Below are 57,671 nucleotides of genomic sequence, written 5' to 3' on the forward strand. Positions count from 1 at the left end.
CTGCCGGGGCATTATCGCCCTGCACTGGATCTTGGTGGCATGGTTGCTGTTCAAACAGAGTCACCCTCCTCCGTAGTAGCTGTTGAATAGTGTATTGACCCCAGGGCTATTTGTGGGGAGTTGACAGTCGGGGCATCCGTCCGCACGCCATCTTGATTGCCCGTACCCGTCCGATAAAGTGTCCTTTCATCGAAGGGTCATAGACAATACAGCTGACGCACGGACAAACACTCACGGATTCAGGTCAGTGCAAGGTGATTGATTGCCGGCAGATTCAGCTCTTATCCCGGTCCCGGTCCGTTGCCCATAAGGCCTGGTCGAGATCCCAGAGGATATCTTCGATATCTTCAAGCCCTACACTCAGCCGAACCAGATCCGGTGCGACCCCTGCCTGGAGCATTTCCTGGTCATCGAGCTGGCTGTGGGTGGTGCTGGCCGGGTGAATCGCCAGGCTCTTGGCATCACCGACATTGGCGACATGGCTGAAAAGCTGCAGCCTGTCAATGAATTGCTGCCCTTTTGCCCGGCCGCCCTTGATGCCAAAGGCGATGATGGCTCCTGCGCCATCGGGCATGTAGCGTTGTGCCTGCTGGAAACTGGGATGATCGGCCAGGCCGGGGTAGGAAACCCGGTTGACCTGTTCGTGACTTTGGAGAAACGCAGCCACCTGCCGGGCATTGTCTGTGTGGCGGCGCATACGCAGGCTGAGAGTTTCAACACCCTGTACAGTCAGCCAGCTGTTAAAGGGCGAAGCGCACATGCCCATGTCCCGAAGTGTCTGCACCCGTGCTTTGAGGAGGAAGGCTGCCGGGCCAAGAGTGCTGTACACCAGACCGTGATAGGACGGGTCGGGTTCGGTGAAATTGGCAAAACGGCTGCCGCTCCAGTCAAAATTACCCGCATCCACCAGTAGACCACCGATACAGGTGCCGTGACCGTTGAGGAATTTGGTGGTACTGTGACTGACGATATCAGCTCCCCACTCGATGGGACGGCAGAGGTAGGGAGTGGCCAGGGTGTTGTCGATGACCAGGGGAAGGTCGTGAGCTTTGGCCATGGCGGCAACCTCTTCGAAGGGAAACAGAATCAGGCCGGGGTTGCCCAGCGTCTCGCCATATATCAATTTGGTATTGGGCCGGATGGCGCGGAGGAAGGAATCCGGCTCGGCAGGATCGGCAAAGGTGACCTCAATACCCAGCCGGGGCAGGGTGTAGTGAAGCTGGTTGTAGGTTCCACCGTAGAGACTGCTGCTGCTGACAATATGGTCACCTGATTCACAGAGCGTGAGAAAGGCCAGGGTCTGGGCGCCGTGGCCACTACTTGCCGCCAGACCGGCGATGCCGCCTTCAAGGTCAGCAACCCGGGTTTCGAGTACCTCGCTGGTTGGATTCATGATGCGGGTATAGATATTGCCAAATTCCTTGAGCGCAAACAGATTGGCGGCATGCTGAGAACTTTCAAAGGTGTATGAGGTTGTCTGGTACAAAGGGAGCGCCCTGCTTCCGGTGGTCGGATCAGGTTTCTGGCCGGCATGGAGTTGGCGGGTGCTGAAGCCGAAGCGGCGTTGCGGGGTTGTCATGATACGGCCTCCTGATGAAGGGGATGGGAAAATATTGGGTCCGGCGGACAGGATTGGACTCTGACTGGAAGAGGTGCCTTGTTTTGGCTGCGCTCCAGGCAACGGTTGGACCAACCAATTGGACTGTTGTGGGGTCAATATACCGTATTTGCCTATGATGCACGAATTTCTTGTCAGCTTTTTCGTCGTTTTCTGTCACTTTTCACCAGGCGCGGGATAGTCTCACCCGGAATCAAACGCTGACATTGCCTGCAGGATCAACGGCTGTCGGTCAACTGAATCCGTGACGACTGGATTTTTTTGGATATATCTTGCTGTAATCAGATAATACTTGCAGGAGAAACCTTTGATGATACCCTTAACCAGCCGTCACGCATTCAGGAGAAAGTAAGGGGGGCAGGGAGAACAGGTATGGGACACATGACAGGTAAAGACCTGTATCAAAAGCTGGGCAAACGCCTGGATCAGGCACCGATGCGCACACCCTGGACCCCGATTTTCCGCGAACTGCTGGAGGCGCTCTATTCCCCGGCAGAGGCGGAGCTGGTCTGCCGTCTCCCCTTTCGTCCTTCAACCCTGGCCCGTATTGCGCGCCTCACCGGTGAAACCGAATCAAGGCTGCACGCCATGATGGATGGACTCTGCGCCAAGGGTCTGGTAGTCGATATTTGGAATGGCCAGGAATATCAATATATGGTCAGCCCGATAGTCATTGGTTTTTTTGAGTTCACCATGATGCGCACCGGACCGGATCTGCCCATGGCGCGCTGGGCTGAACTCTTTCGAGGGTATATGTTCGGGGAAAAGGACTTTCTCGCCGCCAATTTCGGAGACGGACAGCAGGTATCGGTCATGCGCGCGCTGCCCCATGAAGAGGCCCTGGGCGAGCACGTCGAAATCCTTGCCTATGAGCAAGCCGTGGCCCTGGTCGATGAGCACAGCGATTTTTCCCTTGGGCTTTGTTCCTGTCGCCACGAAAAACATCACTTGGGCCATGCACCATGCCGCGCACCCATGACGACCTGCACCTCCATGGGCTCCGGGGCCCGGTTTCTGATCAGAAACGGGTTTGCCCGGCCGATGGAAAAAAGGGAGATGCTCGATATCCTCGCTCGGTCCAGGGACCTGGGCCTGACTCTGTCTGCCGATAATGTACGCCAGGGCGTGGGTTTCATCTGCCATTGCTGCGGATGCTGCTGCAATCTGTTGCGGGGGGTGCGGGAAACAGGGTATCCGGGGCTTCTGGTCACCTCCGGTTTTGTGGCCACGTTATCCGAGGCCCTGTGCACTGGTTGCGGCCTGTGCGCCAAGGCCTGCCCGGTGGCCGCCATCAGGATGGAGGCTGAAACCACTGCGGACAAAACCCAACCAGGGGGCAAGACAGCGCGGATCGGCTCCATCTGCCTGGGATGCGGGGTTTGCGCTCTGCAATGCCCCACCGGCGCTCTGCACCTGCAACCACGGGCGCGGAAAGTCCTCCATCCCGAGGACAGCTTTGAACGGGTTCTTCTTCAAGCCCTGGAACGGGGCACCCTCCAGTCTTTCCTCTTTGACAATCCCAACAGTCGGACGCAGGGGTTCATGCGCGGCCTGGTCGGCGGCTTTCTGCGGTTGCCTCCGGTCAAGCAGGCCCTGCTGAGCGATGCTCTACGTTCCCGTTTCCTTGCCGTCCTGCGTCGGGGCACGGAATAGTCACGGTTTGCTGCCGTGGTCCTGAAAACCGGGCGCGGCGACCGAGGAGGATCAACCGCACCCGTTTCCTCCGCTGGCACAGGCGCCTTTGGACGAGCATTTCCGCATCCTGCCCTGAAGACCGGCAAAACCCTGTCCGGTGTAGACCGCCTCCAGTCCTCGTTCGATGAATCCTGCCATGGTCACGACCTGCATCCCCCTGTTCTGCAGTATTTCCCTGGGGGATTCGCCCAGATCGTTGACCAGGATAGCCCGACAGTCTGCGAGGATACGGCTGATATTGAACCAGCGCTGACTTCCTCCACCGGCAGGCGGGGCCGGGCGCTCTTCGAGGCAACGGTACCCGCCTGCATCGTCCTGGCCCCAGATCTGAAAGCGGGTCGCCTCGCCCAGGTGCTGGTTAACCAGTACCCCTTCCAGGGTCGCCACCGCGACATAGGAGCGTTCTTTTTCCCCTTGCGGGGCCGGTATCTGAGCACAGACGCTGAGGCAGCCACGCATCTCCTCGGTGCGGTCCTGGTCAAGCAGGCCGACGGCATCGGCCCGGCAGCGGGTGCAGTGCCGCATCTGGGGCAGGAACTGTTCGGCTTCGGTGCGGATTCGCTCCATCTGCTCCTTGTCCGGTTCGCCAAGGTGTTCGAATGCGGTATCAATATTGGGAAACATGGCCATGCAGTTGAGCAGATCCACTCCCCTTGCCTGCATGGCCGCCGCTACTTCAGGAACATGGTGGTCATTGATGCCCGGGATGACGATGGTGTTGACCTTGACGGTGATGCCGTGCAGTTTGAGCAGATCAATGGCCTGCAGCTGGCGGGCAAGGAGCAGTTCCGCTCCCTGTCGACCTCGGTAGAGCACCTTGCCGTCCCGCACCCAGGCATAAATCCGGGCGGAGATCTCGGGATCCACGGCATTGATGGTGATTGTGAGGTGGGAAACGCCTATCTCCGCCAACTCCGGGACATGGGGGGCCACATTCATGCCGTTGGAGGAAAGACAGAGGATGGTGTCCGGATGGTGCTTGCGGATCAGGCGCATGGTTTCCAGGGTCAGATCGGCATTGGCAAAAGGATCCCCGGGGCCGGCGATACCGGCCACCGAGATGCGCGGTTCTTTTTCCAGCACTCTGTCCATATACACCAGGGCCTGCTGCGGGGTCAGCAGGGTGCTGGTGACCCCGGGCCGCGATTCGTTGACGCAGTCGTACTTGCGGTTGCAGTAGTTGCATTGGATGTTGCACTTCGGGGCAACCGGCAGATGGACCCGGCCGTACTGTCCCTTGGCCTTGACATTGAAACAGGGATGGCGGTTGAAATCGTGTTCGCTGAGCATGATGGGCTCCTGTATCGTTGTTGGGACGGCAGAGTTCACGCGGTTACATATAGAGATAGCCGACCGGAGAATCGTCCTGTTTTTTTGCGATCATGGCATTGGTGATGGTGTCGAACAGATGTTGCGCTCCGGCATAGCCGAGATGGAGAATGCGCTGGCCGCCAACCCGGTCATGGATGGGAAAACCGACCCGAATGAGAGGGATGGCACATTTTCTGGCGAGCGGGTACCCTTTGGAATGGCCGATAATCAGGTCCGGAGACAGCCCTTCAGCCAGCTCGCTGATTTCATAAAAATCCATGCCTTCAAAGACCTGCGGCTGCTCTGTCAGGGTGTCACCGGTGACCTCGGCAATGGCCTGTGCCAGTCTGCCGGAGGTGCCGCCCGAGGCACAGAGCACCGGCTGGATGCCGATTTCCGTGAGCAATGAGCACATGCCGACCACAAGATCTTCTTCGCCGTAGATGATGGCCCTTTTGCCGAAAACATACTTATGGCCGTCGACATAGGCATCCACCAGTCGGCCGCGCTCCTTGGCATATTTTTCCGGGGTCGGCCGGCCGCTCAGTGTTTCCAGGAGACGGAAAAAACGATCTGTTTCTCGAATACCCACCGGCATGCCGATCCGGTGCAGAGGGGTGTTGAATTTAGCCGCCAGGATATCACCACCCGTGGTCAAGGGGCCCAGGGTCGGACCGAACTCGATGGTGGCCCGGGAGCAGCCCATGGCCCTGATCGCTTTTTGCGGCGTCCCTCCTGCCTGGATTTTTTCGTATTCCAGTAACGCCGGGCCATCCATGGTTTCAGAAAGATCCGGCAACAGGGTGTAATTGAGGTCAAAGGCGGCCATAATCTCATGGAGGAGGCGATAGTCCGCGGAACTGACAAAGCCGGGCAGCAGGTTGACGGTCTCGTTTGCTGGTCCACCGGCACTCAACTGGTCCACCATCGCGCCAAGGGCGGCGTGGAACCCTTCCATATGGGTGCCGGAGTAACTGGGGGTGGACACATGGACCAGACTGGGCAGGCCCACCGATCCTTTGGTATCTTCCTGATATTCCCGCAGGTACATGCCCACATCGTCGCCGATGGTCTCTGTCAGACAGGTGGTCGCAATAGCGATGATATCGGGTCGGTATTTGGCGGCCACGTTGGTCAGCCCAAGTTTGAGATTGGGGCCGCCGCCGTAGACCGCATGCTTTTCCGACAGCGAAGATGAGGCAATATCGATGGGTTCGTTGTAATGGCTGATGATATAGCGTCGCATATAGGTGGCGCATCCCTGGGAACCGTGCAGATAGGGCACCGCACCTTCGATGCCTTTGAAAGCCAGGCAGGCCCCTAGAGGTTTACAGAGTTTGCAGGCATTGGTGGTTGAGATATAATTGGGCTTTTTCGCCCTTGGTGGATTCTTGCTCATGACGCTCTCCTGGTCCATCGAGGTTATCGGCTCGATGGAACCGATTTTTTCCGGGGTACAAACTGCCAGACCGGGCTCATCACCGAGGAGTAGACCTCCTGGGCAAAGTTGAGCATGCCTTCGAAACCGGCCAGGGCCTCCTTGCGCTCGTGATTATGGTCGCAGAAGCCGATGCCCAACTTGTAGGCAATGGGCCGTTCCTTGACCCCGCCGACAAAAATGTCCACCTCTTTTTCCTTGAGAAAGGAGGTCAGTTCCAGTGGGTTGGAGTCATCGACAATGATTGTTCCCGGGTCAGTGATGGCTTCCAGTTCCAGGTAGTCTTCCCGGGTGCCGGTCTGGGAACCGACCATAACCACCTGCATATCAATGAGCCGGAAGGCTTTGACCAGGGAAAAAGCCTTGAAAGAGCCGCCGACATAGATGGCTGCTTTTTTACCGCCCAGGGCCTTGCGATACGGTTCCAGAGCTGTGGCCAGTTTCTTCACCTCTTCTTCGACGAGTTTTTTGGTCCGTTCCATCATGGCCGGATCCTTGAAGAAACGGGCAATGTCATACAGTGCCTCGGCCATATCCTCGATACCGAAGTAGGAGACCCGGATCGAGGGAGTCCCGAATTTTTCTTCCATCATATTGGCCAGCTGCATGGTTGATCCGGAACACTGGACAACATTGAGGGCCGCTCCGTGGGCCCGTTCGATATCCGCCACCCTGCCATCGCCGGTGATGTTGGCCACCACCTCGATGCCCATGCGCTCGTAGTACTCGCGAATCATCCAGATCTCGCCGGCCAGGTTGAAATCGCCAAGAATGTTGAGGGAATGTTTGGAGATGGAGCTGGTGTCTCCCTTGCCGATCAAGCGGAACATGGCGTCACAGGCCGCCTGATAGCCGGCTCGTTTGTTGCCTTTGAATCCTTCCGATTTCACCGGAATGACCGGGATACCGTATGCCGCTTCGACCTGGCGGCAGACGGCATCCAGGTCGTCGCCGATGATGCCGACAATGCAGGTCGAGTAGACAAAGGCCGCCTTGGGGCTGTGGCGTTCGATCAATTCTCCCAGGGCGGCCAGCAATTTTTTTTCGCCCCCGAAAATGACATCTTTTTCCTGAAGATCGGTGGAAAAGGAAAGACGATGCAGCTCGGGGCCGGAAGACAGGGCCCCCCGGATATCCCAGGTGTACACGGCGCAACCGATGGGACCGTGGACCAGGTGCAGGGCATCGGCTATGGGGTAGAGAACGACTCTGGAACCGCAGAAGACGCAGGCCCGTTGACTGATGGCACCGGCCAGGCTGTCTTTGTTGCAGACCAGGTTAAAAGGGGCCTCACCTTTGATGTGGATCTGATTTTCCCTCTCCTGCAGTGCAATTGCTTCCATGATCTATCCCCCGTAAACGATTCGCATGTTTGCCACTGCTTTCGCAAGGGGTGTGCCAGGAAGGTGGTTTGCAGAAAAAATATATTAAATATAGTAGGTTATTGCTTGAATGTATTGAAAAGAAGAACGGAGGGATGCGGTTGATTTTGTCGCTTGATCAACAAAAAAGAAGGGGTCAGACACTTTTGTCTGATTTCGGCAGGAGGAAAAGGCGGGTATCTGGAAAAGGCCTTGACCAGGGGTATTTTCTTTGTAAAAGTAGCCGTACTGGGGTGAAAAAACAGGGTACTGTTTTTGCCTGATGGATTCCAGGGGCCTGCTATGACCAAGAAAATATTGATTGTCGAGGACGAACCGCTGATTGGTCTGATGCTGGCTGAAAATGTGCGGGAATTGGGATGCGTGGTAACCGGGGTAGTGACCAGCGGTGAAGCAGCGATTCGAGCGGTGCAGAGGGACCAACCGGATGGCATCCTCATGGATATCAGTCTGAACGGTGTTCTCGACGGTGTCGAAACCGCCCGGGTTATCAAGGCCAGAGAGGATATTCCCATTCTCTTCTTTACAGGGTATCAGGACTTTTCCCTCCACCAGCGGGCCCATGGCGTGCAACCGGTCGGTATTGTCGACAAACTTGATTCCACCGAGGCGATCAAGGAGGCGATCAGCTCTTTTCTGCGATGACTTTTGAGTCCTGGATCCGTGCCCGTTTTTCCGTGCGTCAGCTTCGTTGTTTGTGACCGTTCGATTAATGGAGACTTTATCGGACGGTTAAGGGCAATGAATATGGTGTGCTAACAGATGCTCACGGATTCAGGTGGTAGCTTGTGGGTGAGGCACAAGCCCCAACAAAAGGACTGAAGAATACGCAGGGCACAAGGTGCTCCGCTGAACAGAGAGCATGACAGAGATTTTTCAGGAACCCTGGTCCGGGGCGAGGGTCAGGACACCGGCTGCCACCAGGCTGCGAATCTGCCCGGATGTCAGCCCTGCCAGGTGAATGAGATCGCTGCCGCCTTCACCCACAAGCGGTGGTTGCCGGCGCAGAGCAAAGGAGCGTCCGTCGAGGCGGAGCGGCAGTTTGGGCAGGGCGACTTCGCTGCCGGCGGGGGTCCTGGTTGCCGCAAGGCCACCTGATTGCCTCAGGTGGGGATCGTTCCATAAATCCACCGGTCGGTTGACCGGAGCAAAGGGTATACCTGCCTGTTCCGCCAAGGCGGTCAACTCGGCACTGCTGAGCCGTTGCAGCCGTAGTTCCAGTTCCGGAAAAAATCGCTTTCGCTCATTGATACGGCCCTGATTGGTGGCCAGCAGGGGATCATCGGCCCAGTCAGTAAAACCGAAGGTGGCGCACATCCGCTGCCAATGGCGGTCCGAGGTGATGCCGATAAACACTTGCTGATCGTCGCTGGTGGTGAACAGTTCATATACGGCCCAGGCCCGGCCTCGTTCCGGCATGGGGGGCGGGGGCTGACCGGTGACTGCGGCCCCGGCCATGTGCTGGGCAACAAGCAGGGCCACGGATTCGAACAGTGAGGCTTCCACCAATTGCCCCTGTCCGCTTTGTTGGCGTTGATACAGAGCCGCAAGAATACCGATTACGCCGAAGCCGCCGCTGAGGATATCGGTGACCGAGGCCCCGGCCCGCATCGGCTTGCCGCTGGGGCCGGTCATATACGCAAGCCCGCCCATCATCTGCACCACCTCGTCCAGAGCCGGCCGGTGGGCATAAGGGCCGGGCATGAAGCCTTTAAGGGTACAGAAAATCAACCCCGGGTTTTGTTTACGGCAGATCGGGTACCCGATGCCGAGGCGGTCAACGGTGCCGGGAGCGAAATTTTCAATGAGCACATCAACGTGCTGCACCAGGGTCAGAAAGAGTTCCCGGCCCTGATCGGTTTTCAGGTTCAGGGCCAGACTTTTTTTGTTGCGGTTGAAACAGGTGAAAAAACCGGCCCCGAACCCCTGCAGCCGGCGAGTTTCATCGCCCAGGCCCGCCTGTTCCACTTTGTAGACTTCAGCCCCTAGGTCAGCGAGAATCAGGCCGCAGGCCGGACCCATGATATTCTGACCGAGTTCCAGCACCCGGATTCCTGTCAAGGGTAAGTCTTGGTGAGCCATTTTTTCCTCCATGGATGGTCGCAGCGATACTGCCCATCCATTTTTCGTCCTCCCTTTGTGCCCAGACAACTCTTTATTATAACCTGATTTTATCCCTGAATCCGTGAGCGTTCGTCCGTGCGTCAGCTTCGTTGTTCGTAACCGTTCGATTAAAGTAAACTTTATCGGAGGGTTACGGGCAATGAAGATGGCGTGCGAACGGATGCCCCGAAGGGCGGCGGGTGAAAGTTATTGCCAAGGATTCAGCAGCAATTACAAAATGATTACAGAAAGATATGTCCAAAACAAGAGTCCAGCCGTCACGGATTCAGGTTTATCGTCTTCTTTTCTCAGGCCCGTTCCAGGTTGATGCTTCGCCGGCCAATGCGATAGGCGCCGTTTTTTGCCAGCAGGCGGCCGACAATCGTTTCCGGAGCATCCACCAGGGTATGGTGCGATTCTAAGCGGATTTTTCCCAGTTGACTGCCGGAAATGCCGGAATAATGGGACAGAGCCGCCACCACATGATTGATGCCGATACCGTCGGCCCGGCCGATGTCCAGCTTCAGGGATACCATATCCTTGTCGCGGCCGGCGCCGCCATGGCGGCCAGGGCCGGCGTGTCCGGAGAATGAGCGCGACCCCCGCATATTTTTGCGGATTTTGGGGTTGAACTGTTCTTCCTTGATGGGGGTGATGGGGTCAATGGGACGTTTTTTCTCATCGCTTCTTGCCAGCTTGAGGGCGGCGGCGGCGATATCCGCGGGGTCATGCCCGGTCTGCATGAGCATGTCCACCACCTCCCGTTCCCGGCGGCAGCGACCGCGGCGGATCCAGACTTCCAACTGTTCCATGAGCAGGGCCTGGCGATGATTTTCGATCTGTTGGATGGTGGGCAGTTCCGCCCGGGTCAGCTTGAATCGCGTCAGGTCCTCGATTCTGCGCAGCATCCAGCGTTCCTTCGGGGTCAGCAGGGAAATGGCGATACCATCTCGGCCGGCCCGCCCGGTACGACCAACACGGTGGACATAGACCTCGGGGTCCTCGGGAGGATCAAAATTGAAAACATGGGAAATATCGTCGATATCAAGACCACGGGCAGCGACATCGGTGGCCACGAGGATCTTGACCTGGCCACTGCGAAAGCGGGTGAGCACCTGGATCCGCGCCTCCTGACTGAGGTCGCCGTTGAGTGGTTCCGCGGCAAAGCCTCGGGCGGTGAGCTGACTGGCTAACTCGCCGGTGCCGATCCGGGTGCGGACAAAGATCAGGGCGCTGTCTATAGTCTCCATTTCAAATAAACGGACCAGGGCTGCCACCTTTTCCTGCTGGTTGACCAGATAGTAGCGCTGTTCAATGGTGGCACCGGTCAGTTGCCTGGGGGTGATGGAAACGGTGAGGGGATCGCGCAGGTAGCGGGCGGACAGGCCCAGAACTCGTTTGGAGATGGTGGCGGAAAAAAGCATGGTCTGTCGTTCGGTGGGGATTCGATCAAGAATCAGCTCGATATCCTCGACAAATCCCATGCTGAGCATTTCGTCGGCCTCGTCAAGGACCACGGTACGGACATGGCTCAGGTCGAGAATGTTCTGATTGATGAGATCGAGCAGACGTCCAGGAGTGCCGACAATGATTTCCGTCCCCTGGCGAAGGCTGCGGATCTGCAGCTGATACGATTGTCCGCCGTAGACGGCAAGCACGGTGATCCCCAACTCTTGTCCAAGGCTCTGAATGGCGTCGGCAACCTGGATGGCCAGTTCCCGGGTAGGGGCAAGAACCAGCGCCTGGATACCCTTTTCTTGTGATCGAGGTTTGATGCCCTGCAGCAGTGGCAGACTGTAGGCCGCTGTTTTTCCAGTGCCGGTCTGCGCCTGACCAATGAGGTCGCGGCCACTGAGCAGCGGTGGAAGGGCCGCCTGTTGAACAGGAGTCGGGGTTGTGAATTCGAGTTTGGCCAGGGTCCGCAGCAGGGCGGGGTGGAGGTCGAACTGGGTAAAGGTGGAGACTGTCATCTGCTTGTTCCTCATGAGGTAATGTCTTGATTGAATTCCCGGGGCGGGTCATGGCCTTGCGGCGAATCCCCTGTTGTCCGTTGACAGATGACCCCCATTGGGAACAAGAGCCTGACTGTCACATGTATCCGTTTTCCCGCCGCTGTTGCGCGTGGCGAGGAAAAACGGTGTATGGTTTTCTGGAACAAAAAACGCCTGACCGGGATGGCACAGGCGACCGTTATGGAATGTTCAAAACGAGAGTGGGGGTAATAAACGCTGTACTTTTATATGAAAGTGTTGGTTCCGGTGGCGGCACCATTCCGGAGTGCTGACCTTTCATTGTCCGTTGTGGCTGGCCAATCTGATCCAGCCATACTGGTTAAAAAATAAATATACTTTGCTTGCATAAAAAAAACAAGTCATCCAGTCTGAGGAAGACCCATCGATGGATTTATTGCTGCCTGAATCCGTGAGCGGGGTGCCCCGTAGGGCGGCTGGTGAAAATTATTATCAAGGATTCAGCTGCAATTATAATCTGATTACAGCTAGCTATAACCAAAACAAGAGCCCGGCCGTCACGGATTCAGGTGCTGTTGACAGGCCGCGGCCAGCAACGGCAGGGTGACCTCGGCATCGCCCTGGAAAAAGAAATTTTTTGCCCGGGTGCTGCTGCCATATCCCCAGGCCGTGAGGGCCTGCTCCCGGTTGCATTCAAAAATGGAGCCGCCGTTGCGGCGGACCAGGCTCGGCAACTCCGCAGCCGGATAGACCTGAGCCGAGGTGCCGATGGCCAGCAGCAGATCGCAGTCGGCGATGAAGTGGTGGATAGCCTCCAGATCACGTACTGCCTCCCCGAAAAGGACCACGTTGGGTTTCAAAGGAAAACCGCACTGCGGACAAATCGGGGTCTCGGAAGAGTGGAAATGGTCGTAGACAGCGGGTTGCAGCAGATCGCACTGCAGGCATTGCAGATGCTGATGGTCGCCATGAATCTCGAACACCCGGCGGCTGCCCGCCTGTTGATGGAGGTTGTCGACGTTCTGGGTGATGATGCCGTGTACCAGGCCTGCTTGTTCGAGTTCGGCCAGGGCCAGGTGAGCGGGATTGGGTTTTTTTCCGAGCAGGACCTTCCCTAAGGCCCGATAGAGTTGCCAAGCCTTGGCTGGGTCGTGGAGAAAGACTTCGAGGGTGGCATATTCTTCCGGAGAGAATACGGTCCACAGTCCTCCCGGGCTGCGAAAATCAGGGATACCACTGGCCACCGAGATGCCTGCCCCGGTGAGAGCCACAACCTTGGTTGCTGTCCGCAGGACAGTGGCGGCCTCGGCAAGGTGGGTTGTTTCGTTTTGAGAAATGGTGATATACATGGGATTCGTCCACGGATGGAGTGCTGGTCAACGGGTACGCCCATCATACGGCGTGGTCAGCCGCAGACGGCCGCAATTGTTATTCGAGGCTTTCAAGGAAGACCCGGTCGTAGACCTCGCGGTAGGTTGCAATGCTGTGTGAATCCAGCCAGCGCTCATACGCACCTCGGTATAGTTGACTGGGACGCTGGCTGAGTAGGATTTTGTTGATTTCGGCTATGATTCGGGCGCCCCACTCGTTTTTGGAGCAACCGACGGCACTGAGCCAGTTGTCGTAATCCTGACTGTTCTCCTCGATAGTCAGGGTCATGAGCTGATCCCGAACCCACAGTTGTTCCGCCTGGAAGAGAGCCTCTTCGGGCAGACCGATGAGGCCGTCGAGACGATTCATCATCAGCATCCGAAAGAGGTTGAGCGACAATTCCTGACCGGTAAACTCGACTACATTGGCCTGGTCGGCGTACTGATGCAGGACCTGGTCGGTGGCGACGCCGTAGGAACGGTCCTTGGATATCCCAATCACCAGATCTTCATTGGCGAGGATATCGGAGAGGCGGACCGTTGGCCGGCCGCCAAAGGTTTGGTATTGATCGGCTTTGATGATGATCACCGCCGGCAGGGTGAGAAAGCTGGGGATGGAGAAATGCATGAACTCCTCCCGTTCCGGTGTCCGGTAGAGACCGATGCTGCAGACTTTTTCCCCCTGCTTGAAGGCATAGAAGTGCCGGGTGATGTTGGTGGTCATGGTCTCATGGTTGTAGCCGGTAAGGTGTTCCCGGATGATTTCGGCGACGACGTCGCCGTATCCCTGCCCCTGAAAGGGACCGCTTTTGATGAAATAAGGGGGCATGGCCGCTTCCATCCACATGACCTCGTCTTTGGCTGATATCGGGTGGGCAGTGATCAGCAGGCTCAGGCAGAGCAGGATGGTGGCGGTATAGTGGCGCAGGGCGATGCTCATGGGCTGGCTTCCGAGTTGGTTGAGAGACCGGGAGGTATGAGATCCGCTGATTGGAGCATGCGGGCGTGTCACGAAAATATGATAATGAATTTTTTTAGCGAATCACCAGAAGGTTTGTCAAGCGGAAATGGTGTGCAAAGGCCTTGCGGCACAAGGACTTTGCTGATCAATCCCTTCGTTTATCTAGGGGGGAGACAGCAAGATTTTCATCCTGCATGGCAGTCAAATGTTCGTCAACCCTGCCTTGGTTGAAGAACAGGAGGGCCAGCAGCCAGCCGTAGGCGAATACGGCCAATACGGCGAACATGGGCAGGAAATACCCCAGCGGGCAGAGGATGAGCACGGTCAACCAGTGGAGGAGAATAACGGCTGGGGAATGAAGCTGGAGAGGGAAATCCCCGTGGCGGCTGATCACCACCAGCCCGCTGATATTCCACCCATAGAGGGCGGTGAAGGCATGGATACGCAGCAGGGGGTACCTGAGTTCCGAGGTGTCTGCGCTGGAAAAGGAAAAAAATATATAGACAATGCCGGTGATTGAGGTGACGAGGAGAAAAGCGATGCCCGAGGTGAGAAAGGCCTTCTGCTGCAAGGGGATGCCTTCATGCCAGTACAGGTAGAGAACCAGGAGTACCGCGAAAAAAAGCAGGGTGGCGATGGTAACCTGGGAGGTGAACATGTCGGCAAGAATAAAGATGAAAAAAACGATGACACCGAGGTTGATGATCCAGAAGGCAGCCTCTTTGAGCACAGTGGTGAGCCGGAGGATCTCATCCTTCATCAGGGTGAAGATGACCGCCATGGAAATGAGCGAAACGGGAAAGGAAAAGCCGAGGAAAAAGGTGTCGAGCGTCAGTTTTTCGATGATGATCCATCCGAGGTACTCGCTGTTGAGGATCACCGGGCTGGAAAGGAACAGTCCCAGGGACAGGCAGAGCAGCGCTGCCTGATGAAATTTCCGGGAGACCCGCTCACGGTGGAGGAACAAGGCGCGGGGAAAACGACTGCCGAAATGAGCGATTCGAACTTGTTCAACCAGCACCCCCAGAATCAATGGCAGAAGCAGAGCCGGTAGGTACCAATGGAAAAAAGCACAGAGGGCAAAAGCCAGCGAGAGCATGAGAAAGATTGCCGTACGCCACGACAGGGCCGCCCTGCCTTCAGTAAAATAGAGCAGCAGGGTACCGCCGCTGCACAGGTTGAACAGAAAAATATGCAGCCGTTCGAAATTGAGAACCGCCGGCGGGACGACGTGATGGAGAAAACCGCAGGCGAGCGCCGAGGTCATCATGACCAGCAATATACTTTTGAAGGCCCAACTCACCCTGGTCTATGCTCCATGTTCACTCCCAGGGCGGATTGAGCTGTTCCAGCGCCCCTGGCTGGCTGTGCCCCTGGTCAAGTACAGCGGCGGAGCAGGGAAACAGGGACGCTGTGGAGAAGATGTTGCTTTCAGGTACTGACAAGCTCTTTCAACGCTGGTTGCAGTTCCGGGTAGGTAAACTGAAAACCGCTTTCGGTCAGTGCTCGCGGGATAATTTTCTGTCCCTGGAGCAGGGAGCGGCCGAATTCGCCCATGATCCATTGAACAGCAAAGGCCGGTGCTGGAAGGATCGCCGGTCGATGCAGCGCTGTGCCTAATTGGCGGGCAAACTCTTTTTGTCTGACGGTTTGTGGTGCGGTGAAATTGAAGGGCCCGCTGCAGGTCTCTGCGCTGAGGAGAAAGTGGATGGCATTGACCAAATCGTCGAGATGAATCCATGGAAACCATTGCTTGCCGCTGCCGAGGGGACCGCCCAGGGCGAATTTGAAAGGCGTTTTCATGGTGGCAAGGGCACCGCCTCCCTTGCCAAGGACCACTCCAAAACGCAGCAGGGCCACCCTGGCCCCTTTTTCAGCAGCTTTGGTAGCCTCTTGTTCCCAGTCCCGACACACATGGGCCAGGAAATCGTCGCCGCCGGGACTATGTTCCGTGACTTCGCTCTCACCGCTGTTGCCGTAGTAGCCGGCGGCTGAAGCACTGAGCAGCACGGCCTGAGTGTTTTCCGGTAAAGCAGCCACCAGGTTTCTGGTGGTGAGGATGCGGCTGTCGTAAATCGCCTGTTTGTATTTGTCTGTCCAGAGGCCAAAAACCGAACGACCGGCCAGGTTGATCAGGGCCTCCTGCTCCGCCACTTGTTTCTGCCAGTCTCCGGGCCGGGTCGTATCAGCGGCGAGGCAGGTCAACTGAGGGTGGCCCTTGAGGGGGCTCCGGCCACTGCTGCCGGTAACCGTTACCTCATGTCCTTCTTCAAGTAGTCGTTTGCTCAGGGCTGTGCCGACAAAACCGGTGCCACCAGTGATCAGAATTTTCATACAAGCCTCCTCTGGAACAAGTCATGACGATGAGGTGACTGAAGCAAGTCACCCGAATGCTCCACAGCATAAACCTCCTGGTCGCAGAGGGCAAAGAGAAAGGAGATGGAGTGGGATTCTTATACGGAAAAGTTGAGGTGCTGTTTCAGAAGCCTGGATCCGTGAGCGTCCGTCCGTCAAAGATTCAGGAGAAGTGCTGGGTATCGATGCGGGGCAGGACGCTGCCACTTAGATCCGTCGGTTCGTCAACGTCCCGCAGCAGCGGCAGGGGGGCAAAAGTGAGCCCGGCTGCCTCCAGACGATGGACCGTGCGTAGAAAGACCTCGGCCGTGGACCAGGGGATATCGCTGAACAGGGAGACAAGCTCAGTTGAGGGGATATCGTCACGTACACCGATGAGATAGTAACCGCCGTCAAGAGCCGGTCCCAGCACCACGGGGCTGTGGTGCAAGCGGTCAAATGCTTCAGCCATAATCGTTGTCGACAGTCCGGGAATATCGCTGCCCACCAGGACAACGTGCTTGGCTCCGGCGTCTAGAGCGTTGCGCAGGGCATGGAGCATCCGTTGACCAATATCGCCCGGTCCCTGTTGCTGGTAGATGAAATCATGGCCGAGCCAGGACTGCATTTCCTCGGTGCTGCCGCCATGGTGGCAGACCACGGTTTCGATTGTTCCATCAAGAGCAAGGCGGCGAACGGATGCCGCAATGGTCTCGGTCATGCTTTTCTGCAGCCTGGCGGCGCCATCAGCTCCCAGGAGCGGGATAAGGCGGGTTTTCGTGCTGCCCGGTTTGGGGTAGCGGGTGAAAAGAATCAGGAGTTGCGCTGCGGCCATGCTATAAGACGTTCAGGGGTTTCTTGGCGGGGCTGGGTTTTTCCGGGTGGGCAAGCTCCGGGTAGTATTTTTCGATACAGTCGGGACAGATGCCGTGGGTGAATTCGGTTTTGGACCGTTCCTTGATGAATTTTTCAACACTCTGCCAGAACTCTGGATCGATGCGGACTTGTTGACAGGAGGCACAGGCTGGCATCATATTTTCCAGATAGTTCAAACGATTAAGCAGTTTATAGGTATGGCGAACAATGAGCGCGCCGACTATGATAATGGCGAGGCTTTCAAAAATAGATTCTCGCCAATTGATCGGTGTCGAGGGACCGCCAAGCAGCACGTAAGGAATATCCAAGATTTCCGTGACCCAGGTGACCGTGGCCATAAAAAGGATACCAATAGTGTGCCACCATATGACTCGCTTGGCGATCGTCTTGTTTTTATGATTGTTCATGGCCAGGTGTCCTGTGGGTTTTGGAGTTCAGACGCCCGGAAGGGCGGCGGGTGAAGGGTATTATCCAGGATTCCGCTGCAATTATACCCTGATTGCAACACAATATTTCCAAAACAAGAGTCCAGCCGTCATGGATTCAGTAAAAGAAAAATCCAGTCCACCCGCAAGCTGGAGGTAATCGTTCAAGGGGTCTGTACCTGTCTGCCTTATCACGCTCCTTTGATCGCTTCCAGCCGGACGGGTCAGTACTTGGAGAAGACACCGGGAGCACGGATTATTGAAACACCAGGTGGCTGGTGATAATACGGGCTTTATCCAGGGGAATAACCTCGGGTTCGAACCGTTGCAGTTCCTCGATATTCCAGGTACCATTCCGGTCCAACAGTTGCAAAGCCTCTTCTTTCGACCCTGCCAGGACCGTGACCTGGGCTTCAAGATAATTCTCTTTATGGATGTGTGGTTCGTCGAGCATGGACCAGCTGGAAAACCGTTTGCTGTGACGCCAGATGAAGATCTGCATTGGCTGCCTCCGGAAAAGGAAAGTGGTGCCTGGATCCGTGAACGTTCGTCCGTGCGTCAGCTGTATTGCCGGTGACCGTTCGATTAAAGTACACTGTATCGGACATTTACGGGCAATGAAGATGGCGTGTGGACGGATGCCCCGAAGGGCGGTTGGTGAAAGTTATTATCAAGGATACTACTGCAATTAGAATCTGATGACACCAAGATATATGCAAAACAAGCGTTCAGACGTCACGGATTCAGGTGGTGGTGACGCCAGTTGTATGAGGGATTGTACCCGTTTCTTTTTTCGGGTGCAAACCCTTGCTTTCCCTGCCGGATTAATCCTTCTCCATTGATCTTTTACCGCGATGGGATATAACTGTAACCTGAATTCGTGAGCGTTTGTCCGCGCATCAGTTGGGTTATTGATCACCGTTCAATGAAACCTGAATAGGGCAGGCAATGGGATACAATGACGCGGACCGTTCCAGTCTTCGGGCGTCTGTCTGGACCACAGGAGCATGGCCATGGATATCGTGATCATTGGTGCTGGGGCCATGGGGGGCCTGTTCGGGGCGCTGCTCGCACCGTGGGCCAGGGTTACCCTGTGCACTACCAATACCGAGCATGCGGCAATTATCAGCCGTCAGGGGTTGACCCTCACTTCCATGAAGGGAACGATCTGCCGCCAGAGGGTCAGGATTGTTGTGGATCCTGATCCTGAGGCCATCGCGGCGGATCTGGTCCTGGTCTGCACCAAAGCCCGAGCCACGGCAACCGCGGCCAGGACAGCATTGTCCGTGCTGCGTACCAATGGCCTGGTACTCACCCTGCAGAACGGCCTGGGCAATCTTGAACGTATCGCTTCCGTGGTCGGGACCTCCAAGGCCACCGCCGGCATAACCTCCCAGGCCGCGACTCTGGTTGCTCCCGGGCATATCCGCCATGCCGGGGACGGACCGACCCGGCTGGCCGCCGGTCCGGGGCAATCCGAGCGGGTGGAGGCCGTGGCCGCCCTGTTCAACCGGGCCGGGATAGCAACCACAGTGAGTGACGATGTGGACAGCCTCTTGTGGTCAAAGCTGATGGTGAACGTTGGTATCAATGGATTGGCGGCCCTGTTGCGGGTGCCCAACGGTACCCTGGCCCGGGTTCCGGAATGCGGACAACTCATGGTCCAGGCCGTGGAGGAGGCCGTGGCTGTCGCCCGGGCCCTGGGAATCGACCTCCCCTATGAGGAGCAGGTTGACCGGGTCAGACAGGTCTGTGTTCAGACTGCTGAAAATCGGGCCTCCATGCTTCAGGACATTCTCAAGGGAAAGGCCACTGAGATCGATGTCATTAATGGGGCCATTGTTGCCAGGGGAGAGGAGGCTGGAGTGGCGACCCCGGTGAATCTGTTGATCACCCAATTGATCAAGGCCCTCGAGGCCACGGTTGATCAACGGATCCGAGGTGACGGTGACGGCAATCATGTGCATGCCCCCGTTCAAAGGAACCACTTTGGCGGTCGAACATTTTTTCAGGAGAATCCATGCAACAGAAAAAACTGACTATCCCGGATATCAGAAATCGGAAGAATCAGACCCCCATCGTTGAATTGACCGCTTATGACTATCCCTGGGCCAGGATGGTGGATGCCGCCGGGATCGACATAATCCTGGTGGGAGACAGTCTGGGGATGGTGGTCCTGGGCTATCCGGATACGGTTTGCGTGACCATGGAGGAGATGCTGCATCACAGCAAAGCCGTGGTGCGTGGGGTCGAACGGGCCCTGGTGGTCACTGATATGCCGTTCGGGTCCTACAACAGGTCCATTCCCGACGCCATCGACAATGCCACCCGGCTGCTCAAGGAGGGCCATGCCGATGCGGTGAAACTCGAAGGCGGTGTGACCATGGCCGCCACCGTGGCCGCCATTGTTCGCGCCGGTATTCCCGTTCAGGGGCATATCGGGCTTACTCCGCAGACCGCCACCAGTCTGGGAGGATTCAAAGTTCAGGGCAAGAACGCCGAGGCAGCAAGGCAATTGATCGATGACGCTCGGGCTCTGGAGGATGCAGGGTGCTTTTCCATTGTCCTGGAAGCTATTCCCGCCCCCTTGGCGGAGCACATTACCCGACAGGTCACTATTCCCACCATAGGTATCGGAGCCGGGGCCGGCTGTGACGGTCAGGTTCTGGTGATCCATGATCTGGTAGGACTCTACGACCGGTTTACGCCCAAGTTCGTCAAACAGTATGCCCGGATCAATGAACCTGTTGTCGAGGCGCTGACCAGGTATAAAGAAGAGGTGGAAAACCGCACCTTTCCCACTGAGGCGCATAGTTTTTCCATGAAAGCCGAGGAGCGCGATAAACTGCTGGATTTGTATTGAGAGCCAGGTTCAGGTATCGGCGGCTACCTCAGGCACTGCACAGGCATCGGGAAAAATTCTTTTCGTTCAGAGCCTTAATTTCCAAGGAAACAGCATGGGCACCTGCCGGATATACGCCAGGTATGCCTCCCCCAGGTCTGCTTTGAGTTTACCTTCTTCCAGCAGGGTGCCACTGATGAGGTAACCGGTGAGGATGGTCCGGACAACCAGGCTGACATCGGTGAGATTGGGCAGGGACCAGAGCAGCGCTATGCCGCCGCTGTACCAGGGGTGGCGGATAAAACGGAGAATTCCGGATCGCCGGAACGACGCCGGTGATGTTTCTCGTCCAGCCCGGAAATCCCGCCACTGGCGGATACCGAGAAACGAACGTAGATCGTAGGCTCGAAGTCCGCCGATGAACATCATCGCTGCATAGAGAAAGAGAACACACTGCCCTGACAGCAACCAGAACGAAGGGGTGCCCAGCGGCTGCTGCGGCAGACCGCGGGTATACCAGAGCAGGGGTGCGAGGGTGGCCAAGGCAATGAGCACGTACCCGAGCCGATAACATCCAAGCCAGGGACCGCTCTTTTTTTCGAACCAGCGGCGGACCGGGCTGGTGATCAGCAGGCTGTGCAATCCGCACCAGGCCAGCCACAGCAGAATCAGCTGCAGCATGGCCAGCGGAGATTGGAGGTCAAAACCTGTCGGCACGTGTTTTCCCCTGATGCTGCATTATGGTCAACCCTGGGTGCCTGTGGCGTTTACGATCCGGTCTCTCAAGGGTCGTTAGAGCCATCTTCCACGATGAGGATGCATTTTTCCGGACAATAGGCGGCGGCCTCGCGAACAGCGCTGGTCACCTCTTGATCGGAGTTGATCAATTCAGCCTTTTCCGTCATGGGGTTGAGGGCAAAAACATCGGGGCACATGGCAATACAGGTAGCGCAACCGTTGCATCGGTAGCTGTCGATCAGGATGGCACTCATTGGCGAAGATCCCTGTCAGAGGATTCCGGCGATACCTTCCCGCTAGCATGGTACGCAAGGCGTATTGTCATGAAAAATCAACAATCACACCCGGCAAGGGCCTCTTTTTGAAAACTTTTATCCGGCTCAATGGGATAGTCTCCGGTAAAGCAGGCCAGGCAGAAGTGATCCCGGCTCAACCCCGTGGCCTCGACAAGACCGTCGATGCTCAGGTAGGTGAGGGAATCGAGATTCAAATAGTCACGGATTCCGTCCACGGTGTTGCCGGCAGCTATGAGCTGCGAGCTGGAGGGAAAATCGATGCCATAGTAACAGGCGTGCCGGGTGGGCGGGCAGCTGACCACCATATGGACTTCAGAGGCCCCTATCCGGCGCAGTGACTGAACCCGGCTGCGGCCGGTTGTGCCCCGGATGATGGAATCTTCAACGATGATCACCCGTTTGCCTTTGAGGAGGGAGCGGACCGGATTGAGTTTGACCCGGACGGAAAAATCACGCATGGACTGGGTCGGCTGAATAAAGGTGCGGCCGACATAATGGTTGCGGATCATCCCCATCTCCAGGGGGATGCCGGAGGCGGCGGCATACCCGATGGCGGCATAGTTGCCGGAGTCGGGAAAGGGCATGACAAAGTCGGCCTCAATCCGCGCCTCCCGGGCAAGTATTTCCCCCATTCGTTTTCGGGCGGCATAGACATTGAAGCCGAAGACATCGCTGTCTGGTCGGGAAAAATAAATATGTTCGAAGATGCAGTAACTCTTTTTTGCCGGAGCCCAGGGGAACAGGGAGGTGAGTCCCTGGGCGTCGATGATCACCACTTCGCCCGGTTCGATTTCCCGCAGGTACTCGGCCTCAATCAGATCCAGGGCGCAGGTTTCGGAGGCGACCACATGGGCGCCATTGTCGAGCACGCCAAGGCAGAGGGGACGGAACCCGTTGGGATCACGGACGGCGATCATGGTATCCGGGGTCATGAGCAGCAGAGAATACGCGCCCTGAATACAGGAAAAGGTGGCCTTGATTGCTTCCCGCACCCCCCGGTCAATGTGCCTGGCCATCAGATGGATCACGATTTCGCTGTCCATGGTGGTCTGAAAGATGGATCCCTGCATTTCCAGGTGATGCCGGAGGGCAATGGAGTTGACCAGATTGCCATTGTGGGCGACGCTCAGGGAGAGCCCCTTGTGGGTGGCTGTAAAAGGCTGACTATTGATGATATTGGATGCACCGGTGGTGGAGTACCGGACATGACCGATGGCAAGATGACCGGGAAGGTTTTCCAGTACGGATTCGCTGAAAACCTCTGGAACCAGGCCCATGTCCTTGTGCAGGGAAACCTTGCGGCCATCGCCGGCGACAATGCCGGCACTTTCCTGGCCCCGGTGCTGCAAAGCGTACAGGCCGAAATAAACGAGTTTCGCTGCGTCCTGGTGGCCGAAAACCCCGCAGACACCGCATTCGTGGCGGGGTCTTGTCGGGTGCTGTATATGTTCGTGCGTATTCATTGCTACTGCCCAGTGCTATAGTCAGGGAGTGTCCACCCTGAAACGGCTCTCTTCCCCTGACTGTTTCCCTTGCGGTTGGAGTCCGGGTCAAGCTGAAAAAAAATAGAAAGGCACAAAGAACAATTCCTTGTGCCTTAATTTTCGTTGATTCGATTATATCGAAAGAGTAATCTGAACCAGATTATAGATTTTTTTTCAACAAAATATCGGCCTGCTCGGAATTAATTGCCCCATCTCCTCACGCACCCGCTCTCGACATGACGCAGAAAAAGATACAACTGACCCAGACTGTCAAGGCGGCTGGCTGAGCCGCCAAATTGGGCCCGGGGGACCTGGGTCGGATACTGTGTGGATTGAACCTGCCCCGGGATCCCAACCTGCTGGTAGGCTCGGAGACCTGTGACGATGCCGGTGTGTACCGGCTCGATGCCAACACGGCACTGATCCAGACCGTTGATTTTTTTACCCCTATCGTTGACGATCCCCATGCCTTCGGGCGGATCGCCGCGGCCAATGCCCTGTCCGATGTGTACGCCATGGGTGGACGACCGCTGCTGTGTATGAATATCCTCGGCTGCCCGGTGCAAACCATGGATTCCTCGGTGTTTCGGCAGGTGGTGGAGGGCGGACTGGCAAAGATCAGGGAGGCCGGGGCGCTTCTGGTCGGCGGCCATTCCATTGAAGATTCGGAATTGAAATACGGCCTGGCGGTCACCGGTCTGGTGCATCCGGATCGGGTCCTGCTCAACAGCGGTGCACAGGCGGGCAATGTTTTGTTGCTGACCAAGCCCCTGGGTACGGGTATTCTCACCACGGCGCTCAAGGGAGGGCTCGCCGGCGCGGAGGCGGAAGGGCGGTTGGTGGATCTCATGGCAACCCTCAACCGGGTGCCCATGGATATTCTCAACGGGGAACCGGAATTGCGGGCCGGCGTCCATGGATGTACCGATATCACCGGCTTTGGCCTTTTCGGCCACCTGCACGAAATGGCCGAGGCCTCCGGAGTCTCGCTGCATATCGATCACAGACAACTGCCCCTTATGCATGGGGCACGTGACTTTGCCGATATGGGTATTATTCCCGAAGGGGCGTATCGCAACCGCACCCATTATCAGCAATGGGTTCGTTCTTCCCTGCCGGAGATGGACTCCGTGGAGATGATCGGCTACGATCCACAAACCTCGGGGGGGTTGTTGTTGGCCCTGGAGACGAAAACCGCGGAGCGGTTGCTGGCGACCCTGCAACAGCAGAGCTATGCACCGACGTGCCGCATCATTGGTGACGTTCGGGCCTCGGATCCCGGGCTGGTTTTTATCGCCTGAGGTCCGTCGGGGGGGTAGTTGTCAAGACCTCAATATGAGGTCTCGGTCAGCAAGGCGATGAGCAATCGGGTCAGGTCCACCATGTCTTTCAGGGTCACCTGTTCGCTGGTGGAATGGACATTGGTCATGCCGGTGGCGATAATGGCCGTGGCCAGGCCCCGACCGTTGAAGATGTTGGCATCGCTGCCGCCCCCTGCCTTTTCATAAAACAAATGCATGCCAATGCTTTGGGCCGCGGCATTCACCCGTCTGAGCACCCGGTGGCCAGGCGCCAGCGCCATGACCGGGAAATCCTCGTGGACGTCAACCTGGACCCGGGGTTTTCCCCGGGCCGCCCCGGTGGGATCGGACCAGGCAGCCACTGTTTCCACGAAGATGCGGCGGATATCATCGGTGACCCGGGTCAATTTTTCCATGGAATGACTGCGGACCTCCCCTTCGATCACCACTCGTTCCGGAACGATGTTGGAGGCTGCGCCACCACTGATGGTGCCGAAGTTGGCGGTGGTTTCTTCGTCGATACGACCGCCGGGGACCAGCGTCAGGGCTCGGGCGGCAAGAATGAGGGCGTTCACCCCCCACTCCGGATGCAGACCGGCGTGGGCGGCAACGCCTTCAACCGTGATGGTCAGCCGATTGGCTGCCGGGGCATGAGTTATGATGCGGGCCATACCGGTTGAGTCGAGGGCATAACCTTCCCGGGCCCGGATCAGGCCTGGGTCCAGGGCCTTGGCGCCAAGGAGGCCGATCTCTTCGCAAGTGGTGATGACGAACTCCACCGGGCGATGGGGGCGGTTGCTTTCCCGCAATAGTCGCATGGCTTCGATGCAGGCGGCAATTCCCGATTTATCGTCACTGCCCAGGATGGTGTCACCGGCACTGGTGAAGAGATCACCGTCCCGCTGGACCCGGACATTTTCCCCGGGCTGCACCGTGTCCATATGGCAGCTGAAAAAAATCGGCTCCAGGTCAAGGGCACCGGCAAAGCGGATAATCAGGTTACCACACTGGGAACCGGTCCGGCCGCTGGAATCGTCCTCAATGATTTCGAGTGGATCCAGTTCGCTGAATACTCGTTGTACCAGCCTGGAAATGCGACCCTCCTGCCGGGATGGGCTGGAGGTTTCACAGAGTTCGGTAAAGGTAGCTGCCAGCCGTTCGCTATCTACGTCCATGTTCTGACCTCAAAAGGACAACGGCGTGGGTGGCGATCCCTTCGCCCCGGCCTGTGTAGCCCATTTTTTCCGTGGTGGTGGCCTTGATGTTGATGGCCGGGGGATCAACCTTGCAGCAACGGGCAAGGTTGCTTTGCATCATATCGAGAAAGGGTGCCAGGCGGGGACGCTGACACACGATGGTCAGGTCGGCGTTGGCCAGACGGTAATGCTGCTCCTCCACCAAGTGGTATATCCGTTCCAGCAGCAACAGGCTGTTGATTCCCTTGTAGCTCGAATCCGAGTCAGGAAAGTGGCGGCCGATATCACCGGCACCCAAGGCGCCGAGCAGCGCATCGGTGAGGGCATGGGCCACCACATCGGCATCGGAATGACCGTCCAGTCCGAGTTCGAAATCAATAGCCACACCACCAAGGATCAGTTGCCGGCCTGGAACCAGGCGGTGAGCGTCAAAACCATGACCGATTTTCACGTTTGCGTCCTCCGCCAGTATGGCTGCCGCCATCTTCAGTTCTTCGGGGTGGGTTATTTTCAGGTTCTGTTCGCTGCCGGCCACTACCCGGACCGGTATGCCGGCAGCTTCAAGCAGCGAGGCTTCGTCGGTGCCGATGAATTTTTTTCGAGCAGCCTCGGCAAAAGCCTGGGCGAGAAGGTCCCGTCGGACGGCCTGCGGGGTCTGGGCCTGCCAGAGGGCGGAGCGGTCCAGGGTGCGGTCTATGGTTGCCCGGTCGCCCACCAGTTTCAAGGTGTCCTTCACCGGTACCGCGGCGATGACCGCTCCGTATTTGACGGCCCCCTGGAGGCAGCGGTCGATGGTTGCCTGGTCTGCCAGGGGACGGGCGGCATCATGCACCAGCACCACATCGATGTCGGCGGGCAAAGTTTCAAGACCGGCGCGAACTGAATCCTGGCGGGTGGCACCGCCGACCGTGATCAGCAGCCTGGTCTGTTCTTTTTCGTTGAGATGGGTATGAAGCAGGTCAACGGATTGCTGAAAATACTCGGCGGGCGCTGCCACGACTACGACATGGATGTCTTCACGTGCCAGGAAAATCCGGCAGCTGCGGACCAGGATGGGAATTCCGGCCAGGGGCAGGAACTGTTTTGGCTGGTGGGAGCCGATGCGGGTCCCAATCCCCCCGGCAGGGATAACGACTCCGACACGTGCGGGATGATGGTTGATGGCTGACACGAGACGCAGTGAAAAAAAGGGGTGAATTATAAGCCGAATTCTGTTTCCGCCCGGAGACGGACCATGATCATTTAACTGGGATGCCGATCGCCCGGCACCTCTTGCAACCTACCCGGAGGCCTCGAGCGGGCCGCCCTCAAACGCCTCCCTATTTGGTCTTGCACCCGGTGGGGTTTACCCTGCCCCTCATGTCACCATGAAGGCGGTGAGCTCTTACCTCACCATTTCAACCTTACCTGTGGACGTTTGCACGCCCCATCGGCGGTGTATTTTCTGTGGCACTTTCCCTCGGTTACCCGAGGTTCGCGTTACGAACCACCGCGCCCTGTGGTGTTCGGACTTTCCTCTCCGGTCCGCGACCGGAGCGACCATGCATTCACCCCTCTACCATCGTGGTTGCCGTTACATCTTTTTTTAAAGATACTCTTGATCGCCCTCGAGTTCAATACCTCTGTTGGCCAATTGATCGGCTCGTGCATTCTCGGCTCTGGGAACATGGGATACCGACCAGCGGTCAAAGCGGGCGAGCAGTTGTTGCACTTCCGCAAACAGAACCCGCAGGGTCTGGTTTTTGACCTGGTAACGGCCCTGGAGCTGACGGACTATCAATTCGGAATCAAGGGCGATGGTCAGTTCGGTGCAGCCATGCTGCAGCGCTTTTTTTAAACCGAGGAGCAGAGCCTGGTATTCGGCGACATTGTTGGTGCAGATGCCAAGGTAGGTCGACACGGTCGCTGTTTCCGCGCCTTTTTCATCCAGGAGGACAGCTCCGGCCCCGGCCTGACCCGGGTTGCCTCTTGATGCTCCATCGGTGAACAATCGGCAGCGCTTGCGGCGGCCGCGGCTGGTGTCCATTGGAACTGCAGGACTGGTATGGGATGGGGGCACGCTTGCCGGCTGTTCTGGCGAAGCGGCGAGAAGTTGACGAATATCGGAGGCTTTATGGGTCGGGAAAAGCTGATTGAGCAGGTGGTCGTCAAGCTGATCGGCCAGGATTTGCAGCACCTGTTCCCGGGAAAGCCGGTTATTCGGTAACAGCTTCATCCTCCTGTTCTTTGTAATAGAGGATACGTTGACAGGTCGGACAGAGGTTGATTTTGTCCCCTTTGCGAACATCATTGACCTGCTGAGGTGGCAGGGCGATGTAACAGCCCTGGCAGACCCCGTCGTTGACCGGTACCACGGCAAGGCCATCGCGCTTGTCCAGCAGCATATTGTAACGCTTGAGATAGTTGGCCTGCAGGTCAGCGGCCTGTTTTTCCCGCTGGCTGACCACCGATTTTTTGGAGACTTCAATACGTTTGATTTCTTTTTCAACCGTACTGGTATCTTCCGCAAGGAGCTGCTGCTCGCCGGCGCACAGATTCTCCAGGGTGACGATCTCTTTTTCAAGCTGTTCAATCTGTTCAAGAAACTGGAGGATGCGGTCTTCGGTTTCCTTCAGCAATCTCTTGTTCTCTTCGATTTCCTTGAGCAGGGCTTGATGTTCTCGGCTGGTCTGCACCAGCATCATTTTGTTCTGCCGATCCTTGACCCGAGCGCCGGCATCGTCATGTTCAGCCTTGGTCTCGAGCTGCTTCTGGTTGAGCAGTTCAATTTTGTTGCGAACCTGAGCCAGGGTATCCTGTTTTTCGGCTATGGTCTGTTCGCGGGCGGCAACCGTGGCCTGATGTTTGGCGATGGTGTCGTCGAATCCGGCAATTTCACTGTCAATTGTCTGCAGATTGATGAGTTTGGTTATTTCTTCTTTCAATGATGCACTCCTCTATCGGTCTGTCTGGTGTTAATAAGTGAAGGGGTGACTGTCATTGGACAGTACCTGGGGCTGATCTGTATAAGCCCCTGTAGTCTGATTCATACAAGCCGCAACGGCGATTGCTGGTCCGCCGTGTCAATTGCAATCTTCCAGCCGCGCTGCAGGCACTGCTGCTGGAGCAGGTCGCGAAAAAAAGCCAGGACCGGCTGTTCGGTGGCGAAATGACCGGCATCCAGTATCCATAATCCGGCATCCTCGGCCCAGCGGGCCACAGAATGTTTGACCTCGGCGGTGACGAACACATCAGCCTTGCGGTGCAGAGCAATTTCCGAGAAATCCGAGCATGATCCTCCGCAGACAGCAACGGTGGTCACCTGAGAGGGTCGAGGTCCAGCCTCCAGTATCCAGGGGGGGGCGCAGGCACGCCGTACCCGGTTGAGGAAATCCTGTGCCGAGAGCGGGGTCGGGTAAGCACCGATACGGCCAAGGCCACTGTTGTTGCCGCAACCGGTCCTGGTTGCCACCAGGGGGCTGCTCTGGGTGAGACCGAGAGCGGTGGCAAGGACCGTACTGACCCCTTCTTCCATGGCATCGAGGTTGGTGTGGCAGGCGATGACGGACAGGCCTTGCCGGATGGCGCCGGCAATGAATCCGCCCACCGGGGTGTCGGTGCGTACGGCTTTGAGTGCTCGGAAGATGGGCGGATGGTGGGTAAGGATCAGGTCGTATCGTCCGGCCCGGGCGCGATCCAGGAGGGAATGGCAGGGGTCGAGCGCCAACAGGACGCGATCAATGTTCTGGTTGGGATCACCAACAAGGAGGCCGATGTTGTCCCAATCTTCAGCCAGTTGTTCGGGGGTTGTCTGTTGCAGGATGTCGAGAAAGTCTTGAACGGTAGGCACTCGATAGTACTCTATAAAGAAAAAGAGGTACATCTTTGCTGGATGTACCTCTTCTCAGGCTTCAAATTTCAGGCCTCGTTGTTGTTTCAGCCATGGATGCTGGTAACGGCTCAACGTCTTCAATGTTCCTTGATTGCGGTGGTGGAAAATGCTGCGGTTTTTTACTTTGTCCCTGTCGCGGCTCTTCCGGATAAATGGTGGGCCCACCTGGACTCGAACCAGGGACCGACCGGTTATGAGCCGGTGGCTCTAGCCAACTGAGCTATAGGCCCGAAAGCTATGGTCAACTTAAAATAATAACAACTACCCTGAATAGGTCAAGTCTTTTCGTTCATTTTGAGAAAAAAGTCAGAACACGGCAAAGGGAAAATGGTGCTGGCTTCTGGCATGTCAAGGATTCTGTGTTTATGGTACACTTGCTGCTCGCCCCATTCCTGGATCCGTGAGCGTTCGATTAAAGTAAACTTTATTGGACGGTTACGGTCAATGAAGATGGCGTGCGTACGGACGCCCCGAAGGGCGGCTGGTGAAAGGTATTGCCAAGGATTCTGCTGCAATTATAAGCTTATTATAGCAAGATATATCCAAAACAAGAGTCCAACCATCACGGATTCAGACCCCTGATTACACGAGAACATACCCAAACAGCCATCCAGCCGTCAGGGATGCAGGACGTGCACATGTATCCGGTGGTCCTGTGCGCCATCGATTACGGAACATCCCATGCTCTATAACAATCTGATTTACTTTCTGGTGGTCATTTTTCTTTTTTCGGTCAACATGCCGCCGGAAACACCTTTGCTGGCCCCGTATCTGGCCTTGCCCGGCCTTGTCGGGTCACTATGGGCCTTCAACCGCCTGGCCCGATGGGTGTTCGCCACCGCCGGTCCTGGCCCTGCCGCCTATTTCAGCGCTGAAAGGAAGCTGTCCGTTCTCGCCGTCCTGATCTTCATCGTTTTTGTTCATCTTTTCGACCTGAAGTATTACCTTGCTCCCCTCGATCTGGGGGGGCGTCTGCCGATACTGACCAATGTTGCCGGACTCGTCTGTTTTTTTGGTTTGCTGGCCTTGATCTGGCGGCACGCGAGGCCGCGTTATCAGGCCATGTTTGGACGCCTGCACTCCTCCTGGAGTTTTATCCGTTCCAATATTCGGGCCAATCTACCCATCGTTCTGCCGTGGCTGTTCCTTTCTCTTCTTTTTGATCTGCTTATACTGCTGCCGATCACGGTCCTGGAAGAACTGCTCCACTCACCCTGGGGAGAGCTTGGTTTCTTCGTCTTGTTTCTCGTTTTTCTGGTCCTGGCCTTTCCTCCCCTGGTCCGCTGGTTATGGGACTGCAGGCCTCTGCCCCCGGGGCCTCAGCGGGACCGCATCGTTCGCTTTTGCCGCGCCCAGGGGTTTCGCTCCGAGATTCTGATCTGGCCTCTTTTCGAAGGTCAGGTGCTGACAGCCGGCATCATGGGGATTGTCCCCAGGCTACGCTATCTGCTGATCACCCCGGCCCTGCTGGAGGCCTTGTCCGATGAGGAGATCGACAGCGTCCTTGCCCATGAGATCGGGCATGTCAAACGGCTGCATCTTGTCTTATATATCCTGATGTTTCTCGGCTTCAGTCTCCTGGCCGGCTCTTTGGCTGAACCACTGCCCCACGTGCTGCTTGCCAGCGATTTTTTCTATCGTCTGCTGACAATTTCCCCCTTTGCCCCGGAAAATCTGATGGGCATCTTGATCACCGTGCCGCTGCTTGTCTTGATGGTGCTCTATTTCCGGTACATTTTCGGGTATTTCATTCGTAATTTTGAGCGACAGGCTGACCTGTATGTCTTCAAGGTGCAGGGAACCAGCTGGCCTCTTATCGCGTCCTTTGAGAAAATTGCCCGGCTGAGTGGTTCCCGGCGAGAAGAAAAGAACTGGCATCATTTCGGCCTGGGGGAACGAATCGATTTTCTGCAACGCTGTGAGCGGGACCGGACGCTGATCAAAAAACATGATCGCAAGCTTCTGCTCAGTCTGGCCGTGTATGTGCTGGTGATCATCACCCTGGTGACCACTCTCCAGCGGATGGATGCAGAGAGCATTTCCCATGGGTATGAAACCAGGTACGCGGAAGCGGTCCTGCTGCGTAAAGTGCGGCAGGAACCGGAGAACAGCTTCTGGCTCATCGTTCTTGGGGATCTTCTTCAGAGTCGTCAGATGGAAAAAAAGGCGATGGAGGCCTATGAACAGGCGCTGCTGCTGACACCCATGAATGCCGATCTCAATAACAATCTGGCCTGGCTGCTGCTCACCGCCCAGGACAGAAATCTCCGGGATCGAGAGCGGGCGCTGACTTTGGCAAGGACGGCATCTCTGCTCAAAGAGCATGGTTATGTGCTTGATACCCTGGCCACGGCGTATTGGGCCAACGGTCTGCTGGCGGAAGCCCTGGCTACCCAGGAGATGGCCATTCGGATTGATCCGGAAAACCGTGGGTATTATCTTGAGCAAATGGAAAAGTTCAGGCAGGTTCAATGGGAGGATGACCTGAATCCGTGAGCGTTCGTCCGTGCGTCAGCTTCGTTGTTCGTGACCGTTCGATTAAAGTACACTTTATCGGACGGTTACGGGCAATGAAGATGGCGTGCGGACGGATGCCCCGAAGGGCGGCTGGTGAAAGTTATTGTCAAGGATTCTGCTGTAATTACAAATTGATTACAGCAGGATATACCCAAAACCAGAGTCCATCCGTCACGGATTCAGGGATGAGTGACCCACCCCTGGTCGGTTCCCTCGGTGGTGCTGATGCAGCGGGCCGGGGACCGATTTTACCCCAGGATATCGGGCAACTCCATGTCACTGCGGGCAAAAGCCCTGGTAAAGGCATGGACGGACTCGGGATCAAATTCCCGGCCGGTACCGCTGATAATCACCTCTTTTGCTTCGGAGGGAGCCACCGGATCCCTGCCGGCCCCACCACTGGTCAAGGTGTCATAGGCATCGGCTACGGCCAGGATGCCGGCCCCGATGTGATTGGGATCGGTTGGGCTGCGGGTTGGATCGGGAGTCGTGGTCAGCATGGGAAGTATACGTCCCAGAGGTCCATGGAGGGGGTCTGTCGGCAGCCCATTGTCACCTGTATCATTAGCCGGCCCGGAGGGCGAGAAGGTCCGCATTCCTTTCAGGCTGGCCGCTTTGTGAAGGATATCCCGGCTGATTTTCTGTTTACCCAGATCGTGCAGTAGAGCCGCTGAACGGATATCTTCAATAAGGTCTCGGTCCAGCCCCATGGCCGAAGCGATTTTCGCTGCATAGATGGACACTCGCAGGCAATGTTTTTCCGTTAGTTCATCCACGGCGATGAAACGGCGCAGGATCAGGAGAAGACAGGAGTAGGTCTGTCTGAGTTCCTGTATCCTTTTTTTGTTTTTTTCATACAAGGTCCCCATGGTGTACGCGGTCAGGAGCAGGATGCACCCCCAGGAAATGATATGGTACCATTGGTTGTCCCCGCCCAGCCCGGCCAGGTTGAGCTGATCGAACCGCTCCGGATTGATATGGCTGACCAGGCTGACGAGGAGAATGCTGGCAAAGGCGGTGAGCACAGCCTGGCGGCGACCGAACAGGTAGGCGGACATGACCGCCGGCAGGGTGTAAAAGCCGAGGAGCAGATACCGGGAAGCAATGGTGTAATTCAGTAACCAGGCTATGGCCAGCATGGAGAGAATGATCCATATTTCTTTACTGATGCGCGGCAGTGAGCGGCGCAGTCGCCACATCCACAGCTTGATGCGGGACGGAAGGACGCCAGCGGGACTGTCCGACGAATTGTGCTGTTGAGCCGAGTTGTCCTCTGATTCCGTGGATGGCGGATGTTCCGTGGTTGCAGCGGCAATTCCGGCCGCTGGGACAAACAGGGCTTCGGCGCCCAGATGGGCGAGTCGGGCGGTTACCAGGGCGCCGGTTCTGGCGGTGACATTGCGACTGAGCACCACCGGCAGGTTGGCCAGCAACTCCGGAATTTTTTCCGGGGAAATGCCTTTTGCTCGTTTTTCCAGATACGCGGTGAGCTGTTCTTCATCCGCGGTAGGGGAAATCGCTTTCAGGATGATGGAGCCTTTGCTATTATCCATGAATATTGTAGCGTGACGATGCGTGCTGGACACGTCGATGAGTCACGACGGATCACTGATCTGGAACGGACAGGTTATGGTCTGCTCAAAGTATACGGAAAAGGGGGACCGTGTTCAAGCCGGGATCCTTTTTTTTCCTTTGTCAGCAGCAGTAATATGTCAGATGGCTTGCGGTGCTGACTTTTTGCAACCGATTCCACGGGAGGGATGTGACTGGTGAACAGTTGGACGCATTGGCTGATAAAAGTGCAGTTGTTCTGGCTGGTTCTGATGGTGGGTGCGATTGCCGCCTTCCGCGCATCACTACTCACCTGGCGTCCGGCGGTAATTCTCACCGCTGCAGCGGTCTGTGCTTTGGCTGTGACCGGTTTTGTTGCCCTGCTGGTTCTGTTCTGGGGCTTGCGCACAGGCCGTTGGCTTGGGGTCCGGCACTGTCTGGGCAGTGTGTTTCTGTCCCTGCCGCCCCTGGTCTTTGTCCTCGTCCTGGGCCTGCAGGGGGCGAACACCCCACCGATCCACGATATCACCACGGATACGGACATGCCGCCCCGATTTGTCGTTGCCGAAACGCTGCGCGGTCCCGGCGACAACAGCACCGAGTATCCCGGCGCGGTGGTGGCCCGACAGCAGTTGGCGGCGTATCGGGATATTCTTCCCCTGGAAACGGATCTGCCCCCGCACGAGGCCTTTGTCATCGCTCTGAACCTTGTTGACCAGCTGGGATGGCAGCGTACAGCCCATGATCCGGATCAGGGGCGAATTGAAGCTTTGGATCGAAGTCTGCTTTTTGGTTTTACCGATGATATCGTTATCCGTATCACGGCTGTTGACGGCGGCAGCCGTATCGATATCCGTTCAGCCTCCCGATCCGGAGTCGGCGATCTGGGAGTCAATGCCGGCCGGATCCGGGACTTTTTAAGGGCATTCAAGGAAACTCATTCGGATTCCTGAACCTGTGAGCGCGTGGACGGATGCTGCCAATGCTTCCAATGCTCCCAAAAGCGGCTGGTAAAAGGTATGAACAAGGGGTAACCGTTCACCAGGCATGAGAGTTTGGTCGTTACCCCCGGTACTTCCCTAGGAGCCCACCCCCGTGGGCGAGAAAGCTGTTGAGAAAAGGAACGGGAATTCGCCCACAGGGGTGGGCTCCTACAAGGGGTGGTAACCATTCAGTACCTGCTCAACGTTTATCAGGCGAATGGTTACAGTACAACCTGAGTACAGGACGATATAGCCAAAACAAGAGTCCGGCCGTTACGGATTCAGGGGATTGACATTTCATGCACACACCTTTGATACTGGTCACCAACGACGACGGAGTCCATGCTCCCGGCATCCGCGCTCTGCACGAGGCCGTTCGCTCCCTGGGGCGGGCGATGATTGTCGCCCCGGAACGGGATAACTCGGCGGTCAGTCACGCCCTCACCATGAACAGGCCGTTGCGGGTTTTTGAGCTGGAAGAGGATATACTCACCATCGACGGTACACCCACTGACTGCGTGATCATCGCCATCAACAAAATCCTGACGGCCAAGCCCGATCTGTTGGTTTCAGGAATCAATCCCGGGGCGAACATGGGCGATGACATCAGTTACTCGGGAACGGTTTCAGCGGCCATCGAGGGTACCATGTACGATATTCCCTCCCTGGCTTTTTCTCTTGCCGGAACACCACCCTTTGATTTTGAGGTGGCTGCCGGTGTCGCCTGGAAACTGGCTTCCATGGCCCTGAGCTGGCGTCTGCCCCCCAGCACCCTGCTCAATATCAATATTCCCCAACGCGCCTCCGGGGAAATTCGCGGCATTCGCTTTACCCGTCAGGGCCGCAGGCTCTATCAGGATGCCATCCAGGAGACCTTTGATCCCTGGGGCCGCAAACACTACTGGATAGGGGGGGGCACCGTCCACTGGTCAGGGGGCGATGACACCGATGAGCAGGCTGTGCGCAATGGGTTTATCTCGGTCACACCGATCCAGCTCGACCTGACCAATCATTCCGGTCTCGAATACCTGGAGCGGCAATGGCGGATGTGAGAACCCGAAGGGCGGACGGTGAAGGTTATTGCCAAGGGATCTGCTGTAATTATATAGTGATTACAGAAAGATGCACTCAGGGCAACCGTCTGGCTGTCACGGATTCAGGGGGAGGGCAGGACGACGGCCTGCCCAGAGGGCAGTGATGCCGCTGCTTGGCGCCCACCAGTCTATTGCCGGCGGACTCCATCTGGCCTTTGATCGTATTCGCCGGGCTGGAGGAGAGTCGCTGCAGATTTTTACAGCCAATCAGCGGCAATGGTGGACAGCCCCCCTGCTGGAGGAAGAGATTCTCCTGTTCCGGCAAAAATGGGAGGAGAACCATGGAATGCCGGTAGCTGCCCATACCTCCTACCTGATCAACCTGGCGACTGCGCATCCGGACAAGGCGGCGAAGTCAGTGGCCGCTCTGGTCGATGAACTGCAGCGGTGCCGGCAGCTGGGCATCACCATGCTGATCATGCATCCCGGCAGCCACGGTGGTGCTGGTGTCGAGCGTGGTCTGGAGGCCGTGGCCGCCCACCTCGACCTGGCGCTGGAGCAATCCGGGGGGGCTGATTCGTCCATCAGAGTCCTTCTCGAAACCACGGCCGGGCAGGGGACTTCGCTGGGCAGCAGTTTCGAGGAGCTCGCCTGGCTTATTGGGCGAAGCCGGTATCCTGAGCGACTGGGGGTCTGTGTTGACACCTGTCACATCTTTGCCGCCGGGTACGATGTGCGCACCCGGGCAGAGTATGACCAGACTCTGGATCGCTTTGATCGGATTGTCGGCTGTGGACAGATTTTTTTCTTTCACCTCAACGATTCCAGAAAAGAGCTCGGCAGCCGGGTCGATCGTCATGAGCATATCGGTCAGGGGGCCATTGGTCTCAATGCTTTTCGCATGCTGCTCAACGATTCCCGTTTTGTAAATCTTCCCATGACCCTGGAAACACCGAAAGAGGAGGATCTGCGGGAAGACCGAGAGAACCTGGCGCGATTGCGAGCACTGATCAGGTAAAAAGTCTTTGCATACCTACCTTGTGGCAATCACGTGGGTTGTGCCGGTGTGGATTGCCGCTTACCCTGCCTTTTGTGCGGCAGGTGATCAGTACTGCTTGTGGCCGTTGAGGCAATATATTATTCTGCGCGGTCAGTGATCATTGCACAAGATCATCCGCCGATTCCCGGGGCGTGGCATTGCACCGCTGACAAAAGCCTGAATCCGTGCCGGCTGGGGTCTTGTTTTGGCTATATCCTGCTGTACTCATTTTATAATTGCAGCGGAATCCTTAGCAATACCTTTCACCAGCCGCCCTTCGGGGCATCCGGCCGCACGCCATCTTCATTGCCCGTACCCATCCGATACAGTGCCCTTTCATCGGACGGTCACCGGCAGTAAAGCTGACGAACGGACGAGGATTCAGGACAAGGGCAGCGGAGCGAACAGGTGGAACTGTTCGCTGTCGAACACTGGTGTCAACCAGCATAACCAATGGATACCGGTTTACTTGAACCGGCGAAAGACAGGGTGAAAAGATGTTCAAGAATGATCTTGAAGTAACGCTGCACAAAGCGTCGGCCGACCAGATGAAGCCGAAACCTGACCAGGATAATCTGGGGTTCGGGCAATTTTTTACGGACCACATGTTTACCATGCGCTGGGACCGGCAACATGGTTGGCACGATGCTTCCATCCAGCCCTACCAGGCTTTTAACCTTGATCCAGCGGCCATGGTCCTCCATTACGGTCAGGCGATTTTCGAGGGTATGAAAGCATATCGCGGCAAGGACGACCAGATTTTCCTCTTTCGGCCGGATGATAATTTCACCCGCATGAATCAGTCCGCGGTGCGCATGTGCATGCCGCGTTTTCCTCAGGACCGGGTTCTCCAGGCCCTGCGGGCCATGGTCTACCTTGACCAGGAATGGGTTCCCCGAACCGCGGGGGCGACATTATATATCCGCCCCACCATGATTGCCACCGAACCGGCACTGGGCCTTCGTCCGGCAGAGGAATATCTGTTCTTTATCATCAATTGCCCGGTGGGGGCCTACTACGCCGAAGGGTTCAATCCAACCAGGATCTACGTCGAGGACAAGTATGTTCGCGCGATGCCCGGTGGGGTCGGTAACGCCAAGACCGCCGGTAACTACGCTGCCAGTGTCAGGGCACAGGTTGAGGCGCAGGAAAAGGGGTATACCCAGGTCCTCTGGCTCGATGCCGTGGAGCGAAGATACATCGAAGAAGTGGGGACTTCAAATATCTTTTTTCTCATAGAAGACGAGTTGATCACCCCGCCGCTGGAGGGGACGATTTTACCCGGAATTACCAGGGACTCCGTACTGCAGCTGGCCCGTGATTTCGGCTATCGGGTCAGTGAACGTCGCCTGACCATCGATGAAGTCATCGCGGCTTGGAAAGCCGGTACCCTGCGGGAAAGTTTTGGTACCGGCACCGCCGCAGTCATCGCTCCTGTTGGTGAATTGTGCTACAAGGATACCCACATAGAGATCAACGGCGGCGTCACCGGCGAATTGTCTCAACGGCTGTATGACGAATTGCAGGCCATCCAATTCGGCTACCGGGAAGACCCGTACAAGTGGCGGGTCAGGGTAGGGTAAAGCTCGTTCCCTTCGGTCACCCTTTTTCTATATTCTCTTTATTTCAAAGGGTTGAGTGGATTTTTTTTTTGCTCAACCTTCCCTTGATTTTTCAAAAACCGACACTATTGTTTCGCGCAGTTTGAAGACTGAAGCTTCGTTTTCGTCCAACAATGTGGTCAGGGCCGACCGTTGGGCATGCAAACTGTGTGTTCGGCCTGAACAAAAGAATACCTATTACCTTTTTATCCAAGACAGGAGGAGTGTACATGAAAATACGTCCATTGAATGACCGTATTCTGGTCAAGAGACTGGAAGGGGAAGAGAAGACCGCTGGTGGCATCATTATTCCGGATTCGGCCAAGGAAAAACCGGCCGAGGGCGAAATTGTCGCTGTGGGCCCGGGCAAGTTGAATGATACTGGTGAACGAGTTGCCATGGATGTGGCCGTGGGAGACCGGGTGCTCTTTTCCAAGTATGGCGGCACCGAAGTAAAACTGGACGGCGAGGATTTTCTTATTATGCGTGAGGATGATATCCTTGGTGTGATTCAGGCGTAAGAATAAGGTATCAATCCATTCGAGATTTATAAGGAGAGTAGAATATGGCTGCAAAAGATTTGAAATATGGTGCTAAAGCCCGGGAAAAAATGCTGACCGGGGTCAACACCCTTGCCAATGCCGTCAAGGCGACCCTTGGCCCCAAAGGCCGCAATGTACTCATCGAGAAATCCTTTGGCGCTCCTGTGATCACCAAGGACGGGGTGACCGTTGCCAAGGAAATCGAGTTGAAGGATAAATTCGAGAATATGGGCGCCCAGATGGTCAAGGAGGTTGCCTCCAAAACTTCGGATGTGGCAGGTGACGGAACCACCACCGCTACCGTGCTGGCTCAGAGCATTTACACCGAGGGCGCCAAGCTGGTTGCCGCCGGCTCCAACCCTATGGAGATCAAGCGTGGTATCGATGCCGCCGTTGCTGCAATCGTTGCCGAGCTGAGCAAAATCTCCAATCCCACCAAGGAGCAGAAAGAAATCGCCCAGGTAGGGACCATCTCCGCCAACAACGATGAGACCATCGGCAATATCATTGCCGAGGCCATGGACAAGGTCGGTAAGGAAGGCGTCATCACCGTGGAAGAAGCAAAATCCATGGAGACCTCTCTGGATGTAGTCGAGGGTATGCAGTTTGATCGCGGCTACCTGTCTCCCTACTTTGTCACCGATCCGGAGCGGATGGAAGTCAACATGGAAGATCCGTTGATCCTGATCAACGAGAAAAAGATCTCCAGCATGAAAGACCTGCTGCCGATTCTTGAATCCGTGGCAAAAATGGGCAAGCCGCTGTTTATCATCGCCGAGGATGTCGACGGCGAAGCCCTGGCCACCCTGGTGGTCAACAAATTGCGTGGCACCCTCAATGTCGCCGCTGTCAAGGCTCCTGGTTTCGGCGATCGACGCAAGGCCATGCTCGAGGACATCGCTATCCTCACCGGTGGCCAGGTGATCACCGAAGACCTTGGCATCAAACTGGAAAACGTCACCATCAATGATCTTGGCACTGCCAAACGTATTGTGGTCGACAAGGACAATACGACAATTATCGACGGCGCCGGCGATAAAGACAAACTGGCCGCCCGCGTTAAGCAGATCCGTGCCCAGGTGGAAGACACCACCTCCGACTATGACCGCGAAAAACTGCAGGAACGCCTGGCCAAATTGATCGGTGGTGTGGCGGTTATCAATGTCGGCGCTGCCACTGAAATCGAAATGAAAGAAAAGAAAGCCCGGGTCGAGGATGCTCTCAATGCAACTCGGGCCGCGGTCGAGGAAGGTGTAGTCCCGGGTGGTGGTGTAGCCTACCTGCGTTGCCTCAAAGTTCTCGACACTCTGAAGCTCGAAGGCGAGCAGGCCCTGGGGATCAATATTATCCGCCGGGCTCTTGAGGAACCGGTTCGTCAGATCGCCGCCAACGCCGGTTGCGAAGGTTCGGTCATCGTCGAGCATGTCAAGAATCTGGAAGGCCCCATGGGGTTCAACGCCGCATCCGAAAAATATGAAGATCTTATTGATGCCGGTGTCATTGACCCCACCAAGGTAACTCGCTATGCACTGCAGAATGCATCTTCTGTTTCCGGTCTGCTCCTGACCACTGAGTGCATGATTGCTGAAGTGCCCGACGAAGACAAGGGCGCTGCCGCAATGCCTCCTGGCGGTATGGGCGGTATGGGCGGTATGGGTGGCATGGGCGGTATGATGTAAACAGCCGCTGAACTGCATAGCTTCAGCCGGTCATCTGGTGCCCTTGCCTGTCTCTTCAGGTAAGGGCACTTTGTTTTCCGCACCGGTCCGAGGTTTGTTCAGTTGCAGCAAGAGCGCAGTTCCTCAACTGTTTGTCAATGAGTGTCCAGGAACATAATATCGAGCCATTTCCTATTGACAAAAACAGAGAAATTTTGAATAGTAGCAAGGTTCAAGCCAACCGGCTTTTTCATATATTGGCGATGTAGCTCAGTCGGTCAGAGCGCACGGCTCATATCCGTGGAGTCCGGGGTTCAAGTCCCTGCATCGCCACCATTTTTAAGTCCGGAGTTTTCCGGCATATATATAAACCCGCAATTCGTAACGAATTGCGGGTTTTTTTGTTCCGTGCTCAATGCGGACAGAGTCCAATCGCTCATATCGGTCTCGAGTTCTCCTCCCTATTGTGGTTCTTGATGGTGTTCTATTGCTTCGATATTGTGAAATAATCAATGATTTTTGGGGGTTGTTTTGGTTTACACCCTATGGTAGAGAGGGAAGGGGTAATGGTTGATGTCAAGATATTCAGCTCGTTGAACGTAAGGGGATCGCATGTCCGAACGGCTGAAGTACGAACGCTTTCTCTGGTTTCATGGTCAGGCCAAACGATTGCGCTACCCAAACTCCCGAAGCCTGATCGAGGAGTTCGAGATCTCGGAGCGAACTGCTCAGCGGGATATCGAATTCATGAGATGCAACCTGCAGGCTCCACTTATCTTTGATCATCGCCGCAACGGCTACCGCTACACTGACGACACTTTTGAGATTCCATTCCACTGGCTCGACGAAGAGAACCTGCTTGCCCTGGCCCTGGCGGCACGCCTGGCCTCGACCATCCCCGATTCCGCCGTCAAGGAGGATCTTTGCCGCTTGATCGGCCGCATGCTTCGCCTCTCCCGCAACGAAGGATACTCCTGCCTGGACCGATTGAGCGACAAGATTTCGGTCAAAAACATCGAATATGCCAGGGTGGAGGAAACTTTTTTCCGTCAGGTGGTTCGCGCCCTGTTCGACCAATACGCCCTCCGCATTACCTACCGTTCTCCATACAGCGGCAATACTACCGAGCGTACAGTGCAACCGCTCCATCTGATGCATTATATGGGCAGTTGGCATTTGCTGGCCTGGTGTACAACCAAAGAAGCGCTCCGCGATTTTGCTCTGGCCCGATTGCTGGCGGTTGAACCCGTCGACACTCCCGTGCAAGTTCCCGCCAACCTGCCGCCGATCAAGGAGTTGACCCGCCGCCATTTCGGCATCATGCAGGGGGAGACCACCACCATGGTGACCCTGCGATTCTCGGCCCACATCGCCCCGCGCATTCTTGAGCAGATCTGGCACCCTGACCAACAGACCAGTCTCAGCACCGACGGCAGCCTTCTGCTCAGCTTTCCCGCCGCCGATTTCCGCGAATTGATCAGAAGTATCCTCAGCTACGGCGCCGAGGTGCGGGTGATGGACCCCCCGGAACTGCGAACTCTGGTGCGAGAGGAAATTGAAAAAATGTACAGAAATTTTTGCAGCCCTGACATCGAGTGACAGGGTGGGTGTGGTAGGGTGAAAGTAGAAACGTGGCTTTCTTGTTTGTAGTTTTGTTAGCATCTTCACTGTTTTTTTGAGAAAAGTCGACAGTAGAAATATGAAAAATTATGCTCATTCAACAAAAAAGACAGATCAATCTGATTGGCAGCAATTATCAGTGCATTTACTTGTGGTGGCGACCCTCGCACGGGAGTTTGCAAGGGGATTCGGGTTAAATGACCCAGCCATCGAAGATGAAGCATTACTTGCTGGTTTATTGCACGACCTTGGAAAATACAGATCAGCTTTTCAGGAGTATTTGCGAGGAGAGCGTGCTGGCGATGCTGAAACCCGGCATGCAATCTACGGCGGGGCGCATGCTTTCACTTCCGAACAGTTGGGCGCGGCTTTTGCCATTGCCGGGCACCACGCCGGATTGCACGACCTCGCAGATTTGCAAGACGGTACTGCCAAGGCCGCCGAAAAAGAAGACCTTGCCACACTCGCCGGTTTGCTTGAAAAAGAATATTCCACCGCCCGCGCCTTTCTTACCGCCAATGCTGCCCCGCTTGAAAAAACATTGCCCGAGATCTTGCCGCCTTTTCCCGGCATGCCGGTACATCTCGCAAAACTAGCCAACGAGGCCGATGAAAAATCTGTTTTGGCGACGGAACTATACACTCGGATGCTGTTTTCCTGTCTTGTGGACGCCGACCGGCTTGATTCGGCGTACTGGGCAAAGTCTGATATCAACATCGTTAAGTTTGCCCAAAGCGAAAGTCCTCTTGATGCGGATTATCTCCTTTCCCTTGTAATCGCCGAACGCGACCGAAAACGCGCCGCCGCACTTAACCCGGAAAGCGCCTTGACCGATGCGCAAAACCGTATCTTCGATGCTTGTCTCGGCACCGGTACATACCCTCCCGGCTTTTTTTCGCTCACCGTGCCCACCGGCGGCGGCAAAACGCTTTCAGCCATGGCATTTGCGCTTGCCCACGCTAAGGCAAACAGGTTGCGCCGGGTTATTGTGGTCATTCCATACCTGTCGATCATTGAGCAAAACGCCGCCGAATACCGCCATATTCTCGACTCGAAAAACAGAGGGATCATTCTGGAGAATCACTCCTCCGTAATACCGCGTGTCAATTCCAATGAAGAAGCTAATTCTCGTCTTGAACTGATAACAGAGAACTGGGATGCACCCATCATTATCACCACTTCGGTGCAGTTCATCGAATCACTGTTTGCTGCCTCGCCATCGCGTGTCCGCAAGTTGCATAATATTGCTCGTTCCGTGGTCATCTTTGATGAGGTGCAGACGTTGCCCACCCATCTTTTGCGGCCAATGCTGAATGTCTTCCGCGAACTTACAGCCAATTATGGCGTCAGTTTCGTATTCAGTTCCGCCACTCAACCGGCCTTTCGCCGTACCCGTTCGCTCCCAGACGGCTTTGATGAACATGAAATAACCGAAATCGCGCCCGAACCCGCCGAATTGTACAGAACCTTGCGGCGCGTTACCTACAAGCTCGAAACCGGGACAGAACCACTTGGATGGGAGGCTCTCGCCGGTCAGCTTGCCGCGACGCCGCAATGTCTGTGCGTGGTCAACCTGACCCGGCATGCCCGAGAACTATGGGAAACCCTGGACAATACGCTCCGCGAAGAATATCGCACCAGCGGAGGTGAAGATCTCCCCGGCAACCTACGCCCGGTTCATCTTTCTTCAGCCATGTGCCCAGCCCACCGATTAGCGCTGATCCGCTGGATTCGCATGCGCCTTGGTTCCGGGCTGTCCTGCCGAGTCGTCTCCACCCAGCTCATTGAGGCCGGTGTTGATGTGGATTTTCCCGCTGTCTGGCGGGCGATGGGGCCGCTGGATTCCATTGTCCAAGTTGCAGGCCGCTGTAACCGCAAAGGGCGCTTCCCGCCCACAGAAAGTTGTGTCCGCGTCTTCACCCCCGCCGATGCGAAAAAGCTGCCACCGGGTATTTACAGCACTGCCACCCAGCAGGCTGCTGTCACCCTGGCGAGGCTTGGCAAAGATGCCGCTGAAAAACTCGCCACAAGCCCCGATATTTTCCAAGACTATTTCACTGAACTTTACGCAATTACTTCCACTGATTATGACAAACGTGGTGAGGCCAGCATTCAGGAAGAACGTGCAAATATGCACTTTCGCAAGGTCGCGGCAAAGGCGAAAATAATTGAAGACAGCGGCCAGCCGGTGGTTATCCCAATCGGCAAAGCACGTCATCTCATCGATAAAATCCGTACCCGGAAAGCAGGTCGTGGAGAGCCGCGTTTTACCCGTGACGATCTGCGCCGTTTGCAGCGATATATGGTGAATGTTCGCACCAATAATTTTGATAGACTGCTCAAAGTTACCCAGATTGAACCACTACTACCCTATCTGGACCTATATGTGCTCAAAGAAGGCGCATATCATGCGAATCTTGGACTTCTTGTGAATGACCGGCCCTTGGAGGATTTTTTTGTATGAACGACATAGCCGCTGCCGCCCCCAATCGTGTGACTATCCGCGTCTGGGGAGACTTTGCCTGTTTTACCCGGCCCGAAATGAAGGTCGAGCGCGTCAGTTACCCCGTTATCACGCCATCAGCAGCGCGCGGTATCTTGGAGGCGATATATTGGGAACCGCAGATGTATTACCTGATTGATAGCATCCACATTATCAGGCGCGGGCGCTGGATTTCTTTTCGCCGTAACGAGGTTATCTGCTTTATCAGCCTGGATAACGCAAAAAGCTGGATGAATGGGACGCGTAAAGTTTCACCCATCCAGGCCGGAGGCGGCGCGGCCGATGGCACCCAGCGCAACATGCTGGCCCTACAAGGGGTCGAATACCTCATTACCGCTGAAGTCCGCTTAACCTCTCTTGCCAGGCAGCCCCGCTGCAATCTTGCCAAATACCTTGACCAGATCAAGCGCCGCGCCGCCGTTGGCAAGTGCTTCCACCGCCCTGCCTTTGGTGTCCGCGAATTTGACGCCAACTTTGCGCTGGAAGAAAATGCTGACACCACCTTTGCCCGCCGCCAGCGGGAACTCGGCGCGGAGGCCACGCCGCTGATTCATTATGAACCGCTGGGGCTCATGCTCTACGACGTGTTTGACCACAACCAGCGTGAGCAAGGGTTCCGTTGGTTACGCGAGGAAGAAATCAAAACGAATCGGCAACACTTTGAAGAGGAGATTACCGGGCTGAAGAAAACCGAGCAAAATAGGCGTCGTAAGGTATACGCAGCCAATGAGAGGTGCTTTGAGGGACAAAAAATTCAGCCGCACTCAGCGTTTTTTCAGGCGGAAATCCGTGATTCGGTGCTGCAGTGCCACCCGGATGCCGTCGAAATTTTACTTCAGGATATGGGAGGAGAACACTGACATGCTCCTCAAACATTTTTACGATTATGCCCAGTCCCGTAACCTGCTTGCTGACCTCGCCTTTGCGCCCAAAGCGGTGCGCTGGATTATCGACCTGGACACTGTTGGGAATTGTTTAGGTGTCGTCGAGGTTGGCGATGGTAAACGTGGCCAGGATTATTCCTGTCCGCAAACCACGCGAAATAAAAATGCCGGTGGGGTAGCAGAATTTCTCGCCGATGGCATTACTGCGATTTTTAATTGTGACACCGATCCTGTACCCAAAAAAAAACGCACAGAAAACCAGGAGAAAGATCGTCAGAAAAATAACTTAATCAAACATGAGGATTTCTGGGAACAAGTAGAAGTGGCGGCAACCGAAACGAAGCACCCTGGACTATTAGCACTCCGGACATTTTGTCAGAAATTGGCGGTAAGCGACGCACCAATTTTACAATTCGGCAAACCTACCGGCGCCAAGGCTGATGCCAAATCTGCATGGCTGCTCCGAGTTTCTGGGGAAGAAAAGAAACTTGGTGCGGAAAATTTCACCTTTCGCGTGGATGGTGAATTGCTCATCGAAAACAGCACGATTCGTGATTGGTGGCGCGCCCAATACACCGCTGAAGTCAACACCGCCCGCAGAAACACAACTCGCGGCTTGTGCATGGTCACCGGCTATTTGAATCAACCCATCGCTCTTACGCATACACCCAAAATAGAGGGTGTACCCAATACATCTTTTGGTGCGACCATTGTGTCCTTTGATAAAGACGCCTTCACTTCTTACGGTTTCGATCAAAGTCTGAACGCGCCAACCTCCGATGAAGCCGCTACCGCCTATTGCACGGCGCTTAATCACATGATCGAAAAGGAAGAAACCTCGCTGCGTATAGGGCAGACAATATTTTGTTTCTGGGCTGTTCAGAACAAAGCGGCGGGAGGAAGGTTCGCCCAACTGCTCAATAAACCCGATCCGCAATCTGTACGGAGTTTTCTTGTTTCTCCTTGGGCGGGAATTGCGCGTGACTTGGCAAAAAAAGATACATTCCTCGCTGTGACGCTCGCGGGCAATAAAGGGCGTGTCGTAGTTCGTCACTGGCTACAGCAATCTTTGGAGCAGGCCATCGGAAATTTTCAGAAATGGTTCGCTGATCTGGAAATACACGTCCCGCCAAAAACACAAACCGCCAAAAAACCTATTAATGTGGACAAGCAAACAGAATGCAATCCGCTCTCAGTTTATTGGCTCGCCAACACGACCGTCCGTGAAACTAAAGATCTGCCACCGGAATTTCCCACCCAGTTATACCGCGCCGCGCTGGAAAACACCGCGCCGTCTCCTCTGCTCATCAAGCCAATTTTAGCCCAATTGCAATCGCGGCTTTTGCGCGATGAAAATTACAGCCTCATTTACGACCAGAGCCGCTTTGCCTTGCTCAAACTGATAGTCAACCGCAACCGAAAGGAAACCGACATGGAAATCAAACCACAACTTGCTGCTGATACCGATGACCCTGCCTATAATTGCGGGCGTTTGCTGTCCGTCCTCTCCGAAACTCAAAAGAAAGCGCAAGGTTACCCCAAAGGGTTCTCAGGCGTTGCTGAACGCTATTTCGGCACGGCCAGCGTCTCACCAGCAACCGTCCTGCCACTTTTGCTCCGGCTCAACCGCCACCACCTTGACAAAATCCGCAAGTCAGGCGGTAACGCGTATGAAGAAGTCGTTATCCGGAATATTGTAGCGAAGTTTAAACCGACAAATGACACGACGCCGCCTGTATTTCCACGCATTCTCAATCTACAGGAGCAAGGTCGGTTCGTTCTTGGTTTCTATCAGCAGCAGGCTGAGGATGCCAACGCACGCATAGCGTTCAAGGTGCTGATGTACCTTGAAGAAACGGATACAACGGCTCACGCGAAAGCGCTTGCATTACAAGAAAACGATACCAAAACTTTTTATGAGAAGGTCAGCCAGCATTACGGTTCCGGCTCTTTTAAGGATTGGATCGACAAGAAACAGAAAATGGCAAAGTCTCCTTCTTTAGCCAACGTATCTACCCTTTTCGACAACGAATAGCTATCAACGTCAATCAAACAACAAAGGAAACCAGCCATGAGCATCCTCACAAACCGCCACGACTTTCTCCTTCTCTTCGAAGTCACGAACGGCAACCCCAATGGCGACCCTGATGCGGGTAACATGCCGCGTATTGATCCCAACAGCAACCGGGGCATCGTTTCCGATGTCTGCCTGAAACGCAAGGTTCGCAATTTTGTGGAACAGTTTGCTCCTGCCCGTGAAACCGCCACAGCCAACGGTTTTGACATTCTCGTCAAACAGGGCGCGGTCATCGAAACCGAACAGAAAACGGCTATTGCCTTTGTACAAAACGAGAAGAATCCCGATCAACTCACGGGCGCGACCGAGGCTGAAAAAGCAAAGAATTGGCTATGCCGCAAGTTTTATGATGTGCGTACCTTTGGCGGTGTGCTTTCCACCGGTGACGATATTATGAAAGGTTCCGCCTGGGGCCAGGTGCGCGGCCCAGTACAGTTTACCTTCGGGCAGTCCTATGATCCTATTACACCGTTGGAAATAGCAATAAATGTTTGCGCTGCTCGTAAAGAATTGAAGAAAAAAAATCCAACCGAAAAAGAACTCGCGGACAACATCATTGCCCAAACAGGTACGCAAGGAAGAAAACACATCGTCCCCTACGCGCTGTACGCAGCCAAAGGTTATGTCTCACCTGCCTTCGCCGAACGTACCGGCTTTTCTCAAGCTGACTTGGACCTGCTGTTTGAAGCTCTGGCAAACATGTTTGAGCACGACCGATCCGCCGCTCGTGGCGAAATGATTGTGCGCGGGATTTATGATTTTGAGCATGTCGGCACCCAGGCGGATGCCAATTCCGAACAAAACAAACGAGAGGCGCGTTTGGGCTGTGCCCACGCCCATGAGCTTTTCGAGGGCATCAAGGTTCAGTTGCGGCCCGGAAAAGACTTTCCCGAATCCTTTGCCGACTATTTGGTTGAAAATGCTTGGATAGACGCAACCCTGCCAAGGGGGGTGCGGCTTCATCTCCGGCATACCAGATAAAAACATTTGCGGAATCATCCCTAAAGAGGCAAGGAAGGATAGACTATTTTGAAACTCGGCGAGCTTTTTGAGACGGCAGTTGTCCGGGAATCTCGGACTGCTGCCGCCGAGATTCCTTTTTTGATCAAATAATCCACTAAAAATGTTGATTAAAACCTTGAATGACCGATTGACAATAACAATTTCTTGTTCTGCAGGTGACGATTCCGTTGTTTTCTACCAAACGGAAGACGGCCAGACTAGGCTGGAAGTCTGTCTTCACGAGGAAACTGTCTGGCTCTCGTTGACCCAAATGGCTCAGCTGTTCGAACGTGATAAGTCGGTGATATCGAGGCATCTCCGGAATATTTTCCGTGAAGGGGAGTTGAGCAGAGCGGCAGTTGTTGCAAAAAATGCAACAACTGCCGCGGACGGCAAAACGTACCAAGTGGATTATTTCAATCTGGATGCGATCATCTCCGTCGGCTACCGGGTGAACTCCAAACGTGGTACCCAGTTTCGCATCTGGGCTTCCTCTGTGCTCAAGGACTATCTGGTTAAGGGCTATGCCCTCAACCAGCGGCGGCTGGCGGAGCAGGGCGTGGCCGAACTGCGCGGGGTGCTGGACCTCTTGACCACAACCATGGAACACAATCAACTGGCCAACGAAACCGGCTTGGCGGTGGTGGAGTTGGTACGGTGCTACGGGCTGAGCTGGCAACTGTTGCTCCAGTATGACGAAGATCGGTTGTCCTTGCCGGCCGGCCTCAGCCGGGGTGAAGTCGCGGGATTTGATCTGACGGTGGTGCGCCGGGGTATCGTCTGTTTGCGCGATGATCTGGCGGGCCGAGGCGAGGCCACCGGCCTTTTTGGCCAAGAGCGCGGAGACAGCCTGGCGGGTATCCTCGGCGCCATCCATCAGACCTTCGGCGGCGAGGATCTCTACCCCAGTATCGAGGAGAAGGCGGCCCATCTGCTCTATTTCGTGATCAAGGATCATCCCTTCAGCGACGGCAACAAGCGCATCGGCTCTTTTCTCTTTCTCCTCTATTTGCAGGAGTGCGGGCTTCTCGAGACGGTTCGCTTCGACAACAAGGCGCTGGTGGCCTTGGCGTTGCTTGTCGCAGCCTCGGACCCGACCCAGAAAGATGTACTCATCCGGTTGATAGTCAATCTCCTGAGCGCATCCGGGGAAGGGAATAAAAAGGGAGGGTTTGCAACGGTTTGAGCAGGATGTTGCCGTCAGCGCTCAACGCCTCAAGCTACTGGGCAGGGGGGCCAGTGAAGCGCATCGCGCAACGGTTTGGGGATGATCACCTCGCCCTTGCTACTGGAAAGTGTGGTGGTTTCCGTGATACCCTTTTGGTAAGAAATTTTGAGACCATCATAAACTCGGAGATGAGCGTGTCAAGCGAGCTGTATCCCCAAGGGGAACACAATGAGGATGATTTGGTGATGATATCCGCCCTCCAGCATTACCTTTTTTGTCCCAGAAGATGCGCTCTGGTGCACATCGAGCAGCAGTGGCAGGAGAACCGGTTGACCGCCGAAGGGCGCATCCTTCATGAAAGGGTACATGGTGGCGGCCGGGAATCGCGGCGAACCCTGCGGGTGGAATATGACGTGCCCATCCGTTCACTGCGACTGGGGTTGATTGGCCGAGCCGACATCGTCGAATTCCATCGACAGGATGATGGGCCGTGGCAGCCCCTGCCGGTGGAGTACAAGCGTGGGCGGCCTAAAAAGGATGATATCGACCGGGTGCAGCTCTGTGCCCAGGCCATCTGTCTGGAAGAAATGCTGGATTGTGTTGTCCCCGAGGGTGCGCTCTATTACGGTTTGAAGAAACGGCGTACGACGGTGGTCTTTGACGCCGGTTTACGGGATAAAACCGTGCAGACAGCGGCTGAACTTCATGCCCTTCTGGCCAAGGGCCGAACACCGCCGCCCCAGTACGACAAACGTTGCGAAAGTTGTTCCTTCCTGCCACTATGCTTGCCCAGGGTGGCGACGCGAAAACAGGTAGGTACGTACCTGCGGAGGATGGTGAGAACATGAAAAAACATCTCAACACCTTGTTTGTCACCACCCAGGGTGCCTACCTGGCCAAGGACGGTGAGACCGTGGCGGTGCGCATCGAGGGGGCAACGGTACTGCGGGTGCCTGTGCATACCCTGGACTCGATTGTCTGTTTCGGCAATGTCGGCTGCAGTCCCTTTTTAATGGGCTTTTGCGGTGAACGTCAGGTTGGCTTGAGTTTCTTGAGCGAAAACGGCCGGTTTCTCGCCCGGGTTCAGGGCCCGACCTCGGGTAATGTTCTGCTGCGGCGGGAGCAATATCGCCGGGCTGATGATCCTGGGTTTTCCGCTGCCGTGGCTGGCGCCTGTGTGCTGGGTAAGATTGCTAACTGCCGGACCGTGTTGTTGCGATCGCTACGCGATCATGGCGACAAGCTTGATCAGCAGGCCATGCAGGAGGCCATCGACCGATTGGGGGCCGCCATCAGGCGGTTGCAGGGAGGATTGGATCTTGATGCGGCCCGCGGGGTGGAAGGTGATGCGGCCAGGGTCTATTTCGGCGTCTTCGACCATCTCATTGTCCGTGATAAGGAACATTTTTTCATGCGCCAACGAAGCCGCCGTCCTCCGCTCGACCGCATCAACTGTCTGCTATCCTTCTTATATACCCTGGTGCTTAATGATATCCGTTCGGCCTTGGAATTGGTCGGCCTGGATCCGGCAGTGGGCTACCTTCATCGTGATCGCCCCGGAAGGGCAGGCTTGGCCCTTGACATGATGGAGGAGTTCCGTCCATTGGCGGACCGCTTGGCGGTCTCGCTCGTCAATCTGGGTCAGGTACAGCGAAATGATTTCGTTGTCAGTGACGGCGGTGCGGTACGGATGAGCGATGAGGCCCGTAAAACCCTGCTGGTTGCCTATCAAAAACGCAAGCAGGAGGAGATGGTCCACCCGTTTGTTGAGGAAAAGATGACTCTGGGACTGTTTTTTCACATTCAGGCCCTATTGTTTGCCCGGTATTTGCGTGGCGAACTGGATGGTTATCCGCCGGTGATCTGGAAATAGGAGGCGGTTATGATGGTTTTGGTGAGTTACGACGTGCGCACCAGCGAACCGGGCGGCGCCAAGCGACTGCGCCGGGTGGCCAAGGTTTGCAGCAATTATGGCCAGCGGGTTCAGTTTTCGGTTTTTGAGTGCATGGTGGACCCGGCACAATGGACCAGGATGCGTCAGCTTCTGATTGATGAGATCGATGTTGAGGCCGACAGTCTCCGCTTTTATTTCCTCGGCGCTAATTGGCGGAATCGGTTTGAGCATGTTGGTGCCAAGGAGAGTCTGGACCAGGAGGGCCCGTTGATTGTGTGAAATAGGAGCCGCGAACCGTTCGTAACCAGTATACCCTGGCAGGTTCGCGACACTCGTTAATGCGATGGTTGAGATAATTTGGCGAGGTGAAAGGAGGTGATCAATTCTCCCCAAAAAACAACGATCGCGGAATGTGTTGAAAAAAATGACTGGTAGCACAATGTTACCAGTCAACGGTCGCCCCCTGCGCGGGGGCGTGGATTGAAACACTGCTCCAGGGCTTTCAGGCGGGTCACGGCCACTGTCGCCCCCTGCGCGGGGGCGTGGATTGAAACCATAGTTTCCTCATTTGCTGCGCGGGCGACACCGGGTCGCCCCCTGCGCGGGGGCGTGGATTGAAACAGAGAGAGCTGGCCGATGTCGTACTCAATGCGGCCGTCGCCCCCTGCGCGGGGGCGTGGATTGAAACAGATTGCGGCACAATGTAACGATTTATCGGCAAATGTCGCCCCCTGCGCGGGGGCGTGGATTGAAACATGACCAACACACAGGTATCAGCAGCAAACTCCTGTCGCCCCCTGCGCGGGGGCGTGGATTGAAACTGCATCCAGGTCACCGCATCGCGGGAGTAAATCGGGTCGCCCCCTGCGCGGGGGCGTGGATTGAAACTTCGCCGTCCTGACCAATTAGGACACCACCGCCATGTCGCCCCCTGCGCGGGGGCGTGGATTGAAACAGGTCCATGTGATAGCGGATATCCAACCCACCAGGTCGCCCCCTGCGCGGGGGCGTGGATTGAAACATTTCCTCGGGGCTGGGCTGCGACATCACCCCACGTCGCCCCCTGCGCGGGGGCGTGGATTGAAACATATCGACAACAACTAGCCGAAATCATTGGATGATGTCGCCCCCTGCGCGGGGGCGTGGATTGAAACACCCAGATGCAAATCGCGATGGTGCAGACAACTCGGTCGCCCCCTGCGCGGGGGCGTGGATTGAAACGACGAAACCCTGGTGCGAGACTGCCTCAACGCCAGTCGCCCCCTGCGCGGGGGCGTGGATTGAAACAATCAAAAGTAGTCATGGCGGAGAAGCTGTCAAAGTCGCCCCCTGCGCGGGGGCGTGGATTGAAACATCCCAGGTGCGATGGATATACAGCTCGCCATCGGGTCGCCCCCTGCGCGGGGGCGTGGATTGAAACACCGTTACCGCCGACAGGCCACGGCGCGGGGTGGTGGTCGCCCCCTGCGCGGGGGCGTGGATTGAAACCCCTTGCCGTTGCGACCCTCGCCCAGGAACACGCGTCGCCCCCTGCGCGGGGGCGTGGATTGAAACGCCGCCGAGCAGGTCGTAGGTCTCGGAATGCTGGACGTCGCCCCCTGCGCGGGGGCGTGGATTGAAACATCGGCAGTTGGTGGAAAGCACTGATCATGGCCGGTCGCCCCCTGCGCGGGGGCGTGGATTGAAACATGGAAGAGAGCAGGTACCAGGAGGATCCCTTTAGTCGCCCCCTGCGCGGGGGCGTGGATTGAAACCTCCCCCGACGGATACCACTGCTCGCAAACATGCCGTCGCCCCCTGCGCGGGGGCGTGGATTGAAACACAAGCCGCCGCGATCTCGCCAGCACCCTTAAACTCGTCGCCCCCTGCGCGGGGGCGTGGATTGAAACAGGCTGTCCACAAAGCAACTCGCCAGCCTGCGCTGGTCGCCCCCTGCGCGGGGGCGTGGATTGAAACTTCTTTGCGCTCCAACGCCTTCACAAGTGCTTCGGGTCGCCCCCTGCGCGGGGGCGTGGATTGAAACATAATATGCTTTCCTGCAGTTTGCGGATGCGGTTCAGTCGCCCCCTGCGCGGGGGCGTGGATTGAAACACCATCGAGGCAAAAAAATAACCCCGACAGTGCCGTCGCCCCCTGCGCGGGGGCGTGGATTGAAACACAAGCCGCCGCGATCTCGCCAGCACCCTTAAACTCGTCGCCCCCTGCGCGGGGGCGTGGTTTGAAACAAACCAACCGGTCAATCTGGGTCGGCATCGAATGTATCCGTGATGGAGGAACACCTGCCCTGTGGTTCAGGGCAGGCAGCTGACGTGTTCCATCCAGCCGGAATCGGTTGCTGCATCGAATTTCTCAAGAAAGAGGCGCTCACTGAGAAACAGTTTGCCGCCAGTGTACCGGGCAGGGAAGAGGCGGCGTTGGCTGGGGCCGCCATTGTAGAGGGAGTACAGCCAACCGGCAAGAAAGCGTTGCCCGTCGGGGGTATGCAAGTCAACGGATGTCTTCTCCCGCAGCACATAGTCACGCAGATAGAGACTGAGGATTTCACATCCGGCCTGGCTGTTATATTCCGTATTCCAGCGAAGCTGTTGAAGGTTGTATATGCCTCGCCATACTCTTTCGTTGATCTGCATCAGACCGACCGAGGTATTGTTGTAGGACAGCAGATAGGTGATTTTTTTGTTTTTGATATGAAATTGGCGGAAGCAGCTCTCCTGCCAGGCGGTTGCAACCGCCATTGTTTCAAACCAGCCTGGTTGATGCATCGGTGCGCTCAGTTCTTTTCGCTGCTTTGCTGCTTGGTGATGGAGGAGATCGCTGACTTTGGGCAGGAGGACAGTGCCCGGGGTCAGTTCGGCGGTCCAGCTTTCGATTTCTTTTCTCGATATTTTTGCGGATGTTGCAGCCTGCGCGGTTGCAAGGCGAAAGAGAGCGAGAAAATCCTGCCCGGGTAGGGCTCGCCAGCTCGAACTCGGGTCCTCCAGTTGCGCTTCCGGTGCCGACAAGGGCGTCTCGTCCGGCAGCAGTGCTTCCGGCAGGGGGGGCAGGTCGAAAATGGTCCGAAGCTGCGGGTCGACCTGGGAGGAGGGCGTGCTGTCAAGCGGTTCCGCGGAGATAAGTGCGGCCAGGCGGCGGAAGCCGTCTTCACTGATTTCAATGCCCACGGCAGGGCCCAATCCATCGAGAATCAAGAGGGCATCGCTGGCAGTGAAAAAGGCCAGATAGCCGAGAAGGTTGTTGGCAGAGCGATGTTGCAGGTGCCTTTGAAAAACAGGGTGCAACTGTTTCCAGCCCCAGAGAAACTGGCCTCTGATGAAAGCGTTGCTGAGAGCCTCCTGTTCAATGGCCTCGCTGAAATCATGACGAACCGTCAGCATGGTGTCGAGGAGGATATATCGATCAAGGGACGACAACGGTGCATCGGTAAACTGTTTGAGCTGGAGGATAAGAAAAGCATCCCAGGCCTGCCAGAGTTCAAGGACCCGGGCGAGATGCTCGCGCCCAGGTGCCGGGATCGAGACCGGAGGCTGTTCTTCCTGAACCAGTTCGATCTCAGCCTGGATATTGACCCGTATTCCCTCGGGAGACAGCAAGGGGGGATCAGGCCGCATACTGGCAAGAAAACGCTCCGCCCGCTCCCGTTGGTCGACAGCGAACATCGGCAGCAGACTGGATTTCATATCATTGACCGGGGGGGCCAGATCAATGAAGAACGTATTGAGATAGGTATGAATATGGTCCTTGATCAGATTCCAGAGCAAGGCCGCGACCTGAACCGGTTGCCCGTTTCTGTCAAGAATGGTTGAGTCGATGGTTTCGAAGGAAAGCCGCCATTGATCATCGATCCTCGGCCGCTGCCAAAGCACCACCGATCCCTCCCAATGCAATGGTGCCAGGCAGGAATCAAAGACAGAGGCGCCCCAGCGAAGATGCACATTGGTCTGAAAACGCAGAGCTCCCTGATCTTCGCTGATCCGGGGCGCGGAAAGAATGATCTGGCGGCAGCCCTGCCCCTGCTGATATACGAGTGCTCTTTCCCCGGCCAGGGGGTAGGCCTTGGTGGCGACCAGAGAGCGAAGTAGCGGCATGTCCAGGGTCAGGGGCATGTCCAGGGTCTCGGCTCGCAGCGGCGATTGCTGGTGAATCAGGAGGGTGAGCAGAAGCCCGAGGAGGAAATATCGTCGAGTGTGCATGGGCAGGTGGTGGGAGTCAGTTCCTCGATGCAGAGCAGAACATCTCGTTTCCAGAAGGGCACGGGTCAGGTGGAATTGGGCTGGTGTCCTCAAGCGAAACGGCCACTGGAAACTCTTTTACCCTTTCAGTTCCCGGTAGAGCCATTTTTCGATGAGAGCATACATGATCTCGCGTTTTACGGGTTTGCTGATGTAATCGTTCATGCCTGCCTTCAGACAGATTTCCCGGTCGCCTTTCATGGCATTGGCCGTCATGGCAATGATGGGGATCTCGTTGTATCCGCGGCTGCGCAGTTCTCTGGTTGCCGCCAGGCCATCCATTTCCGGCATCTGGATATCCATGAGAATAAGGTCAAAACGATTGGGTGCGGCAATGAAAGCCTCCACGGCCTTTTTACCGTTGCCGGCGACTTCTACCTGGTATCCCGCCTTGTGAAGAATCAGCACTGCCAGTTTCTGATTGACCGGATTGTCTTCGGCCAGGAGGATGCGGACCGATTGTTTGATCTCTTCACGGACGCTGTACTGGGTAATCAGTTCACGGGTGTCTTGTCTGGGCACTTGAGGTTCCTTCTGGCCCAAGAGCTTTTCGATAGTTTTAAAGAGAATTTCCCGACGGACGGGCTTGGTGAGGAAGGCGTCGAATCCGGCTTCCTTGCAGCGCTGGGCGTTTCTTTCCGTTGAGGAGGTGTAGGCAAGCAGGGGTGTGGTTGCTGTTTCCGGGATTTCGGAGCGGATCATTCGTGCCAGGGTGTAGCCGTCCGGCGTGGGCATCTGGATGTCAAGAATGATGAGATCAAACAAATGCTGGTCAGCTATTGCCTGTTGCAGCGCGGCATGGACAGCGCTGCTGTCCCGGAGGGCGACGACAGTGAGTTCAGCGGCGGTCAGGATATGCTGCATAATGCCGAGATTGGTGGCATTATCATCAACGATCAGCACCCGTTTCCCCACCAGGCTGATTGTATGAAAGTTCTTCTGGACCTGTTGCGGTGCTTTTTTCATTCTGGCGGTGAAATGAAAGGTACTGCCTTGGGCAGTGCTGCTTTCAGCCCAGACGTTGCCCTGCATTAAGCCGGCAATTTTTCGGCAGATGGTCAGGCCAAGGCCGGTCCCGCCATACTCTCTGGTGGTGGAACCGTCGGCCTGACGGAACGCCTCGAAGATGGATTCGAGCTTATCAGCGGGAATACCGATGCCGGTATCACGGATACGGGCGTGCAGGGTAATATCCTCTTCAGTTTCCTCAGCCACCAGCAGCGAAAGTTCTATCTCACCTTTTTTGGTGAATTTTACCGAATTGCTCATCAGGTTGAGCAGAACCTGACGGAAGCGGCCCGGATCCCCCATCACCTTGGCCGGAAGAGCGTCATCGATTCTGCACAGGACTTCGATGGGGCGGGAGCTGACCTTGGGGCGGATAATGTCACAGACATCCTGGGCGGTGATTTCCGGATCGAAACTGATGCATTCCAGGTCGAGTTTGCCGGCCTCAACTTTGGAAAAATCGAGAATATCGTTGATCAGGGAAAGCAGAGCGTCGGCACTGCGTTTGATGGTCCGGGCGAACTCCTCCTGTTCTTCGTTGACCTCGGTCTCCAGCAGCATATCGGTGAAACCGACAATGCCGTTCATCGGGGTGCGGATCTCGTGACTCATGGCCGCCAGGAACTCGCTCTTGGCAATGTTTGCCGCTTCCGCTGCCTTTTTGGCGGCACGCAGTTCGGCTGTCTGCTCCTGTATCTCCAATTGCAGGGTGTTTGCGTAATTGAGCTGTTGTTCCTGGATTTTGCGGTAATTCAGTTCGTTTTCAGCCATTATGTCCTGGAATTTTTTTTCCAGGACTGCGGATTTCCGATCAAATTGTTTTTTCTGGATACGCAGCCTGTTGACTGTTTCCGCTGTTTCCCGGTGAGCGAGGAACAGACGAACCGCCAGCCGAATGATGGTGGCAACCCATTGCCTGCCAAAGGCATCGGCAAGGGAGGGCTGATCCGGTGTGGCCAGCACATAGCCGTGCAGATCGGGGACAACCAGCAGGTAGTAGGTCTGACCATTGAGAGGGAAAGACAGGTCAGAGGATGTCTGCTCGTGTTCGATGATGAGGGCTGTTGCCTGGTCGGGGGGTAAGGGGAAGGTCTTGGACGCGACATGTCCGCCGGAAGGGCCCCAACAGAAAAACAGGAGGTGTTCGGTC

Annotated in this window: 47 protein-coding genes, 2 tRNA genes, 1 other RNA gene and 1 CRISPR repeat array (1 of these 51 running past the window's edge); of the genes, 24 read left to right on the forward strand and 26 right to left on the reverse strand. The window is 56.0% G+C overall.

The genetic code is table 11. From position 1 onward, the window contains the following. Positions 1 to 274: 274 nt before the first annotated feature. The gene (locus JWG43_RS09395; protein ID WP_205242662.1) at positions 275 to 1,579 is read right to left on the reverse strand and encodes an O-acetylhomoserine aminocarboxypropyltransferase/cysteine synthase family protein; all 1,305 of its coding nucleotides are present in this window, start codon (positions 1,577 to 1,579) and stop codon (positions 275 to 277) included. Between the two features lie 411 nt (positions 1,580 to 1,990). Between JWG43_RS09395 and JWG43_RS09400 the strand changes: the two genes are divergently transcribed. After that, the gene (locus JWG43_RS09400) at positions 1,991 to 3,271 is read left to right on the forward strand and encodes an ATP-binding protein (protein ID WP_205242663.1); all 1,281 of its coding nucleotides are present in this window, start codon (positions 1,991 to 1,993) and stop codon (positions 3,269 to 3,271) included. Between the two features lie 51 nt (positions 3,272 to 3,322). Here JWG43_RS09400 and JWG43_RS09405 read toward each other — a convergent pair whose 3' ends face one another. From JWG43_RS09405 to nifE, 3 genes are read right to left on the reverse strand one after another with little or no spacing between them, the layout of a single operon-like run. Then, positions 3,323 to 4,603 (reverse strand): radical SAM protein, encoded by a 1,281-nt coding sequence (locus tag JWG43_RS09405; protein ID WP_205242664.1) that lies wholly within the window; start codon positions 4,601 to 4,603, stop codon positions 3,323 to 3,325. Positions 4,604 to 4,646: 43 nt separating this feature from the next. Further along, a complete protein-coding gene (locus JWG43_RS09410) occupies positions 4,647 to 6,023 on the reverse strand; it encodes a nitrogenase component 1 (RefSeq protein ID WP_205242665.1) in 1,377 nt (458 codons plus the stop codon). 23 nt (positions 6,024 to 6,046) lie between these two features. Further along, positions 6,047 to 7,405 (reverse strand): nitrogenase iron-molybdenum cofactor biosynthesis protein NifE, encoded by a 1,359-nt coding sequence (gene nifE, locus JWG43_RS09415; RefSeq protein WP_205242666.1) that lies wholly within the window; start codon positions 7,403 to 7,405, stop codon positions 6,047 to 6,049. 68 nt (positions 7,406 to 7,473) lie between these two features. Here nifE and JWG43_RS09420 point away from each other — a divergent pair, with 68 nt between their 5' ends. Then, positions 7,474 to 7,707, forward strand: coding sequence for a hypothetical protein (locus tag JWG43_RS09420; RefSeq protein WP_205242667.1), 234 nt, complete (start codon positions 7,474 to 7,476; stop codon positions 7,705 to 7,707). 19 nt (positions 7,708 to 7,726) lie between these two features. Next, the gene (locus tag JWG43_RS09425) at positions 7,727 to 8,089 is read left to right on the forward strand and encodes a response regulator (RefSeq protein WP_205242668.1); all 363 of its coding nucleotides are present in this window, start codon (positions 7,727 to 7,729) and stop codon (positions 8,087 to 8,089) included. A gap of 231 nt (positions 8,090 to 8,320) precedes the next feature. On the opposite strand, the gene JWG43_RS09430 is transcribed toward JWG43_RS09425, so the two are convergent. From JWG43_RS09430 to JWG43_RS09450, 5 genes are all read right to left on the reverse strand, one after another. After that, the gene (locus JWG43_RS09430; protein ID WP_240193499.1) at positions 8,321 to 9,526 is read right to left on the reverse strand and encodes a CaiB/BaiF CoA transferase family protein; all 1,206 of its coding nucleotides are present in this window, start codon (positions 9,524 to 9,526) and stop codon (positions 8,321 to 8,323) included. Positions 9,527 to 9,855: 329 nt separating this feature from the next. After that, positions 9,856 to 11,517 (reverse strand): DEAD/DEAH box helicase, encoded by a 1,662-nt coding sequence (locus JWG43_RS09435; protein ID WP_205242670.1) that lies wholly within the window; start codon positions 11,515 to 11,517, stop codon positions 9,856 to 9,858. A 557-nt stretch (positions 11,518 to 12,074) separates the two neighbouring features. Continuing rightward, the gene (locus JWG43_RS09440; protein ID WP_205242671.1) at positions 12,075 to 12,866 is read right to left on the reverse strand and encodes an SIR2 family NAD-dependent protein deacylase; all 792 of its coding nucleotides are present in this window, start codon (positions 12,864 to 12,866) and stop codon (positions 12,075 to 12,077) included. Positions 12,867 to 12,945: 79 nt separating this feature from the next. Further along, positions 12,946 to 13,827, reverse strand: a complete 882-nt coding sequence (locus JWG43_RS09445; protein ID WP_205242672.1) for a TIGR02285 family protein — start codon at positions 13,825 to 13,827, stop codon at positions 12,946 to 12,948. A 166-nt stretch (positions 13,828 to 13,993) separates the two neighbouring features. Next, positions 13,994 to 15,118 carry a hypothetical protein gene (locus tag JWG43_RS09450; protein ID WP_240193500.1) on the reverse strand — a complete coding sequence of 375 codons (1,125 nt, stop codon included), beginning with the start codon at positions 15,116 to 15,118 and terminating at the stop codon, positions 13,994 to 13,996. Between JWG43_RS09450 and JWG43_RS09455 the strand changes: the two genes are divergently transcribed. Further along, the gene (locus JWG43_RS09455) at positions 15,117 to 15,290 is read left to right on the forward strand and encodes a hypothetical protein (protein ID WP_205242749.1); all 174 of its coding nucleotides are present in this window, start codon (positions 15,117 to 15,119) and stop codon (positions 15,288 to 15,290) included. The genes JWG43_RS09450 and JWG43_RS09455 overlap by 2 nt on opposite strands. Here JWG43_RS09455 and JWG43_RS09460 read toward each other — a convergent pair. From JWG43_RS09460 to JWG43_RS09475, 4 genes are all read right to left on the reverse strand, one after another. Next, positions 15,280 to 16,182 (reverse strand): TIGR01777 family oxidoreductase, encoded by a 903-nt coding sequence (locus JWG43_RS09460; protein ID WP_205242674.1) that lies wholly within the window; start codon positions 16,180 to 16,182, stop codon positions 15,280 to 15,282. The genes JWG43_RS09455 and JWG43_RS09460 overlap by 11 nt on opposite strands. A gap of 184 nt (positions 16,183 to 16,366) precedes the next feature. Next, positions 16,367 to 17,017: a TIGR04282 family arsenosugar biosynthesis glycosyltransferase gene (locus JWG43_RS09465; RefSeq protein WP_205242675.1), complete on the reverse strand. Its 651-nt coding sequence runs from the start codon at positions 17,015 to 17,017 to the stop codon at positions 16,367 to 16,369. Position 17,018: 1 nt separating this feature from the next. Beyond that, positions 17,019 to 17,465 (reverse strand): hypothetical protein, encoded by a 447-nt coding sequence (locus tag JWG43_RS09470; RefSeq protein ID WP_205242676.1) that lies wholly within the window; start codon positions 17,463 to 17,465, stop codon positions 17,019 to 17,021. A gap of 274 nt (positions 17,466 to 17,739) precedes the next feature. Continuing rightward, positions 17,740 to 17,985, reverse strand: a complete 246-nt coding sequence (locus JWG43_RS09475) for a hypothetical protein (RefSeq protein WP_205242677.1) — start codon at positions 17,983 to 17,985, stop codon at positions 17,740 to 17,742. 511 nt (positions 17,986 to 18,496) lie between these two features. Here JWG43_RS09475 and JWG43_RS09480 point away from each other — a divergent pair. Then, entirely contained in the window at positions 18,497 to 19,522 is a 1,026-nt protein-coding gene (locus tag JWG43_RS09480; protein ID WP_205242678.1) for a ketopantoate reductase family protein, read from the forward strand. Continuing rightward, on the forward strand, positions 19,504 to 20,346 hold the full coding sequence (gene panB / locus JWG43_RS09485) for a 3-methyl-2-oxobutanoate hydroxymethyltransferase (protein ID WP_205242679.1): 843 nt from the start codon (positions 19,504 to 19,506) through the stop codon (positions 20,344 to 20,346). Before JWG43_RS09480 ends, panB begins: the two co-directional genes overlap by 19 nt. Positions 20,347 to 20,412: 66 nt before the next feature. Here panB and JWG43_RS09490 read toward each other — a convergent pair whose 3' ends face one another. From JWG43_RS09490 to purF, 3 genes are all read right to left on the reverse strand, one after another. Beyond that, a complete protein-coding gene (locus JWG43_RS09490) occupies positions 20,413 to 21,042 on the reverse strand; it encodes an NnrU family protein (RefSeq protein WP_205242680.1) in 630 nt (209 codons plus the stop codon). 65 nt (positions 21,043 to 21,107) lie between these two features. Next, on the reverse strand, positions 21,108 to 21,317 hold the full coding sequence (locus JWG43_RS09495) for a ferredoxin (protein ID WP_205242681.1): 210 nt from the start codon (positions 21,315 to 21,317) through the stop codon (positions 21,108 to 21,110). Positions 21,318 to 21,394: 77 nt separating this feature from the next. Beyond that, entirely contained in the window at positions 21,395 to 22,822 is a 1,428-nt protein-coding gene (gene purF / locus JWG43_RS09500) for an amidophosphoribosyltransferase (RefSeq protein WP_205242682.1), read from the reverse strand. A gap of 257 nt (positions 22,823 to 23,079) precedes the next feature. On the opposite strand from purF, the gene selD reads away from it, so the two are divergent. Then, positions 23,080 to 24,144 carry a selenide, water dikinase SelD gene (selD, locus tag JWG43_RS09505; RefSeq protein ID WP_205242683.1) on the forward strand — a complete coding sequence of 355 codons (1,065 nt, stop codon included), beginning with the start codon at positions 23,080 to 23,082 and terminating at the stop codon, positions 24,142 to 24,144. 29 nt (positions 24,145 to 24,173) lie between these two features. Here selD and JWG43_RS09510 read toward each other — a convergent pair whose 3' ends face one another. The 7 genes from JWG43_RS09510 to JWG43_RS09540 form a co-directional block, all read right to left on the reverse strand. Further along, positions 24,174 to 25,319 carry a M20/M25/M40 family metallo-hydrolase gene (locus JWG43_RS09510; RefSeq protein ID WP_205242684.1) on the reverse strand — a complete coding sequence of 382 codons (1,146 nt, stop codon included), beginning with the start codon at positions 25,317 to 25,319 and terminating at the stop codon, positions 24,174 to 24,176. Then, positions 25,306 to 26,511 (reverse strand): 2-C-methyl-D-erythritol 4-phosphate cytidylyltransferase, encoded by a 1,206-nt coding sequence (gene ispD / locus JWG43_RS09515; RefSeq protein WP_205242685.1) that lies wholly within the window; start codon positions 26,509 to 26,511, stop codon positions 25,306 to 25,308. The genes JWG43_RS09510 and ispD overlap by 14 nt, the downstream gene beginning before the upstream one ends. 13 nt (positions 26,512 to 26,524) lie before the next feature. Continuing rightward, positions 26,525 to 26,895: RNase P RNA component class A (rnpB, locus tag JWG43_RS09520), an RNA gene on the reverse strand. Between the two features lie 30 nt (positions 26,896 to 26,925). Continuing rightward, entirely contained in the window at positions 26,926 to 27,555 is a 630-nt protein-coding gene (locus JWG43_RS09525) for a ribonuclease HI family protein (RefSeq protein ID WP_205242686.1), read from the reverse strand. After that, complete coding sequence (locus JWG43_RS09530; protein WP_205242687.1) at positions 27,536 to 28,264, reverse strand: zinc ribbon domain-containing protein; 729 nt, start codon at positions 28,262 to 28,264, stop codon at positions 27,536 to 27,538. Before JWG43_RS09530 ends, JWG43_RS09525 begins: the two co-directional genes overlap by 20 nt. A 101-nt stretch (positions 28,265 to 28,365) precedes the next feature. Then, positions 28,366 to 29,169, reverse strand: coding sequence for a Nif3-like dinuclear metal center hexameric protein (locus tag JWG43_RS09535; protein WP_205242688.1), 804 nt, complete (start codon positions 29,167 to 29,169; stop codon positions 28,366 to 28,368). Positions 29,170 to 29,364: 195 nt separating this feature from the next. Further along, positions 29,365 to 29,441, reverse strand: a tRNA-Ile gene (locus tag JWG43_RS09540). A 451-nt stretch (positions 29,442 to 29,892) separates the two neighbouring features. On the opposite strand from JWG43_RS09540, the gene JWG43_RS09545 reads away from it, so the two are divergent. Beyond that, positions 29,893 to 31,707: a M48 family metallopeptidase gene (locus tag JWG43_RS09545; RefSeq protein WP_205242689.1), complete on the forward strand. Its 1,815-nt coding sequence runs from the start codon at positions 29,893 to 29,895 to the stop codon at positions 31,705 to 31,707. Positions 31,708 to 31,976: 269 nt separating this feature from the next. On the opposite strand, the gene JWG43_RS09550 is transcribed toward JWG43_RS09545, so the two are convergent. Next, a complete protein-coding gene (locus JWG43_RS09550) occupies positions 31,977 to 33,281 on the reverse strand; it encodes an HD-GYP domain-containing protein (protein WP_205242690.1) in 1,305 nt (434 codons plus the stop codon). A gap of 216 nt (positions 33,282 to 33,497) precedes the next feature. On the opposite strand from JWG43_RS09550, the gene JWG43_RS19895 reads away from it, so the two are divergent. From JWG43_RS19895 to cas2, 16 genes are all read left to right on the forward strand, one after another. Continuing rightward, the gene (locus JWG43_RS19895; RefSeq protein ID WP_205242691.1) at positions 33,498 to 34,232 is read left to right on the forward strand and encodes a DUF1499 domain-containing protein; all 735 of its coding nucleotides are present in this window, start codon (positions 33,498 to 33,500) and stop codon (positions 34,230 to 34,232) included. Between the two features lie 329 nt (positions 34,233 to 34,561). Further along, complete coding sequence (gene surE / locus JWG43_RS09560; RefSeq protein WP_205242692.1) at positions 34,562 to 35,314, forward strand: 5'/3'-nucleotidase SurE; 753 nt, start codon at positions 34,562 to 34,564, stop codon at positions 35,312 to 35,314. A 145-nt stretch (positions 35,315 to 35,459) separates the two neighbouring features. Next, a complete protein-coding gene (locus tag JWG43_RS09565) occupies positions 35,460 to 36,314 on the forward strand; it encodes a deoxyribonuclease IV (RefSeq protein ID WP_205242693.1) in 855 nt (284 codons plus the stop codon). Positions 36,315 to 36,832: 518 nt separating this feature from the next. Then, positions 36,833 to 37,918, forward strand: coding sequence for a branched-chain amino acid aminotransferase (locus tag JWG43_RS09570; RefSeq protein WP_205242694.1), 1,086 nt, complete (start codon positions 36,833 to 36,835; stop codon positions 37,916 to 37,918). 248 nt (positions 37,919 to 38,166) lie between these two features. Then, positions 38,167 to 38,457 (forward strand): co-chaperone GroES, encoded by a 291-nt coding sequence (groES, locus tag JWG43_RS09575; protein WP_205242695.1) that lies wholly within the window; start codon positions 38,167 to 38,169, stop codon positions 38,455 to 38,457. A gap of 44 nt (positions 38,458 to 38,501) precedes the next feature. Further along, the gene (groL, locus tag JWG43_RS09580; RefSeq protein ID WP_205242696.1) at positions 38,502 to 40,157 is read left to right on the forward strand and encodes a chaperonin GroEL; all 1,656 of its coding nucleotides are present in this window, start codon (positions 38,502 to 38,504) and stop codon (positions 40,155 to 40,157) included. A 238-nt stretch (positions 40,158 to 40,395) separates the two neighbouring features. Next, positions 40,396 to 40,472: transfer RNA gene (locus JWG43_RS09585), tRNA-Met, on the forward strand. Positions 40,473 to 40,748: 276 nt separating this feature from the next. After that, positions 40,749 to 41,735, forward strand: a complete 987-nt coding sequence (locus tag JWG43_RS09590) for a helix-turn-helix transcriptional regulator (protein WP_205242697.1) — start codon at positions 40,749 to 40,751, stop codon at positions 41,733 to 41,735. A gap of 100 nt (positions 41,736 to 41,835) precedes the next feature. Continuing rightward, entirely contained in the window at positions 41,836 to 44,220 is a 2,385-nt protein-coding gene (locus JWG43_RS09595; RefSeq protein WP_205242698.1) for a CRISPR-associated endonuclease Cas3'', read from the forward strand. Further along, positions 44,217 to 45,119, forward strand: a complete 903-nt coding sequence (gene cas5c, locus JWG43_RS09600) for a type I-C CRISPR-associated protein Cas5c (protein WP_205242699.1) — start codon at positions 44,217 to 44,219, stop codon at positions 45,117 to 45,119. Before JWG43_RS09595 ends, cas5c begins: the two co-directional genes overlap by 4 nt. Position 45,120: 1 nt before the next feature. Beyond that, positions 45,121 to 47,178, forward strand: coding sequence for a type I-C CRISPR-associated protein Cas8c/Csd1 (cas8c, locus tag JWG43_RS09605; RefSeq protein WP_205242700.1), 2,058 nt, complete (start codon positions 45,121 to 45,123; stop codon positions 47,176 to 47,178). Between the two features lie 36 nt (positions 47,179 to 47,214). Beyond that, the gene (gene cas7c / locus JWG43_RS09610) at positions 47,215 to 48,201 is read left to right on the forward strand and encodes a type I-C CRISPR-associated protein Cas7/Csd2 (protein WP_205242701.1); all 987 of its coding nucleotides are present in this window, start codon (positions 47,215 to 47,217) and stop codon (positions 48,199 to 48,201) included. Positions 48,202 to 48,493: 292 nt separating this feature from the next. Then, positions 48,494 to 49,408, forward strand: a complete 915-nt coding sequence (locus JWG43_RS09615; protein ID WP_240193502.1) for a virulence RhuM family protein/type II toxin-antitoxin system death-on-curing family toxin — start codon at positions 48,494 to 48,496, stop codon at positions 49,406 to 49,408. 227 nt (positions 49,409 to 49,635) lie between these two features. After that, positions 49,636 to 50,238 (forward strand): CRISPR-associated protein Cas4, encoded by a 603-nt coding sequence (gene cas4 / locus JWG43_RS09620; protein ID WP_240193509.1) that lies wholly within the window; start codon positions 49,636 to 49,638, stop codon positions 50,236 to 50,238. Then, on the forward strand, positions 50,235 to 51,263 hold the full coding sequence (gene cas1c, locus JWG43_RS09625) for a type I-C CRISPR-associated endonuclease Cas1c (RefSeq protein ID WP_205242704.1): 1,029 nt from the start codon (positions 50,235 to 50,237) through the stop codon (positions 51,261 to 51,263). The genes cas4 and cas1c overlap by 4 nt, the downstream gene beginning before the upstream one ends. 9 nt (positions 51,264 to 51,272) lie before the next feature. Then, positions 51,273 to 51,563 carry a CRISPR-associated endonuclease Cas2 gene (cas2, locus tag JWG43_RS09630; RefSeq protein WP_205242705.1) on the forward strand — a complete coding sequence of 97 codons (291 nt, stop codon included), beginning with the start codon at positions 51,273 to 51,275 and terminating at the stop codon, positions 51,561 to 51,563. A gap of 176 nt (positions 51,564 to 51,739) precedes the next feature. Next, positions 51,740 to 53,509: a CRISPR direct-repeat array (repeat unit 32 nt; unit sequence GTCGCCCCCTGCGCGGGGGCGTGGATTGAAAC). A 66-nt stretch (positions 53,510 to 53,575) separates the two neighbouring features. On the opposite strand, the gene JWG43_RS09635 is transcribed toward cas2, so the two are convergent. Further along, positions 53,576 to 55,474 carry a lysozyme family protein gene (locus JWG43_RS09635; protein WP_205242706.1) on the reverse strand — a complete coding sequence of 633 codons (1,899 nt, stop codon included), beginning with the start codon at positions 55,472 to 55,474 and terminating at the stop codon, positions 53,576 to 53,578. A gap of 117 nt (positions 55,475 to 55,591) precedes the next feature. Further along, positions 55,592 to 57,671, reverse strand: the 3' portion of a protein-coding gene (locus tag JWG43_RS09640; protein ID WP_205242707.1) for a response regulator. The gene runs 80 nt beyond the window's last position; only the last 2,080 of its 2,160 coding nucleotides appear in the window; its start codon lies beyond the right edge, outside the window; the stop codon is at positions 55,592 to 55,594.

The sequence above is a fragment of the Desulfobulbus alkaliphilus genome (assembly GCF_016918545.1).
Lineage (GTDB): Bacteria > Desulfobacterota > Desulfobulbia > Desulfobulbales > Desulfobulbaceae > Desulfobulbus > Desulfobulbus alkaliphilus.

Bases quoted from the DNA above. Each gene is read 5' to 3' on its own strand.
- nifE (WP_205242666.1), bottom strand. From the start codon at position 7,405: ATGGAAGCAATTGCACTGCAGGAGAGGGAAAATCAGATCCACATCAAA.
- JWG43_RS09480 (WP_205242678.1), top strand. From the start codon at position 18,497: ATGGATATCGTGATCATTGGTGCTGGGGCCATGGGGGGCCTGTTCGGG.
- JWG43_RS09570 (WP_205242694.1), top strand. From the start codon at position 36,833: ATGTTCAAGAATGATCTTGAAGTAACGCTGCACAAAGCGTCGGCCGAC.
- JWG43_RS09590 (WP_205242697.1), top strand. From the start codon at position 40,749: ATGTCCGAACGGCTGAAGTACGAACGCTTTCTCTGGTTTCATGGTCAG.
- JWG43_RS09435 (WP_205242670.1), bottom strand. From the start codon at position 11,517: ATGACAGTCTCCACCTTTACCCAGTTCGACCTCCACCCCGCCCTGCTG.
- JWG43_RS09455 (WP_205242749.1), top strand. From the start codon at position 15,117: ATGACCAGCAATATACTTTTGAAGGCCCAACTCACCCTGGTCTATGCT.
- panB (WP_205242679.1), top strand. From the start codon at position 19,504: ATGCAACAGAAAAAACTGACTATCCCGGATATCAGAAATCGGAAGAAT.
- JWG43_RS09475 (WP_205242677.1), bottom strand. From the start codon at position 17,985: ATGCAGATCTTCATCTGGCGTCACAGCAAACGGTTTTCCAGCTGGTCC.
- JWG43_RS09525 (WP_205242686.1), bottom strand. From the start codon at position 27,555: ATGAAGCTGTTACCGAATAACCGGCTTTCCCGGGAACAGGTGCTGCAA.
- JWG43_RS09635 (WP_205242706.1), bottom strand. From the start codon at position 55,474: ATGCACACTCGACGATATTTCCTCCTCGGGCTTCTGCTCACCCTCCTG.
- JWG43_RS09495 (WP_205242681.1), bottom strand. From the start codon at position 21,317: ATGAGTGCCATCCTGATCGACAGCTACCGATGCAACGGTTGCGCTACC.
- JWG43_RS09595 (WP_205242698.1), top strand. From the start codon at position 41,836: ATGAAAAATTATGCTCATTCAACAAAAAAGACAGATCAATCTGATTGG.
- JWG43_RS09430 (WP_240193499.1), bottom strand. From the start codon at position 9,526: ATGGCTCACCAAGACTTACCCTTGACAGGAATCCGGGTGCTGGAACTC.
- cas7c (WP_205242701.1), top strand. From the start codon at position 47,215: ATGAGCATCCTCACAAACCGCCACGACTTTCTCCTTCTCTTCGAAGTC.
- JWG43_RS09565 (WP_205242693.1), top strand. From the start codon at position 35,460: ATGCCGCTGCTTGGCGCCCACCAGTCTATTGCCGGCGGACTCCATCTG.
- JWG43_RS09450 (WP_240193500.1), bottom strand. From the start codon at position 15,118: ATGATGACCTCGGCGCTCGCCTGCGGTTTTCTCCATCACGTCGTCCCG.
- JWG43_RS09405 (WP_205242664.1), bottom strand. From the start codon at position 4,603: ATGCTCAGCGAACACGATTTCAACCGCCATCCCTGTTTCAATGTCAAG.
- cas4 (WP_240193509.1), top strand. From the start codon at position 49,636: ATGATATCCGCCCTCCAGCATTACCTTTTTTGTCCCAGAAGATGCGCT.
- cas5c (WP_205242699.1), top strand. From the start codon at position 44,217: ATGAACGACATAGCCGCTGCCGCCCCCAATCGTGTGACTATCCGCGTC.
- JWG43_RS09445 (WP_205242672.1), bottom strand. From the start codon at position 13,827: ATGAGCATCGCCCTGCGCCACTATACCGCCACCATCCTGCTCTGCCTG.
- JWG43_RS09615 (WP_240193502.1), top strand. From the start codon at position 48,494: ATGGCTCAGCTGTTCGAACGTGATAAGTCGGTGATATCGAGGCATCTC.
- cas8c (WP_205242700.1), top strand. From the start codon at position 45,121: ATGCTCCTCAAACATTTTTACGATTATGCCCAGTCCCGTAACCTGCTT.
- JWG43_RS09470 (WP_205242676.1), bottom strand. From the start codon at position 17,465: ATGAACAATCATAAAAACAAGACGATCGCCAAGCGAGTCATATGGTGG.
- JWG43_RS09395 (WP_205242662.1), bottom strand. From the start codon at position 1,579: ATGACAACCCCGCAACGCCGCTTCGGCTTCAGCACCCGCCAACTCCAT.
- JWG43_RS09400 (WP_205242663.1), top strand. From the start codon at position 1,991: ATGGGACACATGACAGGTAAAGACCTGTATCAAAAGCTGGGCAAACGC.
- JWG43_RS09550 (WP_205242690.1), bottom strand. From the start codon at position 33,281: ATGGATAATAGCAAAGGCTCCATCATCCTGAAAGCGATTTCCCCTACC.
- JWG43_RS09460 (WP_205242674.1), bottom strand. From the start codon at position 16,182: ATGAAAATTCTGATCACTGGTGGCACCGGTTTTGTCGGCACAGCCCTG.
- JWG43_RS09410 (WP_205242665.1), bottom strand. From the start codon at position 6,023: ATGAGCAAGAATCCACCAAGGGCGAAAAAGCCCAATTATATCTCAACC.
- surE (WP_205242692.1), top strand. From the start codon at position 34,562: ATGCACACACCTTTGATACTGGTCACCAACGACGACGGAGTCCATGCT.
- JWG43_RS09425 (WP_205242668.1), top strand. From the start codon at position 7,727: ATGACCAAGAAAATATTGATTGTCGAGGACGAACCGCTGATTGGTCTG.
- JWG43_RS09545 (WP_205242689.1), top strand. From the start codon at position 29,893: ATGCTCTATAACAATCTGATTTACTTTCTGGTGGTCATTTTTCTTTTT.
- cas2 (WP_205242705.1), top strand. From the start codon at position 51,273: ATGATGGTTTTGGTGAGTTACGACGTGCGCACCAGCGAACCGGGCGGC.
- groES (WP_205242695.1), top strand. From the start codon at position 38,167: ATGAAAATACGTCCATTGAATGACCGTATTCTGGTCAAGAGACTGGAA.
- purF (WP_205242682.1), bottom strand. From the start codon at position 22,822: ATGAATACGCACGAACATATACAGCACCCGACAAGACCCCGCCACGAA.
- groL (WP_205242696.1), top strand. From the start codon at position 38,502: ATGGCTGCAAAAGATTTGAAATATGGTGCTAAAGCCCGGGAAAAAATG.
- cas1c (WP_205242704.1), top strand. From the start codon at position 50,235: ATGAAAAAACATCTCAACACCTTGTTTGTCACCACCCAGGGTGCCTAC.
- JWG43_RS09510 (WP_205242684.1), bottom strand. From the start codon at position 25,319: ATGGACGTAGATAGCGAACGGCTGGCAGCTACCTTTACCGAACTCTGT.
- JWG43_RS09440 (WP_205242671.1), bottom strand. From the start codon at position 12,866: ATGTATATCACCATTTCTCAAAACGAAACAACCCACCTTGCCGAGGCC.
- JWG43_RS09465 (WP_205242675.1), bottom strand. From the start codon at position 17,017: ATGGCCGCAGCGCAACTCCTGATTCTTTTCACCCGCTACCCCAAACCG.